50 protein-coding genes, 1 tRNA gene and 1 pseudogene are annotated in these 55,023 nt (G+C 60.7%); 16 read left to right on the top strand and 36 right to left on the bottom strand.

All coding sequences use genetic code 11. From position 1 onward, the window contains the following. Together P792_RS28535 and pdxH are read right to left on the bottom strand one after the other, a co-directional pair. A pseudogene (locus tag P792_RS28535) lies at positions 1 to 446 on the bottom strand (universal stress protein); the annotation flags it as partial. 76 nt (positions 447 to 522) lie between these two features. Continuing rightward, positions 523 to 1,134 carry a pyridoxamine 5'-phosphate oxidase gene (gene pdxH / locus P792_RS28530; protein WP_023978737.1) on the bottom strand — a complete coding sequence of 204 codons (612 nt, stop codon included), beginning with the start codon at positions 1,132 to 1,134 and terminating at the stop codon, positions 523 to 525. 142 nt (positions 1,135 to 1,276) lie between these two features. Here pdxH and fabI point away from each other — a divergent pair, with 142 nt between their 5' ends. Both fabI and aroC read left to right on the top strand, forming a co-directional pair. Further along, positions 1,277 to 2,119, top strand: a complete 843-nt coding sequence (gene fabI / locus P792_RS28525; RefSeq protein ID WP_023978736.1) for an enoyl-ACP reductase FabI — start codon at positions 1,277 to 1,279, stop codon at positions 2,117 to 2,119. 1 nt (position 2,120) lies between these two features. Next, the gene (gene aroC, locus P792_RS28520; RefSeq protein WP_023978735.1) at positions 2,121 to 3,221 is read left to right on the top strand and encodes a chorismate synthase; all 1,101 of its coding nucleotides are present in this window, start codon (positions 2,121 to 2,123) and stop codon (positions 3,219 to 3,221) included. A gap of 230 nt (positions 3,222 to 3,451) precedes the next feature. Here the strand turns inward: aroC and P792_RS28515 are convergent, their stop codons facing one another. Further along, a complete protein-coding gene (locus tag P792_RS28515) occupies positions 3,452 to 3,880 on the bottom strand; it encodes an OsmC family protein (protein ID WP_023978734.1) in 429 nt (142 codons plus the stop codon). Between the two features lie 406 nt (positions 3,881 to 4,286). Between P792_RS28515 and P792_RS28510 the strand changes: the two genes are divergently transcribed. The 3 genes from P792_RS28510 to P792_RS28500 are packed head-to-tail and all read left to right on the top strand — an operon-like array spanning position 4,287 to position 7,986. Continuing rightward, on the top strand, positions 4,287 to 6,140 hold the full coding sequence (locus P792_RS28510; protein ID WP_081866689.1) for a ribonucleoside-diphosphate reductase subunit alpha: 1,854 nt from the start codon (positions 4,287 to 4,289) through the stop codon (positions 6,138 to 6,140). Further along, on the top strand, positions 6,131 to 6,964 hold the full coding sequence (locus P792_RS28505) for an META domain-containing protein (RefSeq protein ID WP_023978732.1): 834 nt from the start codon (positions 6,131 to 6,133) through the stop codon (positions 6,962 to 6,964). The genes P792_RS28510 and P792_RS28505 overlap by 10 nt, the downstream gene beginning before the upstream one ends. Further along, positions 6,961 to 7,986, top strand: a complete 1,026-nt coding sequence (locus P792_RS28500) for a ribonucleotide-diphosphate reductase subunit beta (protein WP_023978731.1) — start codon at positions 6,961 to 6,963, stop codon at positions 7,984 to 7,986. The genes P792_RS28505 and P792_RS28500 overlap by 4 nt, the downstream gene beginning before the upstream one ends. A 14-nt stretch (positions 7,987 to 8,000) precedes the next feature. Here the strand turns inward: P792_RS28500 and P792_RS28495 are convergent, their stop codons facing one another. Continuing rightward, positions 8,001 to 8,987, bottom strand: coding sequence for a tRNA1(Val) (adenine(37)-N6)-methyltransferase (locus tag P792_RS28495; RefSeq protein ID WP_152530194.1), 987 nt, complete (start codon positions 8,985 to 8,987; stop codon positions 8,001 to 8,003). Positions 8,988 to 9,172: 185 nt separating this feature from the next. Between P792_RS28495 and P792_RS28490 the strand changes: the two genes are divergently transcribed. Next, positions 9,173 to 10,210 (top strand): polyprenyl synthetase family protein, encoded by a 1,038-nt coding sequence (locus tag P792_RS28490; protein ID WP_051395880.1) that lies wholly within the window; start codon positions 9,173 to 9,175, stop codon positions 10,208 to 10,210. 101 nt (positions 10,211 to 10,311) lie between these two features. On the opposite strand, the gene murI is transcribed toward P792_RS28490, so the two are convergent. Continuing rightward, positions 10,312 to 11,139: a glutamate racemase gene (gene murI, locus P792_RS28485; RefSeq protein WP_023978729.1), complete on the bottom strand. Its 828-nt coding sequence runs from the start codon at positions 11,137 to 11,139 to the stop codon at positions 10,312 to 10,314. Position 11,140: 1 nt separating this feature from the next. Further along, positions 11,141 to 11,893, bottom strand: a complete 753-nt coding sequence (locus P792_RS28480) for an orotate phosphoribosyltransferase (RefSeq protein ID WP_023978728.1) — start codon at positions 11,891 to 11,893, stop codon at positions 11,141 to 11,143. 175 nt (positions 11,894 to 12,068) lie between these two features. Between P792_RS28480 and P792_RS28475 the strand changes: the two genes are divergently transcribed. Beyond that, the gene (locus tag P792_RS28475; protein ID WP_023978727.1) at positions 12,069 to 12,305 is read left to right on the top strand and encodes a hypothetical protein; all 237 of its coding nucleotides are present in this window, start codon (positions 12,069 to 12,071) and stop codon (positions 12,303 to 12,305) included. A 168-nt stretch (positions 12,306 to 12,473) separates the two neighbouring features. On the opposite strand, the gene P792_RS28470 is transcribed toward P792_RS28475, so the two are convergent. From P792_RS28470 to P792_RS28420, 11 genes are all read right to left on the bottom strand, one after another. Further along, positions 12,474 to 13,790, bottom strand: a complete 1,317-nt coding sequence (locus P792_RS28470) for a citrate synthase (protein ID WP_023978726.1) — start codon at positions 13,788 to 13,790, stop codon at positions 12,474 to 12,476. 36 nt (positions 13,791 to 13,826) lie between these two features. Then, on the bottom strand, positions 13,827 to 14,363 hold the full coding sequence (locus tag P792_RS28465) for a histidine phosphatase family protein (RefSeq protein ID WP_023978725.1): 537 nt from the start codon (positions 14,361 to 14,363) through the stop codon (positions 13,827 to 13,829). A gap of 14 nt (positions 14,364 to 14,377) precedes the next feature. Continuing rightward, on the bottom strand, positions 14,378 to 14,680 hold the full coding sequence (locus P792_RS28460) for a chorismate mutase (RefSeq protein ID WP_023978724.1): 303 nt from the start codon (positions 14,678 to 14,680) through the stop codon (positions 14,378 to 14,380). Further along, positions 14,673 to 15,389, bottom strand: a complete 717-nt coding sequence (locus P792_RS28455; protein WP_369794232.1) for a metallophosphoesterase — start codon at positions 15,387 to 15,389, stop codon at positions 14,673 to 14,675. Before P792_RS28455 ends, P792_RS28460 begins: the two co-directional genes overlap by 8 nt. Before the next feature lie 96 nt (positions 15,390 to 15,485). Further along, entirely contained in the window at positions 15,486 to 20,000 is a 4,515-nt protein-coding gene (locus P792_RS28450; protein ID WP_031240809.1) for an AAA family ATPase, read from the bottom strand. A 23-nt stretch (positions 20,001 to 20,023) separates the two neighbouring features. Continuing rightward, entirely contained in the window at positions 20,024 to 20,626 is a 603-nt protein-coding gene (locus tag P792_RS28445; protein ID WP_023978721.1) for a thioredoxin domain-containing protein, read from the bottom strand. Between the two features lie 114 nt (positions 20,627 to 20,740). Further along, on the bottom strand, positions 20,741 to 21,661 hold the full coding sequence (locus tag P792_RS28440) for a hemolysin family protein (RefSeq protein ID WP_023978720.1): 921 nt from the start codon (positions 21,659 to 21,661) through the stop codon (positions 20,741 to 20,743). Further along, positions 21,658 to 22,185 (bottom strand): rRNA maturation RNase YbeY, encoded by a 528-nt coding sequence (ybeY, locus tag P792_RS28435; protein ID WP_023978719.1) that lies wholly within the window; start codon positions 22,183 to 22,185, stop codon positions 21,658 to 21,660. Before ybeY ends, P792_RS28440 begins: the two co-directional genes overlap by 4 nt. Further along, entirely contained in the window at positions 22,169 to 23,233 is a 1,065-nt protein-coding gene (locus P792_RS28430) for a PhoH family protein (RefSeq protein WP_023978718.1), read from the bottom strand. Before P792_RS28430 ends, ybeY begins: the two co-directional genes overlap by 17 nt. 113 nt (positions 23,234 to 23,346) lie before the next feature. Further along, on the bottom strand, positions 23,347 to 24,729 hold the full coding sequence (gene miaB, locus P792_RS28425; protein WP_235075460.1) for a tRNA (N6-isopentenyl adenosine(37)-C2)-methylthiotransferase MiaB: 1,383 nt from the start codon (positions 24,727 to 24,729) through the stop codon (positions 23,347 to 23,349). 286 nt (positions 24,730 to 25,015) lie between these two features. Continuing rightward, positions 25,016 to 25,837 (bottom strand): 1-acyl-sn-glycerol-3-phosphate acyltransferase, encoded by an 822-nt coding sequence (locus P792_RS28420; RefSeq protein ID WP_051757584.1) that lies wholly within the window; start codon positions 25,835 to 25,837, stop codon positions 25,016 to 25,018. A gap of 359 nt (positions 25,838 to 26,196) precedes the next feature. Between P792_RS28420 and P792_RS28415 the strand changes: the two genes are divergently transcribed. Both P792_RS28415 and P792_RS28410 read left to right on the top strand, forming a co-directional pair. Further along, positions 26,197 to 28,416 (top strand): autotransporter assembly complex family protein, encoded by a 2,220-nt coding sequence (locus tag P792_RS28415; protein ID WP_369794231.1) that lies wholly within the window; start codon positions 26,197 to 26,199, stop codon positions 28,414 to 28,416. Between the two features lie 86 nt (positions 28,417 to 28,502). After that, the gene (locus P792_RS28410; RefSeq protein ID WP_031240805.1) at positions 28,503 to 32,651 is read left to right on the top strand and encodes a translocation/assembly module TamB domain-containing protein; all 4,149 of its coding nucleotides are present in this window, start codon (positions 28,503 to 28,505) and stop codon (positions 32,649 to 32,651) included. A gap of 60 nt (positions 32,652 to 32,711) precedes the next feature. Here the strand turns inward: P792_RS28410 and P792_RS28405 are convergent, their stop codons facing one another. The 6 genes from P792_RS28405 to P792_RS28380 form a co-directional block, all read right to left on the bottom strand. Continuing rightward, the gene (locus P792_RS28405) at positions 32,712 to 33,338 is read right to left on the bottom strand and encodes a nucleoside/nucleotide kinase family protein (RefSeq protein ID WP_023978713.1); all 627 of its coding nucleotides are present in this window, start codon (positions 33,336 to 33,338) and stop codon (positions 32,712 to 32,714) included. Then, positions 33,328 to 34,638, bottom strand: coding sequence for a tetratricopeptide repeat protein (locus tag P792_RS28400; RefSeq protein ID WP_235075459.1), 1,311 nt, complete (start codon positions 34,636 to 34,638; stop codon positions 33,328 to 33,330). Before P792_RS28400 ends, P792_RS28405 begins: the two co-directional genes overlap by 11 nt. A 197-nt stretch (positions 34,639 to 34,835) precedes the next feature. After that, positions 34,836 to 35,198 (bottom strand): response regulator, encoded by a 363-nt coding sequence (locus P792_RS28395; protein WP_023978711.1) that lies wholly within the window; start codon positions 35,196 to 35,198, stop codon positions 34,836 to 34,838. Between the two features lie 20 nt (positions 35,199 to 35,218). Continuing rightward, positions 35,219 to 36,019: a glucose 1-dehydrogenase gene (locus P792_RS28390; protein WP_031240803.1), complete on the bottom strand. Its 801-nt coding sequence runs from the start codon at positions 36,017 to 36,019 to the stop codon at positions 35,219 to 35,221. A 99-nt stretch (positions 36,020 to 36,118) separates the two neighbouring features. After that, on the bottom strand, positions 36,119 to 36,709 hold the full coding sequence (locus P792_RS28385) for a CarD family transcriptional regulator (RefSeq protein ID WP_023978709.1): 591 nt from the start codon (positions 36,707 to 36,709) through the stop codon (positions 36,119 to 36,121). 98 nt (positions 36,710 to 36,807) lie between these two features. Then, positions 36,808 to 37,683, bottom strand: a complete 876-nt coding sequence (locus tag P792_RS28380; RefSeq protein ID WP_023978708.1) for a bestrophin family protein — start codon at positions 37,681 to 37,683, stop codon at positions 36,808 to 36,810. A gap of 132 nt (positions 37,684 to 37,815) precedes the next feature. Here P792_RS28380 and P792_RS28375 point away from each other — a divergent pair, with 132 nt between their 5' ends. From P792_RS28375 to P792_RS28365, 3 genes are read left to right on the top strand one after another with little or no spacing between them, the layout of a single operon-like run. Then, entirely contained in the window at positions 37,816 to 38,937 is a 1,122-nt protein-coding gene (locus P792_RS28375; protein WP_023978707.1) for an S-(hydroxymethyl)glutathione dehydrogenase/class III alcohol dehydrogenase, read from the top strand. After that, positions 38,934 to 39,791: an S-formylglutathione hydrolase gene (fghA, locus tag P792_RS28370; RefSeq protein WP_031240802.1), complete on the top strand. Its 858-nt coding sequence runs from the start codon at positions 38,934 to 38,936 to the stop codon at positions 39,789 to 39,791. Before P792_RS28375 ends, fghA begins: the two co-directional genes overlap by 4 nt. Then, positions 39,788 to 40,582: a ribonuclease T2 family protein gene (locus tag P792_RS28365; RefSeq protein ID WP_023978705.1), complete on the top strand. Its 795-nt coding sequence runs from the start codon at positions 39,788 to 39,790 to the stop codon at positions 40,580 to 40,582. Before fghA ends, P792_RS28365 begins: the two co-directional genes overlap by 4 nt. Before the next feature lie 43 nt (positions 40,583 to 40,625). Here P792_RS28365 and P792_RS28360 read toward each other — a convergent pair whose 3' ends face one another. Continuing rightward, complete coding sequence (locus P792_RS28360; RefSeq protein ID WP_023978704.1) at positions 40,626 to 41,042, bottom strand: secondary thiamine-phosphate synthase enzyme YjbQ; 417 nt, start codon at positions 41,040 to 41,042, stop codon at positions 40,626 to 40,628. A 61-nt stretch (positions 41,043 to 41,103) separates the two neighbouring features. Then, positions 41,104 to 42,099 (bottom strand): tryptophan--tRNA ligase, encoded by a 996-nt coding sequence (gene trpS / locus P792_RS28355; protein ID WP_023978703.1) that lies wholly within the window; start codon positions 42,097 to 42,099, stop codon positions 41,104 to 41,106. A 124-nt stretch (positions 42,100 to 42,223) separates the two neighbouring features. On the opposite strand from trpS, the gene P792_RS28350 reads away from it, so the two are divergent. Continuing rightward, positions 42,224 to 42,754: a thymidine kinase gene (locus tag P792_RS28350; protein WP_023978702.1), complete on the top strand. Its 531-nt coding sequence runs from the start codon at positions 42,224 to 42,226 to the stop codon at positions 42,752 to 42,754. Positions 42,755 to 42,838: 84 nt separating this feature from the next. Here the strand turns inward: P792_RS28350 and P792_RS28345 are convergent, their stop codons facing one another. The 9 genes from P792_RS28345 to P792_RS28305 all read right to left on the bottom strand — a co-directional run bounded on the left by P792_RS28345 (position 42,839) and on the right by P792_RS28305 (position 50,753). Continuing rightward, positions 42,839 to 43,294, bottom strand: coding sequence for a cytochrome c (locus tag P792_RS28345; RefSeq protein WP_023978701.1), 456 nt, complete (start codon positions 43,292 to 43,294; stop codon positions 42,839 to 42,841). 10 nt (positions 43,295 to 43,304) lie between these two features. After that, positions 43,305 to 43,793: an FKBP-type peptidyl-prolyl cis-trans isomerase gene (locus tag P792_RS28340; protein WP_023978700.1), complete on the bottom strand. Its 489-nt coding sequence runs from the start codon at positions 43,791 to 43,793 to the stop codon at positions 43,305 to 43,307. 23 nt (positions 43,794 to 43,816) lie between these two features. Then, the gene (locus P792_RS28335; protein WP_023978699.1) at positions 43,817 to 45,046 is read right to left on the bottom strand and encodes an argininosuccinate synthase; all 1,230 of its coding nucleotides are present in this window, start codon (positions 45,044 to 45,046) and stop codon (positions 43,817 to 43,819) included. A 96-nt stretch (positions 45,047 to 45,142) separates the two neighbouring features. Next, entirely contained in the window at positions 45,143 to 46,336 is a 1,194-nt protein-coding gene (gene rlmN / locus P792_RS28330; RefSeq protein ID WP_023978698.1) for a 23S rRNA (adenine(2503)-C(2))-methyltransferase RlmN, read from the bottom strand. Positions 46,337 to 46,448: 112 nt separating this feature from the next. After that, positions 46,449 to 47,186: a TlyA family RNA methyltransferase gene (locus P792_RS28325; protein WP_023978697.1), complete on the bottom strand. Its 738-nt coding sequence runs from the start codon at positions 47,184 to 47,186 to the stop codon at positions 46,449 to 46,451. Then, on the bottom strand, positions 47,186 to 49,180 hold the full coding sequence (dxs, locus tag P792_RS28320) for a 1-deoxy-D-xylulose-5-phosphate synthase (RefSeq protein WP_023978696.1): 1,995 nt from the start codon (positions 49,178 to 49,180) through the stop codon (positions 47,186 to 47,188). Before dxs ends, P792_RS28325 begins: the two co-directional genes overlap by 1 nt. Positions 49,181 to 49,184: 4 nt before the next feature. Further along, positions 49,185 to 50,105, bottom strand: coding sequence for a polyprenyl synthetase family protein (locus P792_RS28315; RefSeq protein WP_023978695.1), 921 nt, complete (start codon positions 50,103 to 50,105; stop codon positions 49,185 to 49,187). Further along, the gene (locus tag P792_RS28310) at positions 50,102 to 50,362 is read right to left on the bottom strand and encodes an exodeoxyribonuclease VII small subunit (RefSeq protein WP_023978694.1); all 261 of its coding nucleotides are present in this window, start codon (positions 50,360 to 50,362) and stop codon (positions 50,102 to 50,104) included. Before P792_RS28310 ends, P792_RS28315 begins: the two co-directional genes overlap by 4 nt. Positions 50,363 to 50,483: 121 nt before the next feature. Further along, complete coding sequence (locus P792_RS28305; RefSeq protein ID WP_023978693.1) at positions 50,484 to 50,753, bottom strand: sulfurtransferase TusA family protein; 270 nt, start codon at positions 50,751 to 50,753, stop codon at positions 50,484 to 50,486. 145 nt (positions 50,754 to 50,898) lie between these two features. Between P792_RS28305 and P792_RS28300 the strand changes: the two genes are divergently transcribed. Next, positions 50,899 to 51,834: an ROK family protein gene (locus P792_RS28300; protein ID WP_023978692.1), complete on the top strand. Its 936-nt coding sequence runs from the start codon at positions 50,899 to 50,901 to the stop codon at positions 51,832 to 51,834. Between the two features lie 10 nt (positions 51,835 to 51,844). On the opposite strand, the gene P792_RS28295 is transcribed toward P792_RS28300, so the two are convergent. Both P792_RS28295 and P792_RS28290 read right to left on the bottom strand, forming a co-directional pair. Beyond that, on the bottom strand, positions 51,845 to 52,642 hold the full coding sequence (locus P792_RS28295) for an RlmE family RNA methyltransferase (protein ID WP_031240796.1): 798 nt from the start codon (positions 52,640 to 52,642) through the stop codon (positions 51,845 to 51,847). Further along, complete coding sequence (locus tag P792_RS28290; protein WP_023978690.1) at positions 52,639 to 53,778, bottom strand: Ppx/GppA phosphatase family protein; 1,140 nt, start codon at positions 53,776 to 53,778, stop codon at positions 52,639 to 52,641. Before P792_RS28290 ends, P792_RS28295 begins: the two co-directional genes overlap by 4 nt. A gap of 202 nt (positions 53,779 to 53,980) precedes the next feature. Here P792_RS28290 and P792_RS28285 point away from each other — a divergent pair. Both P792_RS28285 and P792_RS38820 read left to right on the top strand, forming a co-directional pair. Next, a tRNA-Gln gene (locus P792_RS28285) sits at positions 53,981 to 54,054 on the top strand. A 661-nt stretch (positions 54,055 to 54,715) separates the two neighbouring features. Continuing rightward, positions 54,716 to 55,023: hypothetical protein (locus tag P792_RS38820; RefSeq protein WP_235075458.1), on the top strand; the 308-nt coding region annotated here is incomplete at its 3' end.

The raw sequence follows: 55,023 nt of genomic DNA, 5'->3' as shown, positions 1-55,023 counted from the left end.
TCCGAGGCACGGGCATTATCGTTAGGCCCGAGATGCGGCATGAGGGTGAGGTCCGACAGGCGGGCTCGCCATGTCACGGCCTCGTGTTCCGATCCCGTTAGAAATTCGAGGGAGGCGCTCAGTCGTGAATGGGCGAGGGGGTCGTTTTCAAGAAAACCCTGCTTGGGCTCGATGTCATTGTCGCGAATGAACGCATCGAATTTGAGCCGAACCTGAAGCATACGACGATGCGCCTCATGCTCGGCCGCCTCCATCATCTCATTGATCATCGCACTCGAGAGGCCCTCGCCTGTGAGCGCTGCCATTTCGTTGGGATCGTCGCCCACGAGAACGGTCGAGAGGTGAGCGTTGAAGGCGCGTGCATGGAGAAGGCCGACACGCAGAACGGCATCGATATTGCCTGCGCCATTCAGCGGGACGAGGATGTTTCTGACGTCGTTGGCCATGAGGGGGTCTCACTAGATAAAAGATGTGTCTGGCCGGGTGGGCGAGGTCCCGCGAGTGCGCCCGTGTCAGGTAGTGTCAGGGGTAGAGCCGTGTGACGGCCCAGTCATTCTCTTCACGTGTCCACGTGGCGCGGTCATGCATGCGGTAAGGACGGTCCTGCCAGAACTCGATCTGCCGGGGCACAAGGCGGGAACCTGACCAGTTGGCCGGACGCTCGGGCTCCTTCCCCTCGAAACGCGCTGTCACCGCCTCTATGCGTTTTTCGAAATCAGCGCGCTCGGCAAGCGGCCGTGACTGGTCGGAGGCGATGGCACCGATCCGGGAATTGCGGCTGCGGCTGGCGAAATAGCGATCCGCTTCCTCTGCGCTGACCGGTTCAACCGGACCTTCGATACGGATCTGGCGGCGCAGGGATTTCCAGTGAAAGAGCAATGCTGCATGGGGGTTGCTCAATAGTTCACCACCCTTGCGGCTCTCGAGATTGGTATAGAACACAAAACCCCGCTCATCCGCGCCCTTGAGCAGGATCATGCGGACGGAGGGAATACCCTCGGGTGAGGCGGTAGCGAGTGCCATGGCATTGGGGTCGTTTGGCTCGCTGGCCTCGGCGTCCTTCATCCACTCGGCGAAGAGAACAAAGGGGTCTGCGTCGAGCGGGATAAGGGGGCGGGTGGTATCTTCAGCCATGACAGGGGGTCTCCTGCGTTATTAGGGTCCGTCTTCGTTGTCACTGCTAACGTGTCATCTCGACACTTGTTTGCGCGGCAGGCATGTGCGACGTAGCGGAGCATTATTGTTTCTTTCTCTGACATTAACCGGGATCTGCCTTATGTCCACCGCTTCGTTCGATCTCCCCACCGGGACGCTGATGGCGGGCAAGCGCGGCCTTGTGATGGGCGTCGCCAATGACCGCTCCATCGCCTGGGCCATCGCCTCTGCCTGCGCCGCACAGGGGGCTGAGCTCGCTTTCACCTATCAGGGCGAAGCACTCGGCAAGCGCGTAAAGCCTCTCGCAGAGAGCGTGGGTGCTCCTCTGGTTATCCCTTGCGATGTCAGTGACGATGCCGATATCGACCGTGCTTTCGACGAGATCGAAAAAGCCTGGGGCAAAATCGATTTCGTGGTCCATGCCATTGGCTGGGCAGACAAGCAGTTCCTGCGCGGGCGTTATGTCGATACGCCGCGCGATGCCTTTCTGAAGGCGATGGATATTTCCTGTTTTTCCTTCACGGCGGTCGCGCGCCGGGCTGCGGCCCTGATGACCGACGGCGGTTCACTCCTGACCCTGTCCTATCTGGGCGCGGAACGCGTCATGCCTCATTATAATGTGATGGGCGTGGCCAAGGCGGCCCTCGAAGCTTCGGTGCGTTACATGGCCGCGGATCTTGGCAAGGACAATATCCGTGTCAATGCAATCTCTGCCGGGCCGATCATGACGCTGGCGGCCAATGGCATCGGCGATTTCCGCTATATTCTGCGCTGGAACCAGCTCAACGCACCGATGGAGCGCAACGTGTCGCTCAAGGATGTAGGGGGTTCCGGCCTCTATTTCCTGTCTGACCTCTCATCGGGAACAACAGGTGAGGTCCATCACGTCGATTGCGGCTATCATCTGGTGGGTATGAAAAACCCGACCGCGCCCGATATCGCTGTCGCATCCTCAGAAGGCTGACATGTCGGATAACAGCTTCGGGACGCTGTTTCGTGTCACGACCTGGGGCGAGAGCCACGGGCCGGCCATTGGCTGCGTCGTCGATGGCTGCCCGCCCGGTATCACCCTGAACGAGGGTGACATCCAGCCCTGGCTCGATCGACGCAGGCCCGGGCAGTCCAAATTCACCACCCAGCGTCAGGAAGCAGATCAGGTCCGTATACTCTCCGGCGTGTTTGAGGGCAGGACGACCGGCACGCCGATTGCGCTCATGATCGAGAATACGGATCAGCGCTCGAAAGACTACTCGGATATCGCATCGCGCTATCGTCCCGGCCATGCCGACGTCACCTATGACCTGAAATACGGTCACAGGGATTATCGCGGGGGCGGACGCTCATCGGCCCGAGAGACCGCCTGTCGTGTCGCAGCGGGCGGTGTTGCGCGGCGTGTGATCGAGACCCTGCTGGGCGAAATGGCGACCATACGCGCTGCGTTGGTGCAGATTGGCGGCCTGGCGATCGACAGGGCGCGGTGGGACTGGGATGAAGTCAATCGCAATCCCCTGTTCTGTCCGGACCCGGTTACGGCGGTCGAATGGGAGGGTCTGCTTTCGAGCGTGCGCAAGGAAGGGTCGTCCATCGGTGCGCTGGTTGAAGTCGTCGCCGAGAATTTCCCGGCCGGTCTCGGTGCGCCGCTTTATGGCAAGCTGGACGCCGACATCGCGTCTGCCCTCATGGGCATCAACGGCGTGAAAGCAGTCGAGATTGGCGAGGGCATGGGCGTTGCGGCGTTGCGGGGTGAGGAGAACGCCGATCCGATGCGCATGCGTGATGGCGCGCTTCATTTCGAAGGAAACCGGGCGGGCGGTATTCTGGGCGGCATCTCGACTGGCCAGCCTATCACCGCGCGTTTCGCGATTAAGCCTACCAGTTCAATTCTGGTGCCGGTACCCTCGGTAAACCGTCAGGGTGAGAATATCGATGTCATGACAAAGGGCCGCCATGACCCGTGCATCGGTATTCGCGCGGTGCCCGTAGCTGAGGCAATGCTGGCCTGCCTGCTGGCAGACCACATCCTGCGTGACCATGCTCAGAACAGCTGGCATCGCGCCCGCGATTAGGGGGCACTTTCCGGCGGATGCTGTACGCCGCGGCGCAACCCCACACGTGGGGTAGATCGAGTCCGATGTCAGGTCGATCGAACACTCAGCTGAGTGAGGTGAAGCGTTCCACGATCCGCCATCACTACCCCGGCGCACCTCCAGGCTCACCTACGCGTTGTCGCGAACCACGCGCACGTATCGGAGCTCGAGGGAGGGAGTGTCAGGCTGGCAATCGCCAGCCCGATGGTTCAGACCAGCGCGGCAGACAGGGTGATATCTGCCTTGAAAAGCTGCGAGACGGGACAGCCATTCTTGGCCTTCGTGGCGAGCTCTTCGAACTTTGCCTGATCGGCGCCGGGGACAGTGCCCTTGAGGTCGAGGTGAATGGCAGAAATTTCGAAACCGCCCTCGGTCTTGTCGAGCGAGACAGTTGCCTTGGTTTCGAGCGACGTTGCCGTGAGACCGGCTTCGCCGAGGATCATGGAGAGTGCCATGGTGAAGCAGCCGGCATGCGCCGCACCGATCAGTTCCTCCGGGTTCGTGCCGGGCTTGTCCTCGAATCGCGTGTTGAAGCCATAGGGCTGGCTGGAGAGCGCACCGCTCTGCGTCGAGATCGTACCCTTGCCGTCCTTCAGGCCACCGCTCCACTGGGCGCTGGCAGTTTTCTTGATCGTCATGTGCAAGTCCTCCTGCTGGATTCCGGACGCAGAAGCCTCCGGTTGCTCAGCCAACGCAGGGGCCGGGGAATTGTTCACCTGTAACGCTGTGACATCATCGCAACGCCGGGAGCGTACCGTAAAAAAAGCGGCTTGGGGGAACTCCATGTTCTCCAAGGGCTTCTGCCCCTGTCAACACCATATGTAGTGCCGAGAGCGAAATTTAACCCGATATATTGCTTGTCTGGTGGGCGCGACTTGCGCCAAGAGGACACTCGGAAATTGCGATACCAAACTCGATTTGATCCTGGGGAGATGGCCCGTGAGCCTGCTAGACGACACGATCCGTGAGCCTGTTTCAGCGACCGCTGATGTTCTGCCCGAGCCCTGTGACCGCGCGCCCCAGGAGATCGAGGCCGAACCGGATATGTTCGATGATGTCGTTCAGCTTGAGGGCCACCACCCTGTCCGGGTCAACCGGTCGCGTGATTCGCTGCTGACGGATTTCGGCCGGGCGACGCTTGATAACCGCTATCTGTTGCCGGGCGAGCACTATCAGGACCTCTTCGGTCGTGTCGCCTCGTATTACGGTGCCGATGCCGCCCATGCACAGCGTCTCTACGACTATATTTCACAACACTGGTTCATGCCCGCAACCCCGGTGCTGTCCAACGGGGGAACGTCACGTGGTCTGCCAATCTCGTGCTTCCTGAACGAGGCCGATGATAGCCTGCGCGGCATTGTGGACCTCTGGAACGAGAATGTCTGGCTGGCCTCCAAGGGTGGCGGCATTGGCTCTTACTGGGGTAATCTGCGCTCGATCGGCGAGAATGTCGGCAAGAATGGCAAGACCTCGGGTGTCATTCCGTTCATCCGCGTCATGGACAGCCTCACACTTGCCATTTCGCAGGGCTCCTTGCGTCGCGGTTCTGCGGCAGTCTATCTGCCCGTCTGGCATCCCGAGATCGAGGAATTCGTCGAGATGCGCCGCCCGACCGGTGGTGACCCGAACCGAAAGGCCCTCAACCTGCATCACGGCGTGCTGCTCACCGACGACTTCATGCGCGCCGTGGAGAAAGATGAGGAATGGGGCCTGCGCTCGCCCAAGGACATGTCCGTCATCCGCAGCATTCCGGCACGTCAGCTCTGGATCCGTATCCTTACGGCCCGCATGGAGCAGGGTGAGCCCTACATCATCTATTCTGATCATGTGAACAAGGCGCGCCCCGAGCATCACAAGCTTGCCGGGCTTGAGGTCAAGACCTCCAATCTCTGTGCGGAAATCACCCTGCCCACCGGGCTCGATCATCACGGCAAGAACCGTACCGCCGTATGCTGCCTCTCCTCGCTCAATCTCGAGACATGGGACGAGTGGAAGGACAACCCGCAATTCATCGAAGACGTCATGCTCTTCCTCGATCGCGTATTGCAGGACTTCATTGACCGCGCGCCCGATGACATGGAGCGCGCCCGTTACGCCGCCATGCGCGAGCGCTCGGTCGGGCTCGGTGTCATGGGCTTCCATTCCTTCCTGCAGGCGCGCAGCATCCCGTTCGAGAGCGTGATGGCGCGTGTGTGGAACAAGCGCATCTTCCAGCACATCAAGGTGCAGGCCGACGCGGCCTCCAAGCATCTTGCCGAGCTGCTCGGGCCGTGCCCCGATGCCGAGGAATACGGCATCATGGAGCGTTTCTCGAACAAGATGGCGATTGCCCCCACGGCCTCGATCTCGATCATCGCCGGCAATGCCAGCCCCGGTATCGAGCCGATCTCGGCCAATGTGTTCCTGCAGAAAACCCTTTCGGGTTCGTTCACCGTGCGCAACCGCCATTTGCTCAAGCTGCTGGAGCAGAAGGGGTATAACAACGACGCGGTCTGGTCATCGATCACCTTGAACAAGGGCTCTGTGCAGCATCTCGACTTCCTGACCCAGGACGAGAAGGATGTCTACAAGACGGCATTCGAACTGGATCAGCGCTGGGTGATCGAACATGCGGCTGATCGCGCCGGGTTCATCTGTCAGGCGCAATCCATCAACGTGTTCCTGCCTGCCGATATCCACAAGCGCGACCTGCATCAGATCCACTTCCTTGCATGGAAGCGTGGCGTGAAGTCGCTTTATTACTGCCGTTCACTCTCGATCCAGCGCGCTGACGCAGTGAGCGATATGGCCCTCAAGAACAATATTCTCGAAGACGAGGATTACAGCAGTGACGCGGCTGAGACCGCCAAGAAGCCCGCAGCAACGACGAGCTATGAGGAATGTCTGTCATGTCAGTGAAGCATTCGCTCTGTGCGGTGGCGCTGCTGACAGGCGCACTCACAGCAGCTTTCGCTGGTAACTGGTGTGCCGTTGCGGCGGAAGCGCCGGCTCCCGGGTCCGAGGTGAAACAGACCGTCGTGAAGGGGGTGGTCGTCACACCTGTCGGTATGATCATACCGACAGGCGCGATAATCACGGTGCGGCTGGATGATGTGAGCCTGGCCGACGCTCCCTCGGTGACGCTTGGCAGGACCGAGTTCACGCCGGTTGGCAAGTCGCCCTATGGCTACGCGCTGCATTACGATGCGCAGCACCTGACGGCCGGGCACCGCTATGCGCTTCATGCTGCGATCCGCCAGAGTGGCAAGCTGATTGCCATAAGCAAGACCGCCACTATGGAAGCTGGCGCTGTGCCGTCAGACACGACGGTGACCGTTGAATCCGTCAGCCAGCCTGTGCCTCAGCCCGTTGCCGGTGCGTGGGCGATCACGGATATTGGCGCCCAGAAGGTTGATCCCGCAGCGCCTGCCTTCATGGTCATACGTGCTGATGGTGCGCTGTCTGGCACTGGCGGATGCAACCGGATGATGGGGCATGTAGTTGCCGACGCGACCCATTTCACCTTTGGCCCGACGGCGGGAACACGCATGGCCTGCCCGGGCGTGCGCATGACGCAGGAAGATGCCGTGTTCAAGGCCATGCAGGCCGTGCGTGAATGGCGCAGGGAGGGTGATCGCCTGATCCTGAGTGACGATCACGGCGTGGCTGCGCTGACATTGCAGGAAAATCAGGGCCGGACCGATGCCGGCTCGCAGACAGAACGGAGCAGGAAGAGCCCATGAGCGAGACACAGAACGCCGGCGCGCCGCTCGCCGAAGAACAGCATTTCGACCTGATGACCGCCAACCCGGTCTATAAGCCCTTCCGTTACCCCTGGGCCTATGACGCATGGCTGATTCAGCAGCGTGTCCACTGGCTGCCTGAAGAGGTGCCTCTGGCCGATGACGTTAAGGATTGGCATCGCACGCTGAGCGAGGGCGAACGCCATCTGGTCACGCAGATCTTCCGTTTCTTCACGCAGGCCGACGTCGAGGTGAACTCGGCCTATATGAAGTATTACAGCCAGGTCTTCAAACCGACCGAAGTGCTGATGATGCTGTCATCGTTCTCGAATATCGAGACGATTCATATCGCTGCTTATTCGCATCTTCTTGATACAATCGGTATGCCGGAAACAGAGTATTCGGCATTCCTGAAGTACAAGGAGATGAAGGACAAGTATGATTTCATGCAGTCCTTCAACATCAACAACAAACGTGAAATCGCGAAGACCATGGCAGCGTTCGGCGCTTTCATGGAAGGGCTGCAGCTTTTTGCTTCCTTCGCGATCCTTCTCAACTTCCCTCGCTTCAACAAGCTCAAGGGGATGGGGCAGATCGTTTCCTGGTCAGTGCGTGATGAAACGCTGCACTGCCTGTCCATGATCCGTCTTTTCCGCACCTTCGTGCGCGAAAACCGCGAGATCTGGACCGTGGATTTCCGCGCCGAACTCGCAGAGATCTGTGCGACAACGGTTGAGCATGAGGATGCCTTCATCGATCTCGCTTTCGAGATGGGCGATGTCGAAGGCCTGAGCGCCGATCAGGTCAAGCGCTATATTCGCTTTATTGCCGATCGTCGCATGACCCAGCTTGGTCTTGATCCGTTTTATGGCATCGAGGAAAACCCGCTGCCCTGGCTCGACGACATGCTGAATGCGGTGGAACACGCCAATTTCTTCGAAAATCGCTCAACGGAATATTCCCGCGCTTCAACCTCGGGATCCTGGGAAGAGGCTTTCGAGGTGGACGTTTTCGCTTCCTGAAATGCGGGGCGGGGTCATACTCCGCCCTGAAATCTCAGCACCGCGTGACTTTCGCAAGTCGAATCTACCCTCGAGCGGACGGCTCCCGGACGAGGGTGAAAATACCCTGGATCATTTTCAGGGCACCTATGCTCCGGTGTCGAAGCGTCGCTGTCAAACTGGCGAAGCCGCGCAAAGTCTCCGCGTTTACTCCAGCGCACTCGCCTGACGTAAAACCGCCTCACACTCATCCGTGTAGCCGCCCTCCTGACGATGGAGCACGAGGCCGGGGAAAAGGCGGAACGCGCCCTTGCCCCCCATATCCCGCGTAGCAGAACGATCTTCGCTGCCCGACCCTGTTTGGGCCAGAGCGGGCAGAGGGTGAGGCTCCCGAACCCGGCCTGGCGCAAGGCCTCGCAGGCTGTGTCAATGACAAAGGCAGGCAGGGCGAGCGTCAAGCTGCCGCCGGGAAGCACCCATTTTGACAGCGCGTCGATCCACGCGGTCCAGCCTCCTTCTGGCATGGTCATCGCCAGGCGACGTCGGGCATCAGCGGCTCCGGTATGATCGGCAGGATGCCACGGAGGGTTGGCCATGGCGTGATGGAAACGGCCATTGGCCCCCGGTGTTATTTGCCGCAGGGCAGGGGGGATGTCGGGCAGACTGCCCTGAATGATCGAGACGCGGGCGCCCAGGCCATTGGCTTCCATGTTCAGTCTCGCTAGTTCCGCCGTCGCACCATCGGCTTCGATACCTGCGCCGCTGGTCTCGGGGCATCGCGTCATGAGGCAAAGCAGGCCAGCACCTGCGCCGCATCCGGCTTCGAGAATGCTCTGGCCACGTCGAGCGGGCACGAAGGCGGCCATCAACACTGGTTCTATGCCGGTGCGATAACCCTTCGTGAACTGGTGATACTGCACACGTTGGTCGAGCAGATAACCGGGCATCGTATCGGTTGTATTGATTGCGGCAGCATCAGCTTTGAGGGTTGCCGGGTTGACCGGGGCCGTCCTGCCGCTCATATGGATTTGACTGTCAGAGGGCCGGTTCTCCGGTCTGAATGGCTCATGCATGAAATCCGGTTTCTGTCTCGGTGTCCTGTTACGCCGTGCGGAATGTCGGCTCGTGCCTTATACTGCATCAGGGTCGTCAGTGGCCAAGTAGGAAGTGGAGAGTTGCCTTGGGTGGTGCCGACAGCCTGGCCGATATGAAGGCCGAGCAAAACAACAGTGCAGCCGTGCCCGTCAATGGCGAGCGCTCAGCCCTTAACGCCCTTTCCGACTTTCTCAAGGACGACATGGAGGCCTGCAACCGCGAGATCGTCGCGCGTATGCAAAGCCCGGTCCCGCTCATCCCCCAACTGGGCGCCCATCTGGTCGCTGCTGGTGGCAAGAGGCTGCGCCCGTTGCTTACCCTCGCATCGGCGCGTCTATGTGGCTATGAGCCCTCGCCCGAGAACCAGCGCCATGTCGGCCTGGCCGCTTGTGTCGAGTTCATCCATACGGCCACATTGCTGCATGACGACGTGGTGGATGAAAGCACGTTGCGCCGGGGCCTTGCCTCCGCCAATGCCGTGTTCGGCAACAAGGCCTCGGTGCTGGTAGGCGATTTTCTGTTTGCCCGTTCGTTCCAGCTGATGACGGCAGATGGCTCTCTCAAGGTCATGGCCATTCTTTCTGCCGCCTCGGCTACGATTGCTGAAGGCGAGGTGTTGCAGATGGCGACACAGAACGATCTCTCCACACCGATCGAGAAATATTTGGAGGTCATTCACGGCAAGACGGCCGCGCTGTTTGCCGCTGCATGCCGGGTAGGCGCGGTGGTGGCCGCACGTCCGGAAAGCGACGAGAATGCGCTCGAGGCCTATGGCACCAATCTGGGCATGGCGTTCCAGCTTGTCGACGACGCGCTCGATTACGCGGCCGACCAGCAGGTGCTGGGCAAGACCGTGGGTGATGATATGCGTGAGGGCAAGATTACCCTGCCTGTGCTGGCGGCTTTCCAGGCTGGCAATGAGGCTGATCGTGCGTTCTGGCTGCGTGTGATCGAAACCGGTGAGCAGACCGACGAGGACCTGCCGCACGCGCTCGCCCTTATCGAGAAAACCGGGGCAATCCAGACGACCCTGGATCGGGCGCAGCTTTACGCGGATGCGGCTATCGAAGCCCTGTCGTCTTTCCCAGACAGCTCAATCCGGCAGCTCATGATTGATGCGGCCTCCTATACGGTCAGCCGCGCCAACTGATCCAAGAGACGAGGGAGCAGAAAGCTCTCCCTCCGGTACCTGTTATCAGGCAGGTCGCGCTTCATTGGCTTGGCCGCGAGGCAGGCCCAGCGCGCCCCTGTTCATGAGACGGGGGTTGGGTCCAGAACCGTGATATCCTGATACCCCAGCCGAGCAATGGCGTGTCTCAGGGCCTGCTCATCCGCAGCTGGGCCGGTCAGGCAGAGCGATTCCGGCGAGGCGCTGGTCGAACGATCTGCCACCCGCATTTCAAGCACGTGATTGACCTGCCGGGCGACCGCAAGAGCCGGGTCGAGCCAGTTGATGTCCGGTGGGCACAGGCGCAGGAAAGCATTGCTGAGGAACGTGTAATGGGTGCAGCCCAGTCCGATTGTATCGATCCGATCGCCATTGGGCGCCTCGAACAGATGGCGCAGTTCCTGTGCCACCAGATCGTCATCAATCGGACGGCCCAGAAAGGCCTGCTCTGCCAGATCGGCAAGGGTACGGGCCCCGTGTACGATCATCTCGCAATCGGCAGCGAAATTGTCGCGTAGGCTGCGCAGATAGGGGCGACGTGCCGTGCCTCTTGTAGCCAACAGGCCGAAGACCCGTGTCTGACTGACGCGAGCCGCCCAGCGGACGGGGGGCACGCAGCCCACGAAGGGCACATCGAAACGAGCGCGCAGGGCCTCCAGGGCGATGGTGCTGGCCGTGTTGCATGCAATCAGCACGACATCGGGGCGAAGCTGGGCAATGCGTTCTTCCATGAGCGCGAGGATGCGCGTGACGAGGACGGCATCGTCCTGCTCGCCGTAGGGAAAGAGCGCGTTATCGGCCAGATAGTCGATCAGGGTACCGGGCGGCAGGGTGGTGCGCAGAGCCTGCACCACCGCCAGACCGCCTATGCCCGAGTCAAATGCCAGAACGCGACCCGGATCGGTAGGCAAGTCAGCCTTCCGCCTTGGCCTTGAGGGCGGCTGCCTCTTCAGCGCTGCCGACACCACCATGTGCCTTGGACCAGCCACAGGGATCCTCGAGGAAGCGACGCACCTCATGGATGTCGCTCTCGGAGAAATAATTGGCGCCGGAGCAGGCCTCGAGCACATCCCACCATGTGCAGAGCGAATGAAGCGAGACATTCATGTCGGCAAGGGTCTTCTGTGCGCCGGGAAACACGCCGTAGAAGAAGACGACAAAGGTGTGATCGACAATGGCACCCGCCGAACGGAGGGCATTGGCAAAGCGGACCTTGGACGCGCCGTCCGTGGTGAGGTCTTCCACCAGAAGGGTGCGCATCGATTCCGGGACGTCACCCTCGATCTGCGCGTTACGGCCAAAGCCCTTGGGCTTTTTGCGGACATAGGCCATCGGCGCCATCATCCGATCGGCAATCCAGGCAGCGAAGGGAATACCTGCGGTTTCACCGCCAACGACGCATTCGATGCTCTCATAGCCGATGTGGCGGCCGATCTTCTCGACGGCGAGTTCGACAATCTTGGCGCGTGCGCGCGGGAAGAAGATGATCTTGCGGCAATCGATATAGACCGGCGATTTCCAGCCCGAGGTCAGGGTGTAGGGCTCGTCAGGGCGGAAATTGATCGCCTTGATTTCCAGAAGGATGCGCGCTGTGGTCAGGGCTGCGTCCCTGTCCCACTGGGTCTGACGAACCGCACCACCGTTGATCTCGTTGCTGAGAGCCATCTCTTGTCACTCCATGATCTTTAGCCGTGCAGGATTATCCGGCCTTCGTGAGAAAAGTAAGACAAATAAGCAGAGAAAACGCTCCCGTGAGTGCGATAGGCTACGCTTGCATTTACCATCGGAAAAGATTTACAATGCAGCAATTGATAATAATTCTCAACTAGGATCTGTTTGCGTGACTGTTGATCTCAACCGCATTTCCCGAAAGTGCGAACGCGCCGTAATCACGGCGTATGAAGAATTGCGGGAAGTGGGTCAGCCTGACATCCAGGCTTTCACCGCATGCACGACCCTTTATCGCATCCATCATCCTGAAGCGTCGATCAATGAGGCGCGCCGTCTGGTGTCGGAATGGATCGATCATCATATCGTGCGTCAGGACAAGGGTGCGACGCCTGGCTGCGATTGCTGAACTCCAGCGACATCCGCTCGGGATACTTGCTGACAGATTTTTATGCTCAGCGACTTGGGTGAGCGGCCAGGCCTCGCGACACCATGATCTCTGACGGGGGCGGCGGCCTTTTTGACGTGCCAGGCTAAAACCGGAGCAATGCTCCGGTTTTTTGTTAGCCGGGTGTCTTCAGCTTCGCCGACAAAGCGGCACGTAGTCACGACGCGCCTGGCCCACATAGAGCTGGCGCGGGCGTCCAATGCGCTGGCCGGGCTCTTCGATCATTTCGCGCCACTGACTGACCCAACCTACCGTACGGGCCACCGCGAAAAGCACGGTGAACATCGAGGTCGGGATACCCATCGCCTTCAGAATCAGCCCTGAATAGAAATCGACATTGGGGTAGAGGCGGCGCTGCACGAAATAGGGATCGTTAACGGCAATACGTTCGAGCTCGGCAGCAAGATCGAACATCGGATCGTGCTTGAGCCCAAGCTCGGCCACCACCTCGTGATAGGTCTGCTCCATGATCTTCGCACGTGGATCGAAGTTCTTGTATACGCGATGGCCGAAGCCCATCAGCCTTACGCCGCTCTCACGGTTCTTCACCTGAGTGATGAAGGCCGGGATGTTTTCCTTCGATCCGATCTGGGAAAGCATGCCCAGAACGGCCTCATTGGCCCCGCCATGCGCAGGCCCCCAGAGCGCTGCGATACCGGCTGCGATACAGGCAAACGGGTTCGAGCCGGTCGAACCCACGAGGCGCACCGTCGAGGTCGAGGCGTTCTGCTCGTGATCGGCATGCAGGATCAGGATACGGTCGATGGCGCGGGCCAGAACCGGGTTGACCTTGTAGTCGGCGTTTGGCTTGGCAAACAGCATCTTCAGGAAGTTTTCCGAGAAGGTCAGGCTGTTGTCAGGGTAAACGAATGGCTCACCCACCGTGTATTTATAGGCCCAGGCGGCGATGGTTGGCACCTTGGCGATCAGACGGCGTGTGGAGAGGTCACGCGAGGCTTCGTGGGAGATATCCACGGCGTCAGGGTAAAAGGCCGACAGCGCGGCCACGGTGCCACACAGGATGGCCATTGGATGAGCATCGCGGCGGAAGCCATTGAAGAAGTTGCGGATCTGCTCATGCAGAAGCGCCTGCTCCTTGAGGTCGTGCTGGAACCGATCGTAATCCGCCCGGTTCGGAAGCTCCCCATAGACCAGAAGATAGGCTGTTTCAGTGAAGCTGGCCTCGGTGGCGAGCTGCTCGATGGGGTAACCCCGATGCAGCAACACGCCCTCATCACCATCGATGAAGGTGACAGCACTACGGCAGGAAGCCGTCTCACCATAGCCGGGATCGAAGGAGAACATCCCGGTCTCGGCTGTGAGTTTGCGTATATCCACCACATCGGGGCCCATCGTACCCTTCATGATGGGGAATTCGGCAGAGCGCTCGCCTATGCTGAGGGCCGCCGTTGCGGAGATAGGTCCGTTAGTGTCGTGTTCAGCCATAGAAAATGCCTTACGAATTGTGCCGGACGGGGGCAATCAACATATGGGTGATGAGCCTTGCGGATGAAGCACCGCACCAAGGCCAGCCGTGTTGGGAGAAAGACCAGCCCAGTCAGATGCCACGGTGAAACGGGTGGCAGTACCAGGCTCGTAGGATTTCATCAGGTCACGCGCGATCGGGCCATCAACAGCATTGCTGGCCAGGTGACGGCATGTCTCGGCAATACCCGGGTTGTGCCCCACGATGATCAGGGTCGTGATGGCGCGAGGTGTCTCCCGGAGCAATTCGAGAATTCCGTACAGGTCGAGATCATACAGCGCATCGAGACCAAGCATGACGCTTGAACCTGGCAGGGATTGCATGATGGCCGACGCTGTCTGGGTCGTTCGAGTGGCAGTACTGTGCCATAGATGCGTCTGCTCTAGCGGGATATCGAGCGCTGCGATCCTCTGCCCCAGGCAAAGGGCATCATGCTCGCCTGCCGGTGTCAGGATACGTTCCCGGTCGCTGCCGCCGCGCATTTCAGGTGCAGCCTCAGCGTGTCTGGCGAGGATGAGGTGATGCACGGTCATGCAGGCTCCGTCATTCAGCGCGGGCTGCGCCCGGCGATTGAGTCATGATGACGGATCACTTCCTTAATGATGAAGGCAAGAAACTTTTCTGCGAAGTCGGGGTCCAGACGTGCTGACGAGGCAAGCTGACGCAAACGTTCGATTTGCCTGGACTCGCGTGATGGGTCGGCAGCGGGCAGGCCGGCGCGAGCCTTGAGTTCACCCACGGCCTGGGTCTGCCGGAATCGCTCTGCCAGCATGTGGATCAGGGCGGCATCGATATTATCGATACTCTGCCGATGCTGTTCGAGGAGAGTACGGGTTTCGGTTTCAGACATCGAGATCAATCCAGGCAAGATGGCCGCCTTTGCCGGCGCCAAGGTCGGTGAATATCGCACGCCCTCCGTTACGCCCATCGCGTATCCAGGGGCGTCCGTCAGTCGAGCGTCGGTCATGGCCGCAATAGACGATATGGCCTGCGGGAATATGGTCGATCCAGCGCAGACGTCGCTCGGGGTAGCCGTCAGGCTGCATTCTTCCCGTGGTCTCGCCAAAGAGCGCGCGCGACAGCAGCGAGCTCATGCTCCCGAGTGCGGGCGGGGGCGCTTCCACAAGCATGTCGGTGTGGAAGCCGCCATGGACGAAAATCAGCTTGTCGTGAATGATCCAGGCGGGGGCGGTAGCGATCGCCTCATAGGCGCGCTCACGCAGCCCCGCCTGAACGGGCCCGGAAAGCTGGTGCAGTGTCTCCTCCAGTGGGGGATCACGGCGCAGCCTGCGCCCCTCGAGGGCTCGACCGAGCTTACGGTCATGATTGCCAAGGATGAACAGGCCGCGACCATCATCAATCAGGTCGAGCATGAGCCTTAACGTGCCTGCGCTGTCAGGACCATGATCGACCAGATCGCCCAGCTGGATGATGAATCGGTCGGTGGCGACCGCATGTTCAAACGCAGTCAGGTCTCCATGCACGTCTCCCACCACGCGTATGCCGCGACCGGCACTCAGCCTGGACAGGTCGGGAGGAGGGGGGGGAGAAAAGGTAATCGTCGGGGCCTTTCAGTGCTCTCACATGTCGAAACTGCCAGTATGACCTGCATCTGGCGAAAAACACAATGAAGACATGGTTATAACCGATCGCTGTCAGGACGCCACAGCCACGGTGCCGCTTTCTGCAAAAGCGGCAGCCAGCGACAGATCCACCGAAAGCACCTGACTGACGCCACGCTCCTGCATGGTCACACCGAACAGCCTATCCATATGGGCCATGGTCAACTGGTGATGGGTCACGATCAGAAAGCGTGTCTGGGCTTCTTCGGCCATGTCCTTGAGCAGACCGCAGAGGCGCTCTACATTGGCATCATCCAGCGGCGCATCCACCTCATCGAGGATACAGAGCGGTGAGGGCTGACACCGGAAGGTGGCGAATATCAGCGATAGCGCCGTCAGCGCCTGCTCACCGCCGGAAAGCAATGAGAGGGTCGACAGCTTCTTGCCCGGCGGCTGCGCAAAGATTTCTAGCCCCGCCTCGAGAGGATCATCACTCCCGACGAGACCCAGATGCGCCTTGCCGCCATTGAACATACGGCTGAAAAGCGACTGGAAATGGCGGTCCACCTCAACGAAGACCGCCTGCAGGCGCTCGCGCCCTTCCTTCTTGAGCGCGTTGATTGATCCACGCAGGCGCTGGATGGCGGAGGTCAGCTCCTCATGCTCGCGTGTCAGGTGGTCAGATTGTTCCTTGGCCTGAGTGTATTCCTGCTCGGCCAGAAGATTGACCGGCCCGAGGGCCTCACGGTCTTTCTGGGCGCGGGCGAGCCGTCGTTTGAGCGTGGTCTCGCTTGCCTCGGTGAGGGGGATATCCAGGGGTGATTCCGGCTCGACGAGCGGTGTTTCGGCCAGTTTCTCATGCTGCGACAGTGCCTGGGCGAGGCGTTCCTGCAACCGGATGGCGTTCTCGCGGGCCTGTGCTCCGCGTTGCTCCTCCTCACGCTGGCTGTGAGCCAGATCCTGCAAAGCCTTATCGAGCTCTGTCAGCGCGATGGTGGCCTGTTCGTGTTCCTGCTCGGCGTTTTGCAGGGCGGAATGATGGGTTTGCAGCGCCTCATCCTGCGCGGCTCTCTCAGCCGCACTACGGGAAATTTCCTCGTGGCTGAGTGTCAGACGCTCCTCAAGCCGGGAACAATCGTCGCGCAGGGTCTCGCCCTGTGCGCGCGTTTCACCTAGCCTGAGCGCGATGGCGTGCGTCTCCTGCGTCGCCTGATCCAGCCGTGACTGGGCCTCCTGCACCTGCGTTCTGGCGGCGAGGTCGCATTCGCGCTGATCGGCCTCGGCGGCCAGCGCCGCGCTGAGCTCTGCTTCAAAGGGCGCGAGATCCGGGATCGGTGCCAGAGCTTCCTGTGCTTGCGTTGCCCGCGCGAGTTGATCCCTGACAGTGTTCTGGCGTGGGGTCAGGGCCGCAAGGCGGCTGTTCAGGCTGAGTTTGAGGTCACGGCGCGTCTGAAGTTCGCGGCTGGAATGGCCGATATCACGGCCGAGGGCCTCAAGCCTTGTTTTCAGCGCAGCGCGTTCCCGATCACCTGTAACAAGAGCACTCTTGCACTGTTCAAGCACCGTGCGGGCAGCGGCCAGTGCGGCGTCGTGATCGTTTTGCGAGAGCGCCTGACGCTGACCGGCCACGTCATCATGATCAGCACGCGCCTGCTTAAGCACGGCGCCGATTGTGGCGAGCTTGGCGATACAGGAATCGTTCTGCAGGCGCTGCCTTGTCGCATCCTGCTGGGCGGTCGTGTAGTCGGTCTCGATCTGGCTCGCGGCGGTAATAGCGGCCTCGGTCACGCTGCGCTGTCTGGAAACGTCGCCATTCAGGACGCGCAGGGCCTCGTGCAGTTTCGCTTCATCGCCCAGAGCCTCAAGGCCTGCAACGGCGTTGTTCAGCCGGTCGCGGGTTTCGTCCCGCTGGATTGTGGTCTCGGTGCTGTTTTGATCGATCTGGGCAATCTGCCCGGCGAGCCGGTCCCGACGATCGAGCAGGTCGGTCTCGGCCTGTTTCAGAGCGCTCAGGTTTTTTTCCTCGCGTTGTACTGTCTCGCGAAGGGCTGTCAGCTTTGCCGCGTGGTCGGCATCCTGATCATTGAAGGAGCCAAGCGTTGCCCGCAGGGCAGGAATGGCAGCCTCCGCGGCGGCAATCCGGGTATCCAGATCCCGGAGCGCGGCTAGGTGCTCGACCCGGCTGAGGGCGGTCGAGGGCAGGTTGGGCGCTTCCTGATAGCCATCCCAGCGCCATAGGGCACCCTCGCTTGTGACGAGGCACTGACCGGGGAGGAGACGCGTCTGGAGTGCTTCAGGATCCTGCTTGCTATCAATCAGGCCGACATGATCGAGGCAGCGTTGCAGCGCTTCAGGCGCCTTGATCAGGGCCGAGAGCGATGTGCAGCCAGCCCCGAACTGCTCCGGGGTCAGCGGCGGAAGCAACTGCCATGCGCGACTCTGGAGTGTATCCAGCGAAGCCTCGAGCGTTTGCCCGAGGGCCGCAGCAACGGCGCGCTCGAGCCCTGCGGGAATTTCCATTTGCGCCAGCGCAGGGTCTGGCAGGGCATCGTCGGGCGTGTTGGCCTGCAAGGCATCACGTCTTGCCACGAGGGCGAGATGATCGGCGCTGGCAAGGCGGAGGGCATTCTCGGCCTCGTCCCGCGCCTGCTGCGTATCGCGCCGCGCCTGGCTTATCGTCTCGATATCGACAATCAGGGACGACAGCGTGCGTTGCGCGGCCTCCCGGGCTCCGGTGGCGTCACTGATGGCGGCATCGTCGGGCATATCGCGGCCGAGCGCTTCCCGCCGGGCGATAAGGGTCTCGAGAGACTGATTAAGGCGCTCAAGACTCTGGCGGGCCTGATCGCGGTCTTTCTCGAGAAGCTCCCGCTGTCGGGCGATGCTGCGTGCCTCTGACTGCTGGGCGCTGAGCTGTTGCTCGATCTGCGCAAGGGCGGAGCGGCTCTCTTCCGCTCTCGCTTTGGCGACATCCCGTGCCGTCATCAGGGTGTCGGCCTTGGCATCGAGCGCGTTCAACGCAGCGTCATCAAGCCGGGCGGCTTCGAGGGCTTCCAGTTCATTCTGGTGCGTTGCGATCTGCTGGGCGAGGTTGTTTGCCCTTGAGGTCAATCGCGCGAGCATCTCGCGATTTTCGCGGGTTTCCCTCTCGATTCGGGCCAGATCCTGTTCGGCTTTGGAGGTGTTGACGAGCTGCTCCTGCCTGAGCTGCGCCTGCTGCTGGATCTGCTGGTCCAGAGCAGTTCTCTCCTGACGCTGCTGGTCCAGCCGCCGGGCGAGCTGCTCTAGCGCCGTCTCATCGGGAAGCTCATCCCGGAGTTCGGCTATCGTTTTCGCGAGTGTTGCCGACTCACCCGTCAGGGCTTCAACGGCCTTTGCGGCAGCTTCATGCTCCAGTGTGAGGGCCTGAGCGGTCATGCGCCGTGTGGTCAACTTGTCAGCAAGTGCCAGTCTTGTCTGCTCAAGGCGGGACAGGAGTTCGGCGCTTTCCTGAGCGGCCTCTCGAAGGGTGGCGAGCGTATCAGGCAGCTCGCCCAAGGTGACGGCAAGCCGTTGCTCCTCCTCGTTCAGCAGCGCCTCACGCTGCGTGAGTTCCTCCAGTCGTTTCAGGGCCAGCTGGTGATCGGCTTCCATCTGCTCGTGACGCTGGGTCGTCTGCTCGTGGCGCGCCTGTGCCTGCGCCACGGCCTCGCGGGTTGATTCGCTGATAACGCGCAGCCTGTCGCGGGTGGTACGCAGGGCGTCGGTATGGTCGCGTAGGGCGAGCAGGCGTTCGCGTCCTGCTGCGCCCTGTTGCCCTGCCTCATCGGCAGCGCGCGCCGAATCGTCACGGGATTTTTCCGCAGCCTCAAGCTGCTCCCGTGTGCGCTCAACAAGCAAGGCGGCTCGACGGTGTATGAGCCAGGAGAGGGTCAGTTCATCTGTACGTATCGCTTCGGAAAGGCTGCGATAGGCTCGTGCCTGAACCGATTGCGCATCGAGTGTGGCCAGCCGCGTCTCGATCTGCTGACGCAGGTCTTCCGAGCGCTCCATATTGCCCTCAGCCTGCCGGAGCTTGATTTCAGCATCATGGCGCCTCGCATGAAGACCCGTGATGCCCGCAGCCTCTTCAAGGAGCGACCGTCTTTCTTCGGGCTTGGCGCTGATGAGCGCGCTGACACGGTTCTGGCTGACAATGGAGGAGCTGCGAGCCCCCGAAGAGAGATCGGCAAACATCGTGGTGATGTCACGTGCGCGCAGGGCGCGCCCGTTGAGGCGAAACTCACTGCCCGATCCGCGTTCGGCTCGCCGGGTGATTTCGAGACCGTCCGTATCGCTGAACGGGGGTGGGGCGAGACCCTGTGCCTCATCCAGCCACAGCGTCACCTCGGCGAGGCTGCGGGCCGAACGTGCGCTCGTCCCTGCAAAAATCAGGTCATCCAGTTCGCCGCCGCGCAGGGCGCGGGCGGAACTCTCGCCCATCGCCCAACGCAGGGCCTCAACGACGTTGGATTTGCCACAACCATTTGGCCCCACGATACCGGTGAGGCCAGGCAGGATGTCGATTGTGGCTGGATCGGCAAAACTCTTGAAACCCGCTATCCGCAGGCGCGTGATCTTGGCTGACATACGCGAAAAGCGGGGTCCTCTGTTTAGCCGCCGGCTTTCTTGACCTCGGCCTCGAAGGCCTCATAGGTCAGAAGCTCCTGATTATAGGGCTGTTTGTTGAACATGAAGAAGGGCGTGCCGCCGATATTGTATTTCGCCTGATCGGCATCCTGCTGGGCGACCAGTGCCTGGCGGAATGTATCATCGGCGTCAATCTTCGCAAATTGCTCAGCCGAAATGCCTGCGAGCGCAGCCATCTGCTGGATCTGCTGCTTGGGGTTCACGTCCCGTGCAAAAGCCCAGCGATCCTGGCTTGAGAGCATCGAATTGACGAACGGCACATAGCGATCGACAGGCAGCGAACGCGCCACCATCGCCCCGAGCAGGGCGATCTGATCGAGCGGGAAATCGTGATAGACGTAAAACACCTTGCCGGTATCGATCAGGTTTTTCTTAACATCCTGAAAGACCGTCATCTCGAAATGGGCACAATGGGTGCAGGTGAGGGAGAACCACTCATTGACCGTGACGGGCGCCTTGGGGTTGCCAAGGGTGCGCGGGGTCAGTCGGGCATCCTCTGCGCGGGCCTTCGGCATGAGAGCGAGGGCGGGCATGGCTGCCAGGAAACTGCGCCGGTACAAAGACATGAAGAACTCTCCCCGTGAATGATACCGGAGTTTTGAAGACCGGAAGCCCTCTCCGCGTCAAGTGTCCCGCGCGACGGCGCGCCGGACATCATGAGACGAAAGAGGGTGCGGGGTTCAGCGTTTCTCGTCGCCGTGGTGGGGCGTTGGATTGTCGCTACGGACCCAATCGGGCGGCACGCGCATCCGGAGCGCCCGGATATGGCGTGCATCGGCATCAGTCACACGAAAGACAAGGCCGCTTTCATGGGTAAACACCTCACCGCGTATCGGCACATGCCCGGCAAGGCGGAAGACGAGACCACCGACGGTTTCGATTTCCGCCTCACGTTCCGCCTCGGTCAGAACCGGCCCCATGAAGCCTTCGAGTTCATCCACCGGCAATCTGGCATCAAGGTCGAAGGACCCATCGGCACGCTCTGAAATCATGGCCGAGACTGGCTCGTCATGTTCGTCCGAGATGTCGCCCACGATGGTCTCTACAAGGTCCTCGATGGTGACCAGCCCATCCACGCCGCCATATTCGTCGATGACGAGCGCCAGATGGGTGCGGCGCTGACGCATCTGCAACAGCAGATCGAGCACAGGGATCTGCGGCGCTACCAGCAGGGGCTGGCGCAGAAGGGGCTCGATATCAAACGCCTCCGAAGTGCCGATATAGGCAATAAGGTCCTTGACGTGAATCATCCCGATGACGCTGTCGAGATGCTCGCGATAGACCGGCACGCGTGAATGGTTTTCACGGCGCATGAAGTCCAGCGCTTCATCCAGCGTGATATCCGCTGACATCGAGACGATATCGGCGCGGGGTACCATGACGTCATCGGCGGTTTTTTCGCGCAGATGCAGCACATTGGTAATGAGTGCACGTTCCTGCCGATCCAGCTCCGGACGGGTGCCCGCTTCTGGGTGGGGGGCAGCTGCCTCTTCCACAAGAGCCGCAATCGAAAGTCGCAGCCCTTGTTCGCGCCCCTTGCGATTGAAGATGCCGAACAATCCCTTGGCCGGTCTCTGGCGATGGTCGTCGCTCTCACTCATGCGCCGCGCCCCCCGCCCATGCGCCAGGGATTGGGAACACCGAGACGGGCCAGAATGCGGGATTCCGTCATTTCCATCAGCCGCGCCTCATCGGGGCGGTGATGGTCGTGACCCGCGAGGTGCAACAAGCCATGAACGACGAGATGTGCAAAGTGATGCGAGAATTTCTTGCCGCTTGCCTTGGCCTCGCGACGGACGGTCTCGTAGGCAAGGGCTATGTCGCCATCGCCAAACGCGCCGTTCTCCTCGAAGGTCAGGACATTGGTCGGCTTGTTCTTGTCACGGAACGCCGCGTTGAGCGCCTTGATGGCGTGGTCGCCTGCAAGAAGGAAGGCCGGAACACGGTCGCGATCGAGCCACGGCCAGCTTGCCTCAAGGCAACGGGCGACGAGCGCTTCCAGATTGGGCACACTGGCACGCCAGCGGCGATCGGCCACGATCAGATCGAGACGTGAACGAAGGGCCGCCCTCGTGATAGAGGACGGCTCTTCGGCGGATGGGGTCAGACTACTTCGAGGTTCCATTGTATTCCCGGCGCGACCTGCCTCGGGAATAGTCCCGTGCCGCAGCCACTCGTTGATCATAAGCGTCCACAATACGTGCCACCAGCGGGTGACGCACGACATCGGCGGACTCGAAACGGGTAATACCAATTCCCGGCAAGCCTTCAAGGGTCTCGACCGCTTCACGCAGGCCCGAAGCGACGCCCGAAGGCAGATCGATCTGGCTGAGATCGCCGGTAATGACCATGCGAGCGCCCTGACCCATACGGGTCAGGAACATCTTCATCTGGGCCGGGGTGGTGTTCTGGGCCTCGTCGAGAATGACAAAGGCATGGGCGAGGGTCCGGCCACGCATGAAGGCAAGCGGTGCCACCTCGATTTCGCCATTGGCCATCCGGCGAGCGACCTGATCACCCGGCAGCATGTCATTGAGCGCATCGTAGAGTGGGCGCAGATAGGGGTCGATCTTCTCCCGCAGGTCGCCAGGCAGGAAGCCGAGGCGCTCGCCAGCCTCGACGGCAGGGCGGGAGAGGATGATCCGGTCCACCTGACCGGCCTGAAGCATGGCAACACCCTGCGCCACGGCCAGATAGGTCTTGCCGGTACCGGCCGGCCCGATCCCGAATGTCAGTTCGGTCTTGGCCAGCATCTGCATATAGGCAGCCTGCCCGCGCGAACGCGGCGCAATGGCCCCGCGCTTGGTCTTGATGGCCGGCAGGTCGAGAAAGGGCGCTGGTCCCTCGGTCTCGGTGCGTGGCAGTTCGGCTGCTGATGCCTCGTTCTGGCGGGGCGCGTGTCGGGGCTCCGCCGCGCGGGTGGGTCGCGGCAGGGCAGACAGGCGAATGACGCTGTCGACCACGGGGCCGTCGATCTTGCCGCCATGCTCAAGCTGATTATAGAGCGCGGTAATGGCGGCCTGAGCGCGAGCGACAGAAGCCGCTTCACCCGTGATGGCAATCTTGTTGCCGCGGCACGTCAGGCGGACATCGAAACCCTGTTCGAGCCTGATGAGATGGCGGTCGTGATCGCCCAGCAGCTGCTGGAGGAGAATGTTATCTCCGAAACGCAGCGCCGAGGTGCGGTGTCCCTGTTCGTGAGGAGGGGTTTCAGGCGGGAGGTGCCGCCTGGAGTTACGGTCATTGGTCCCGTATCCGGGATGCGACTGGGGTGCCGTGGGGTGGCTCAAGCGCAGACTCTCTCCCGTAAGAGTATACCAGCCAGCGAATTGGTGAGACGCTGGGTTATCACAACCGGTACGGTCTGACCGATCAGGTCATCGGTCCCTTCGACATGAACCGGTTGCAGATAGGGTGAACGCCCGGTGATCTGTCCGGGTTTGCGGCCGCGCCCGGTAAAGAGCACAGGCAGTGTCCGGCCAACCATATCGGCGTTGAAGGCGTCCTGTTGCTCACGCAGCAGGGCCTGCAGACGTTGCAGGCGCTCGTCCTTGACCGCTTCTTCAATCTGGAAGGGCTGGCCGGCTGCAGGTGTGCCGGGGCGGGGCGAGTACTTAAACGAAAAAGCCTGGGCGAAACCGATATCGCGCACAAGCTGCATCGTCGCCTCAAAATCCTCTTCCGTCTCTCCCGGATGGCCGACGATAAAATCGGAGGAAAGGGCGAGATCGGGACAGGCTTCACGTAGCCGCGCAATCAGCGCGCGGTAATCGTCGCCCGTATGACCGCGGTTCATGGCCTTGAGGATACGATCCGACCCGGACTGCACAGGCAGGTGAAGGAAAGGCATGAGCGCAGGGTTGTCACGATGCGCGTCAATCAGGGACTGATCCATGTCGCGCGGATGCGACGTCATGTACCGGATGCGTTCAAGGCCGGGCAGTTCCGCCAGGGCTTTCGCAAGGCGTGGCAGATCGGCCGTACCGCCTTCGCCATCATCGCCGTGATAGGCATTGACGTTCTGCCCGAGCAGCGTGATCTCCCGGACGCCGCTCTCTGCCATACGGCGCGCCTCGGCCAGCACGGAAGGGAGGGAACGGCTTGTTTCGGCGCCGCGTGTATAGGGCACGACACAGAAAGAGCAGAACTTGTCGCAGCCTTCCTGAATGGTCAGGAAGGCCGTCAGGTTTCCTTCCACCTGAGGGGCAGAATCCTGCGGCAGGAAGTCGAACTTCATTTCGACCGGAAAATCCGTATCGATCACGGCACCGCCAGCGCGGGCGGCACGCGCCACCATCTCGGGCAGGCGGTGATAGGTCTGCGGGCCGAGAACGATATCCACGTAGGGTGCGCGGGCGAGGATCTCCTCGCCTTCTGCCTGGGCCACGCAGCCGGCAACGGCGATGATCGAGCGGCTGAGCCCGGCGGTCTCGCGCTCTTCACTGATCTTGCGCAGGCGGCCCAGCTCGGAGAACACCTTCTCGGCAGCGCGCTCGCGGATATGGCACGTGTTGAGAATGACCATCTCTGCCTGTTCTGGCGTGGTCACCGGCTTAAAGCCGAGCGGCGCAAGCACGTCGGTCATGCGCGCGCTGTCATAGACATTCATCTGACAGCCCCAGGTGATGACATGCAGCCCACGCGCGTTGGTCTGGCTGTCGTTCTGCACGGGGAGAGTGCTGTCGGTTAAAGTCTCGACGTTCACGTATCCTAACCTTTGGCCCTGTGGTCCGCTTGTGTCGGCAACGATAGGAGAGCACGCACCATTTCAATGCGGGGGCTGTCCATCAGGCGAAGCCGATCATTTCGATATGTCCTTCGCGCTTTGTAGCGCAAGGTAGCGGTAAATGCATGGCTAATATTCATGCGCCGTGCTGGGCAGCGATGCAGAGCGCGTATGCCAGCCGTGCCATGCGTGCTGTTACGGCTGGGTGCGAGGGCGCGGCCCGCCTGCTTCAGTGCTGCACTGGCTCCGGGTGCTCGGGATTATGGTGCAATTGTGCCACGCCTTGCGCCACGATCTCCTGAACCGCAGTCGAGAGCTCCTTGCGGCTCGGGTAATCCGCCGGATCGACAGGGGGGTGCAGGATCACGGTGGCTCCCAGAGAGCGCCACTGCGTGACGGACCAGATATGGGGTGCAAGGTCCATATCGCCGTACCAGGCCAGCGCTGTGCGCCGTGCGCGACCTATCGGCAACCCATTGAGCTGGTCATAGACAATCGAGACAGGCTGGATCAGGACGGAAGGCGGCGTTGGCAGGGTCGTATCGACCCGGCTCGGCTTCGCGATGGCGAAAAAGGACGACATGAAGGGCAGCACATGCGTTCCATCAGTCGAGGTGCCCTCCGGGAACAGGATTAGATTGTCACCATTGTTGAGGCGGTCGGTCATCGCCTGCAATTCGCGACCCGTGTTGTTGCGCTGACGGCTGACGAAGATCGTGCGGCCGAGACGCGCAAGGGTGCCGATCACGGGCCAGTCGGCAATCTGTTGTTTGGCGACAAAAACGGTGGGCAGGATGCCGCCGGCGACAGCAATATCAAGCCACGAGGAATGGTTCGCGACGAAAATGACCGGACGCTCGCCGTTTTTTACGGCAATACTGTCGCGTATCGTTCCGGCAGGTTCACCAACAACCCGAACATGCATGCCAAGGATACGGCAGATGGTTGCCCAGTAGAACCGTGCAAAAACAATCTTTGCCGCACCTTGGCGCTTGAGCAGGATGCGCTGCGGGACACTGGCAACGAGTGTCCACAGGCAAGACAAACCCATGCGACGTATCGCGCGAAGCCGGCAGATCATACCATTCCCCGATGCACTCTCCACAGGGAGGGCAGGTTCAAGCGGGGCGGTCCAGGAGTCGGGGCCGGAAGCGTCACTAGCAGGACGGCGGCGCGTGATCGCGTCTGTCATTGCCTGATACCTAGCGTGAAACGGTCAAGCCGGACAACAGCCATACGGGATCGATTTTATTAAGATTGAACGAAACGCGGGGGCGAACGCTCAAGGAGAATGGTCTCGCATTGGTTTTGCGCTGCACCGTGCCTTTTCTTGCCGGCTCTCCCGTGACATGATCCTGACACGGTTTTCTGCCACCGAATTCAGGATTTCAGCCTGCAGCAGGAGTTCGATTGCTGTCGTTTTACCGCGCTTCCCGCCTTTCTCGTCACTCTGAAACCGGGGTCAGACGGTCACGGCCTGAGCGAACGCCTGCCCTGTGTTTTATCGTTTCTGCGGCCACTCTAGCGGCCTTCGGGCAGCCAGACAGCGCTCTTGCAGCCCACAAGGATAAAAGCGCAGGCAAGAATGGCGAGCCTGACACGGCCTATCAGGTGGAGATTACACCATCGAGCGACCCGGAACTGGACCCAATGGTTCAGGCGGCATCGACGCTGATTTCCCTGCAAAAAACGAAGGCTGTCGATCCCTACGCGCTCGCAGGGCGCATCCGTGGCGATTATGATCGTGTGCAGACAGCACTGGAGAGCCGCGGTTTCTACGCGGGCAAAGTTGTGATCAGCGTCAAACTGCCTGACGGACAGACCATTGATGGTCGCAATCCGTCGTTGCCGGACCGCCTTGCGGCGCTGCACAGCCAGGGCAGATTGCATATCACAATCAAGCCCGAGACGGGGCCGCAATTTCATATTGGCAAGATCACGCTTGTCAGCGGTCCTCTCAATGACGGATTACCGCATGATGCGGGAGCGGCCGACGTGCACGGGCAACATGCATCACCGTCCGGCATCGGTAATCTCGGGGATAAAGGGGCGGTACAACAGGATGCTGCGTCGTCACATGGCGCGCAGCAAGGGACTGCATCGGTCGGAAAACCGGTAGCACCTCGCCCGGCGACGGCAGCGCGTGCCATGACACCTGCGCCGGTTACGCTGAGTGCCGAGGAGCAGAAGGCTTTCGGCCTGGAGGCCGGACAGAAGGCCATTGCCGGTGATATCCTCGCGGCCCAGTCCTCGCTGCAACATGTTCTGCTTGAGGAAGGTCATGCTCAGGCGAGCGTCGCGACACCACTGGCCTATCTAAGACCTGCTACGCATACGCTGGACCTCGAATTTGCAGTTGGAACGGGCCCGGTCGTGGATATCGGCCCGATCAGCTTTGAAGGGCAGAAACGTACGAGAGAGGCATTTCTGCGTCGCCGTCTGCTCATTCGCGAGGGTCAGCTCTATCAGCCCAGCAAGATTGAGGAGGCCCGACAGGATCTGGCCAGTGTCGGGATCTTTTCTTCCGTAGGTGTTCACGATGCACCACCACTGGTGGCACTGGCGCGCGGAAAGGCAACACCGGGCGTATCGCAGGCCATGCCGCTTCGCTTCACATTGGAAGAGTCACGGCGGCATACGGTTTCGGCGCAGGTAGGCTACTCAACCGATCTCGGTGGGCGGGTCGGTGCAAGCTGGACGCATCACAATCTGTTGGGTGCGGCAGAGCGTTTGCGTCTGACGGCACTCGTCACGGGACTGGGTGGAAGTGCCCAGCAGGGGCTCGGCTACGATGTCTATGCTGACTTCCTCAAGCCGGATTTCATGCGGCGCGACCAGAATCTCAGCCTGCGCGTCGAAGGCATCCGTCAGCTCCTTTATTCCTATCACCAGACCGCGTTGCTGGTGCGTGGAGGGCTGATCAGAAAGCTCAGCCGCCACTGGAACGTGTCTGGGAGCGTTCTGGCCGAGCAGGAAAACATCAAGCAGTTCGGCGTCTCGACCGATTATCTGATCGTGCAGCTGCCGCTCGGCGCCAATTACGATTCGACCGAGCTTGCTAACCCGATTGATCCTGCCACGCATGGGATCAGGGCGAACGTTAATATCACGCCCTCCGAATCACTCGAGAGCGGCAGCACGTTTTTCACAATCATGAGTGCCGGCGCATCGACCTATTTCGACCTGAACCGGATCGGGCTGACGGCCCCTGGGCGTTCGGTTATCGCTGTGCGTGGTATTGTCGGTTCAGTGCAGGGCGCATCGACGTATCAGATTCCGCCTGATCAACGCCTCTATGCTGGTGGACCCGCAACTGTGCGTGGCTTCCGTTATCAGGGTGTCGGGCCGCAGAACGGTAAATACGGGATAGGCGGAACCTCGCTCGATGCCGGGACGGTGGAATATCGGCAGCGTATCCTCAAGAGCTTCGGGGCTGCTGCGTTTGTCGATGCCGGTCAGGTTGGCGTCGGAAGTCGTCCGTTCCAGGGAAAGCTCAGGGTCGGTTATGGCGCGGGTGTCCGCTATTACACCCCGATTGGCCCTGTGCGTCTCGATGTCGCCCTGCCAGCCAATCGACCGCCCCACGGTGACAAGTGGGAACTTTATATTGGTCTCGGGGAGACGTTCTGATGATCCGCTTTCCCCGACGTAGGGCTTCGCACGCGACCGCTACGGCCTCGCTTGATGCGGATAGGGCACAAAACACCAGACCCCGCATGTCCCGCACGCGTCGTATCCTGCTGTGGGTGACCGGGCTGGTGGTTGGTGTGCCCGTAGCGCTGGTCACGATTACTCTCGTGGCCATACTGGTTTTCGTCAATATTCCTTACGGTCAGCGCGTCATCGAGCGTCAGACCGCGAGCCTGACTAGTGGTATGGTCGAGTTGCAGGGGGTGGGTGGCTTCATTCCATCGCGCCTGCATATCAGGCGGATCACACTCCATGATCATCTCGGCCCCTATCTGACTGTCGATGAAGCGCGGCTCAACTGGTCGCCACTTGCGCTTATCCATATGACGGTGCGCGCATCGCTCCTGCAGGCTGTTTCCCTGCGCTTCGAGCGTCTGCCCGTATCGGACCCGTCCGCACCGGCTCCAGCGCCCGCATCGAACGAGCCGTCCAGTCTTCACCTTGGTATCGCGCTTGCCCGGCTCGACATCGGCCGTATTGATCTGGGCAAGCCTCTGGCAGGTTTCCCGCTTAGCGCCTCGGCACAGGGGCATCTGACGCTGGCGGATCTCGCACCCGTGCTCGACGGGCTACAGATCGGCAAATTGCCGAGGGCCGATCTGAGGCTCGATATCAGGCGTCTGGATCGTCCGGCGAGCATAGCGGTATCGCTGGCGACACCACGCGATGCAATCAACCTGCATCTTCGGGTCCAGGACGGCGCGCATGGTCTTGTTGCGCAGGCTGCGAAGCTTGATGAACTTGACCCCCTGACACTCACGCTCGACCTCGACGGACCTGTCCGGGCGAATGATCTCAGACTGGCGCTGCAAGCCGGTGCCGTGCGGGCCGATGCGCAGGGCAATCTCGACCTCGCTCATCATGTTGGTACTTTAGGGCTTTCTGCCTCCACGCCCGCCATGAAGCCTGTGGCAGGTGTTGCGTGGTCCAGCATAGCCCTCAAGGCTCATCTGCGCGGAGATCTGCTCGCGCCATCCGGGGATGGTACACTCGACATTGACGCGTTGTCCGCTGCCGGGGCTGGCATCAATCATCTGGCCCTGCGTTTTGCTGGCGATGAAGGACAGGGGCCGAAGGCGGCAAGGATAAGGCTCAATGCACACGCGGACGGCGTCCGGGCGCCGGGTGTCCCTGCCGGATTGCTGGCGCAAGCCCCGATTGACGCGGTTCTCGACGCGGCACCGGAGAAAGCGACGCAACCTTTCTCGCTTACGGTCACGCATCCGCTGTTCCAGATCAGCACAACCGGCACGCTGAAACCCGATATTGCCGGGGCGCTCGACCTCGTGCTGCCCGATCTCAAACCGCTGGCGGGCATCGGCAAGCTCGACCTGGCCGGGCACAATGTTGCTCATCTCGACTATACCTATAGACCTGATGGCAATTCCCATATCGCGCTGCGTGACAAGCTCGCGATCACAGGAGGGATGAAGCAGCTTGTGGCGCTGCTGGGTGCCGACACTTCGCTCGGGCTCGATGCCACGATGGTCTCCGGGCCAAAAGCCGCACGCCAGGTCAGGATAGAGGCGCTCACTGTCGATGGTCGCGCCCTTCATCTTCATGACGAAGGCTCGATGACGCTGGGTGCGCAGCCTTCCATCGTCAATGAGCTTTTGCTGGCCTTGCCTGACCTCAAGGCGGCGGCACCGCAGATGCATGGCCATGTGGCCTTGACGGCGCATAGTGAAGGCCCGCTGGATGATCTTGCGGCCAAGCTGCAGCTCAAGGGAGAGATCGGTGCCAGCGCTGTCCCTTCCGGCCCGCTGACCCTTGACCTTGCCTTGCTCCATCTCCCCTCCGCGCCGGAAGGGACGCTGCATGCCGATGGTAAGCTCGATGGCCGAAAGCTTGCGATCGATGCAGGTTTTGCCCGCCACAAGGATGGAGAGGTGGAACTTGATCTGACGGCGCTCGACTGGGCCAGTCTCTCCGGCAAGGGGCATCTGACATTGCCCGCCGGGGCCAAACTGCCGCTCGGCAATCTGGCTGTCACGGCGGGTAATCTCAACGATTTCTCCGCGCTGGCCGGAAGAAAACTCGGGGGACGGCTCGTGCTTGACCTCAAGACGAGCGATCCGACGCCCGAAACGCCTCCTGTTCTGACCGTGTCGCTCAAGGGGGGCGTGCAGGCGGATCCGGCCCGCATTGGGACGCTCGATCTGGCTGGCACGGTGCGTAATCCCGTCGATAAGCCGGATATGGATCTTAGGCTTGCTGTGGGCAGTGTTGCCTTTCAGGAAATGAGGGGTGGGGCGACCTTGTCGGCACGGGGTACGCTCGATGCGTTGGCGCTAGCCGCGAAAGGCAGCTTCGACCATGTACTGGGGGCACCTGCGACGCTGGATACAGCCCTCCTGCTCGATCTTCCTGGCAAGACCGTCCGGCTCGATCGTCTATCTGCGCTCCTCAAGGGGGAGACCCTTCGAAGCGCCGGTGTGAGTACCATCAGCTTCGGTGAAAAGACCGGCGTGGATCGTCTGCAAGTCGCTGTAGCACCCCCCGGCGTCGCGCCCGCGACACTTGATCTGTCCGGTACGATCAAACCACGTCTGGACGTGCATCTGCGTGTGGCCCGTGTCACGCCGGCGCTTGCCAAGCCCTTTATGCCGACACTGGATGCTTCCGGTAATCTTGCCGCGCAGGCGGATCTCAGTGGTGATCTGTCGCGTCCTACCGGAACGGTTGGCGTGACCTTGTCGGGCCTGCATATGCGCAGCGGGCCGGCTGAATCGTTGCCCGCTCTGAACATGCAGGCCAATGCGACCCTCTCTGGACAGCGGGCGCAAATCAATGCGCAGGCCGACGCCGGGCGTCGCATCAGTCTGCGTGTGGCGGGGAGCGTGCCGACAGGTGAGGCAGGAAATCTTGATCTGAAGGTTAATGGCGCGGTGGATCTGGCGGTCGCCAATGCCGTTCTGGGTGCACAGGGCATGGCCCTGAATGGCAAGTCAGTAATTGATCTGGCCCTTGGGGGGGCGGTGTCATCTCCCTCCGCGACCGGCCGAGTCACCCTTGAGGCGATCAACTTTGCCCATTACGGGCAGGGCGTACGCCTGACCGACATCAACGGTGCAATTATTGCCGCCAATGATACGCTTACGTTGCAGGATGTTCTGGCGCATGCAGGAAAGGGCACCATCGCCCTGTCTGGGAGTGTCGGGGTGCTCCGTCCTGGATTGCCGCTTGATATTAAGGTCATTGCCCACAAGGCCCAGCCGATCACAAGTGATTTGCTGACCGCCGTGATCGATACGGATGTCAGGGCCCATGGTCAGCTCTCTACGCGCCTCGATGTCGATGGCACCATCCGTTTGCCCTCCGTGATTGTGAATATTCCCAATTCGATGCCCGCCTCGGTGCCGCAGCTCACAGTGATACGACCCGGCGAAAAGCGCGAGGCCACGACACGGGCCATGATCATTGGGCTGGATCTGAACGTGATCTCACCCGGCAGCTTCTTCGTGCGGGGGCATGGTCTCGATGCGGAGATGTCGGGCAAGCTCCATGTCGGGGGCGTAAGTACTGCGCCGGATATATCTGGCGGTTTTGATCTAAAGCGTGGCTTCTTCAACCTTGCCGGCGTCAATCTAAACTTCACCAAGGGGCGGGTGGCTTTCGATGGCTCGGGCGTGGATCACAAGCTGGATCCATCGCTCGATTTCCGGGCCGATCGCAATGTGCAGGGGACCGTGGCAAGCCTTGTGGTGGGTGGCTATGCAAGCGCGCCCAAGATCGATTTTACATCGCAGCCATCGCTTCCGCGGGATCAGGTATTGGCCATGCTGCTCTTCGGCAGCTCGACGGCCTCGCTCTCACCCACCCAGCTGGCCAGCCTGGCGGCTGCGGTCGCCCAGATCAGCGGTGGATCGAGCTTCGATCCGCTCGATAAGGTTCGCGGGTTTCTGGGGCTTGACCGTCTGGCTGTGGGCGGTGGCAGCGGGGTGAATAATGGTGGTGCGAGCCTTGAGGCCGGGAAATACGTCATGAAAGGCGTTTATGTCGGGGCCAAGCAGGCGACGAGCGGTTCGGGAACGCAGGCGCAGGTTCAGGTGGATCTGACCAAGAGGCTCAAGCTGAACACGACGGTTGGCACGGGAGGACAGATCACCGGCTTTACCACGCCGGAGAATGATCCCGGTTCGAGTGTCGGGCTCAGCTATGGTTTTGACTACTGAGCCGATGTTACGTCCCGGTTGGCGCTAGAGGAGGCGACAACCGGGCAGCCACTAATGGCGCTAACTTGTGAGTGCTGGCACGTAGATCCAATCCGCCTTGTCGCGCGTCGCGAGGATGACCTGCGCATTGGGGGCATCGGTGCTCTCAATCCACGCCCTGGCTTCTTCCGGTGTGCGCCCGAACTGAACGTGCCGCGCTTCAAGCCACAGATTGCGTTGCGCCTCGTCGGTCGCCACAAACCAGCTTTCGTCCAGACAGACGCGGACCGGGCTCCAGGGACCATCGCAGAGAAGATAGTTTCCCTCCACGATGACCAGTTTCACATTGGGCAGAACCGGAATGGCGCCCGCGATCGGCTCCTCGATCGCACGATCGAAAAAAGGCGCATAGACGATCTGATCTTCCTGATGACGTATGCGCGACAACAGGCTCACAAAGCCGGTCGCATCGAAGGTGTCGGGAGCACCTTTTCGGCCAGCTCGACCGAGGCGCGCCAGTTCGCGATTGGCCAGATGAAAGCCATCCATGGGCACGACCATGGCCTGATCAGCGAAATCTTCAGCAAGCTGGGCTGCGAGGGTAGATTTTCCGCCCCCCGGTGCGCCAGCCAGCCCTAGAATCACCCGCCCCGGCCGTGTCAGGAGCCGGGATACGCGCGCTTTGGCGGCCTGATAATCATGCGTCATGGATTTTCCGTTCGGCGTTGTGTGAGATCATGTTCCTCACCCGGGAGACGACGTCCTGCCATTCCCACGCTGTGGTTTGACGAACGATGCGCAGGGAAGGGTACCACGGGCTGTCCTCACGGTCGGTCATCCAGCGCCAGCACGGATTGATCCGGTCCATCAGCAGGACGGGTTTGTTCATGGCACCTGCGAGATGGACCATCGAGGTGTCGACTGAAACCACGATGTCGAGGTTGTCGATCAGGGCTGCCGTGTCATCCATGCTCTCGATTGCAGGCATTAGGTCAATAACGGGGTTGGGCATTGAGGCGAGCTGTGCCGCTGCGTCACCTTTCTGAAGACTGTAGAAGCTGACCCCATCGAGCGAGAAAAGCGGAGCCAGTGCCGAGAGCGGCATCGAACGGCGCTGGTCGAGCATATAGGCTTCGGTCTGATCCCGGCGGGGCGCACCGGCCCAGACAATGCCCACCCGCAATTTCCTATCCTGCGCGAGACGCGTGGCAAAGCGGGCGGATTTCGCTGGATCGGCCGTGATGTAGGGCGGTGTGATACCGAATGGCGTTTTGCTGGCTGCGAAAGCACGGGGCAGGCTGATGAACGGGCAATGGTAGTCATATGGCGGAATATCTCCGCCCACCTGTACGCTATCGACCCCGGCAACACGACGGCAAAGATCCGCCATGATGCCGGCCCCCCAGACGCGTATGATCGCCCCGCGCTCGGCAAGAAGCGGGATGTAGCGCAGATACATGAACGTATCGCCGTATCCCTCTTCATGGGTCACCAGCACCTTTTTGCCTCGAAGGTCCAGCGCGGGGGTGATGTTGGGCAAAAGGCGCGCCATGGGCAGGGAGGTATGGCCGGGAAGCTGGAACCGCCATTCATGCTCGGTCCATCCCTGCTGGAAATATCCGGCCTTGAGCAGGGCGATGGAGTAATTCAGCCGCATCTGCGGGTGATTGGGCTGGATCTGGATGGCTTTCCGGTACAGGTTGAGCGCCGCGTCCATGTCTCCAGCTGCAGACATGAGATAGGCGATGTTGGAGAGCGAGCTCGGATCGGCAGGGTCCAGGGTGTAGATCCTGTCGAGCACGGCCCGGGCCTCATTGAACCGCCCGGCCTGATTGAGCGCCGTGGCCAGCAGGCTCAAAGCTGGTAGATGACAGGGGCGACGCGATACGGCCAGTTCGAGGCGGGCAACAGCCTCAGCCAGCTCGCCTCTCTGCATGAGCAATGTGCCACTGAGTTCGAGCAGGCGGCAATCGTCAGGCGCGCTCTTGCTCGCAGTTTCAACGAGCATCAGGAGATCACCGCGTCGGTCCAGCGCCTCAGCCAGCCGTAGAAGGCCCTCGAGAGGGTGGGCTCCTTGTCCCGGCACCATTCTTTTCAGGAGTGCGAGACATTGCGCCATATCCTGCCGCCGAAAGGATTCCGCCAAGAGAGTCTGCTGCGTCTCCACGTCTTGGGCTGTTGTTTGGGCTGTTTGGGAGAACACGGTCAAGACTCCGGAACGAGCTCCTGAACCACGCTCAGTATGGCATCCAGTTGGTAGGGTTTGGTCATGACACGGTCGAGGCGAGAGTTCTGGTCGACCTGCACACCGTGGCCTGTTGTGTATATGATGGGCAGGTCTGGCCGCTTGACGCGGCTTTCCTGCCCGAGATCAGCCCCGCTGCCATCCGGCAGGGAGATATCCATGATCATCACGTCGAGCGGTTGATCACTATCGATCAACCGTCGCGCCGATTCGCAGGTATCGGCCTCCAGTACATGTACATCGCTGTCCTCAAGGAATTCGATCAGGCAGGATCTGATCAGGAAATCATCTTCGACGACAAGGATGGTAGGAGGAAGTGACATAGGCGTGGATCTCGAACGATTCAGGACGACCAGTTCTGTTCGAAATCGGCATAGAGCGTCAGCCCACCGTCAACGAACAGGGTCTGCCCCGTAATATAGCTTGATTCCTTGGAGGCAAGAAAGGCCATCGCATCGGAGATCTCGCGACACTCACCCGGGCGCTTCATCGGAATATGTTTGGCCGTCGCCTCATATTTCTCCGGATCCTTCACCCAGGCATCATTGATGGGGGTGACGATGGCGCCGGGGGCAACAGCGTTGACGCGAATATTGTAGCGGCCATATTCGAGTGCCAGCGTGCGCACGATGTTACCAACCGCGCCTTTGCTAGCCGAGTACCCGAGATAATGCGGCTTGGGGATCTGCTGATGCACCGAGCTGTTGACGATGATATTGCCGGGGACATCGTTCTCACGCCAGTATTTCAGCGCAGCACGGGCACAAAGGACAACGCCTGTGACGTTCACGGCCATCACCATGTTGAAGTCCTTGAGGGCGATCTCCTCCGACGGACATTCGATCTGCATACCAGCGTTACAGATCAGCACGTCGAGACCGCCGAAGCCTTCGAGTGTTTCCTTCATCACGCGATCGACATCTTCCTCGACCGACATGTCGCCGGCGACGATGAGATGATTGCCATCAACCGGTTTCGGGAGTTTTTCCAGCAGAGGCTGTAGCTTTTCCGCCTTGCGGCCATTGATGGCGACCTGCGCGCCTTCGCGAGCGAAATGCATGGCTGCATCTTCGCCGATACCCTGTGAGGCTCCTGTGATCAGGATCTTCTTGTGGGCAAAACGTTTGCTCGTTTCTTCAGCCACGCGGTGCGCTCCTCTTCCATGAGAAAAGCCAGCCCTTGAGGGCTGGCAGGTCAGATTGAAGAGTGAAACGCACCCGGGCGCGAAAGGATGCCTGAAACCTCAGGCCGCTTTCATGGTCTCTGTCAGAGCCTGAAGGACGGCCGTAGGGTCCTTGTTTTCGAGAACGGCCACTTCGCTAACGAAGCGTTCCTGTGCCGCTTCGAACAGCTTGCGCTCACTGAAGCTGCCATCGAGGCTGTCGACGTTGCGGCGCAGGTCACGAAGCACTTCGGCAATCTGGATCAGATCGCCCGAGTTGATCTTTTCCTGATAGGCAACGGCACGACGCGCCCACATGCCCTTGCTGACATGCGGCTTGCCCTTGATGATCGACATCGCCTTCTCGACAATATCGCGCGTGACGATCTTGCGCAGCCCCGATTTGCGGGCCTTCGAGAGAGGGATGCGCAGTGTCATCTGGTTGCCGGGGAACGAGATCTGGATGATTTCCAGCTTCGTTCCGGCAATTTCATCGACACCGATGCGGTCGACGCGACCGACACCATGTGCGGCGTAGACGATGGAATCCCCTTCCTGGAAGGGATCGTCGTCTCCGGCATGAGAGTCGGCCTGTGTTGCGGTCAGCGCGGCGGCGCTACGCGCCATCGCGTCTGTCATGCCTCCCTTGGGAGGGGTTTTGAACGTGCTCATGGCACAGGCCTATATCAGAAATTCCACAGTTTGTCTTGTGCCTCTGACAGGCTGTTGCCCGGCGTGCATCCGCCAGGCGGGCAAGGTATCGAGAGCGATCAGGGCTGCACGCCACGGCTGGGTGGAATGGGCTTGCCGACATCGTCGCCGATGGGTTGCAACAGGTCGATCTCGATATTGCGCGACATGGTCAGCATGGGCAGGGCGTGCTTGCTGGGAACGAACGGTTCCTGAAGGTCGCGACCGCTCTTGTCCAGCGCCTGGAACAGGAAGCCCACAAGGCTCGAACCCAGCGGTGTGATCCAGCCGAGCGACTGTACGGCCGAAAGCGGCAATACGATGCAGAAAACATGCACCACCAGCAGCGGCAGGACGGAATATTGTATGGGCAGCGGCGTGTTCTTGATGCGCTCCAACCCACCCTGGGCATTGGCAAGATCGGACAGGATACGATCGACCGTGCCATGCACGGCGCCGTCGATGTTCTTGAGTGCCACTTCCTCAGCCACACCGAGGCCGATTTCATAAAGCAGCGCGTTGGGCTTGTTGTTGCGGGCCATGATGCGCTCATACATCTCTGGCGTGAGCAGGCGTCGGGCTTCCGGACCCTGCTCCAAATTGGAAAGCGCTGTACGCAGCAGGTAGGGATAAGCGGCCATGGCGCGTGCAAGGTCAGGACGGCCACCCAGCAGCGTTGCGGCCTCTCGGGCGAAGGAGCGGCAGTTATTCGTGATCAGGCCCCAGAGTGACCGGCCTTCCCACCAGCGGGCGTAGGCGGCATTGTTCCGAACACCCAGAAAGAGGGCCAGTGCCGAGCCCATCAGTGAGATGGGAAGTGCAGGTTGCTCCATCCATTCCTGATGATAGACCTGATAGAGAATGACGACGACGAAATCCCACAAGGCGAGAATACCAAGTGGGACCGCTGTCTCACGTAACAGGATCCAAAGGCCGTAATTCTTGTCGACGATCAAGGTGTTTTGGTCCTAAAAAGCTGCTGTTGGGCTGGGGCGATATCTTAGACAGGACGCCCCCGATAAAACTCGTTAAAACGTAATCTGTTCTGTGACGTATCGTGAACAGCCTGTGATCGGAGATTTGATAAGATGGATGTGATTGCCGCTCTTGCACTCGAGGCCGGTCGAAAGCTGGAAATCGACACGGTACAGCTCGAGGGACCGCGCGCGGGCGAGGTTCTGGTCGAGATCAAGGCCACAGGCCTGTGCCATACGGACAAGTTCACCCTGTCCGGTGATGACCCGGAAGGCCTGTTTCCTGCCATCCTCGGCCATGAAGGGGCGGGCATTGTGCGCGAGGTCGGCTCTGGCGTGACCTCGCTCAAGCCGGGCGATCATGTCATCCCGCTCTACACGCCCGAGTGCCGGAACTGCCCGTCCTGCCTGTCGCGCAAGACCAATCTTTGCACCTCGATACGCGGCACACAGGGCAAGGGGCTTATGCCTGACGGCACAACGCGCTTTTCCTACAAGGGGCAGCCGGTCCATCATTATATGGGCTGCTCGACTTTTGCCAATTTCACTGTGCTGCCCGAGATCGCTCTGGCCAAGGTGCGTAGCGACGCGCCGCTGGACAAGATCTGCTACATCGGATGCGGCGTGACGACAGGGATTGGCGCCGTGCTGTTCACGGCCAAGGTTGAGGCAGAGTCGACTGTTGTGGTGTTTGGTCTGGGGGGGATCGGGCTCAATGTCGTGCAGGGGGCCCGCATGGTCGGTGCCCGGCAGATCGTCGGTGTCGATCTCAACCCCGAGCGTGCCACCATTGCGCGTGAGTTCGGCATGACGCATTTCGTCAACCCTGCCGATCTGGGCCCCAATGGCGATCTAGTGGGCCATCTGGTCGAGCTGACCGGTGGAGGCGCGGATTACACCTTCGAGTGTGTGGGTAATGTGAAGCTGATGCGTCAGGCGCTCGAATGCGCCCATCGCGGGTGGGGTGTTTCCTGCGTGATCGGCGTGGCCGGGTCCGGTCAGGAAATCAGCACGCGTCCATTTCAGCTGGTGACGGGACGGCGCTGGATCGGCTCGGCTTTCGGCGGGGCAAGGGGGCGCACCGATGTGCCCAGAATCGTCGACATGTATATGGAAGGGCGCATCAATATTGATTCGTTGATTACCCAGAATCTCAAGCTGTCCGAGATCAATTATGGCTTCGAGCTGATGAGCCAGGGCAAGTCGATCCGCTCCGTCGTGGAATTCGACGCTTGACGCCGGAAAAAATCACCGATCAGCTTTGTCACGGCGGCAGCGTGACTTGCTGGCGGCACCGATCCGAAGTTCTGGGTCTGGATGCGCAATTCAGTGTTTTCCAGCCCGCGCAGGCGCTGCGTGGTGAGGTCGTTCCGGTGCTTTTCCTGCTTGCTGGGCTCACTTGCATGCATGAGACGTTCCTGCAGAAATCGACAATCATTGCCCATGCCGCAGAGCACGGGCTGATGCTGGTGGCCCCCGATACCTCGCCGCGCGGTGCAGGCATTGCGGGCGAGGAGGAAAGCTATGATCTCGGCACCGGGGCAGGCTTCTATCTGGACGCGCTCATCACACCCTGGGACCGACATTACCGTATGGGCAGCTATATCGACGCAGAGCTTCCCGCGCTGCTGAAGCGACTATTCACGCTCGATGGCGCATCTTTCGGGATCATGGGTCATTCGATGGGTGGGCATGGTGCCCTGGTGCATGGGCTGCGCAATCCTGATCAGTGGCGCTCGATCAGCGCGCTCGCTCCGATTGTGCATCCCTCGGTCGTTCCCTGGGGTGAGAAAGCATTCACGGCTTATCTAGGCAGTGATCGTGATATCTGGGCGCAATGGGATGCAGTCTCGCTGCTTGAGGCGGATCGCATCCATCCTGCCAGCATCCTGATCGATCAGGGGGTCGCGGACCCTTTCCTCGCACAGGAATTGAGGCCTGATCTGATCGAAAATGCGGCGGCGGCGGCAGGGCAGCCGCTCACGTTGCGCTATCATGAGGGATACGATCACTCATACTGGTTCATCCAGACCGTTATTCGTGACCATGTGGCCCATCACGCAAGCCTGCTCGGAGCTTCCTCCCGATGATCAAGTCCCTTTCCGCGAGCCTGGGCGCGTTATGGCGATCTCTCTCATGCCTCGCACTGGTTGTCATGGCGCTGGGTGTGACGGCGCTCGGTGGATGCAGCACCGGACCCGCACCCTGGCCGACCGCCTTGACACCGACACGTCACGCTGACTTCGATCACAACACGCTGGCTTTGACGTGGCAGCCCGGCTTTTGCACTGTCGGCAAAGGATGTAGCGCCGATCAGCCACGCCAGCCCCTGATCGGGCTTCACGGTCTATGGGCGTCAGAACCCCATTCGCTGGAGGCGCAGAGTATTCCGGTTGAGCATTGGTGGCGTGACGGGTGCAGCCTGCTCGAGCCCGATGCTCAGGCACCTGTGCTCGATAACGCCATGAGCGCGACGCTGAACCAGATCATGCCGCACACCCAGCCTTCGCTGATCACACATGAGTGGGTCAAACACGGGGCTTGCTTCGGCTATTCTGCGGGTCCGTTCTTCGCCAAGGCGAGCGCCTTGCGCGAGCGGTTCGCGCAGTCACCGATGGGTACCTATCTTGCCGAACGCGCCGGGTTGCGGGTGCGTCATGATGACCTTGTGGCGTTTTTCAGAACAGCGAGCCAGACCACCCTGCCACGTGCCATGCAGCTGCGATGCGAGACCGATCATGAGGGACGCATTGTTCTGACGCAGCTCTGGTTCACGCTGGCACCCGGCAAGATGCATCTCTTCCCTGCGGCAGGGAGCTATCTGGCATCGCCGCAAAATCAGGATAACTGCCCGGCGGAATTCTGGGTCAAGCGCTGGTAGAAGCCTTGTCTGACCGGCATGTCTGGCGCATGCCGGTCAGGTTTCAGTCACCGAGGAGATGCAGCACAATCTCGCGTCCGTGTGAGGCGCGGCGGTGCTCGAAAAGGTAGATACCCTGCCATGTGCCCAGCACCGGCCGACCGCCCATGACCGGGATCGTGAGTTGAACATTGGTCAGTACGGAGCGGATATGGGCTGGCATATCGTCAGCGCCTTCGTAATCGTGACGATAGGCCCGGCTTTCGGGCACCAGATCCTCAAAATAGCTGTTGATGTCCTGTTGCACCGTCGGATCAGCGTTTTCCTGCACGATGAGTGATGCTGAGGTATGCCGGCACCACAGGGTGAGGAGCCCGTCCGTTATTCCGCTCTCCGATACCCAATCGAGTATCGGGGCGGTGATCATGGTGAGGCCCTTGCCGCGGGTGCGTACCGACAGACGGTGAAATGCCTGCTTCATGAGATGGACCTCCTCCGGAGCGCGGTGGTCTGCACCGGCTCCCTGCATGTTGCTGGCAGTTCTAGCGCAGATAACCCACGAGGCGTTCCGCCTCAGTGACGATCGGCTCGGCAATCGTGTTGGCTCGGGCAGCGCCTTCACGCAGGATCTGTTCGAGATGCGCGCGATCTTCCAGCAAACGGCGTGTCTCGTTGGCGACGGGTGCGAGCTTTTCAACCAGCAATTCGGCCAGCGCTGATTTGAAAGGACCAAAGCCCTGGCCGCCAAAGCGCGCCAGAACGTCGTCATTACTCAGATCGGACATGGCGGCAAAAATGGTGACGAGATTGCGCGCCTCGGGGCGCTCGGCGAGACCGGCATTTTCCGAGGGCAGGGGTTCCGTGTCCGATTTCGCCTTACGAATCTTCAGCGCGATCTCATCAGCCGTATCCGTCAGTTCGATCCGTGATTGCGCGGAGGGATCCGATTTGGACATTTTCTTTGTGCCGTCGCGCAGGCTCATGACGCGTGCGGCGGAAGGGGGTATGAGCGGCTCGATCGTGGGGAAGAAATCGACCCCGTAATCATGATTAAACTTGGCAGCGATGTCGTTTGCGATTTCGAGATGCTGCTTCTGGTCTTCGCCAACAGGTACGCGTGTGGCGTGAAAGGCATGGATGTCCGCCGCCATGAGGGCAGGGTAAACGAACAGGCCGGCAGAATGCTGCTCACGGTCCTTGCCCGCTTTTTCCTTGAACTGCGTCATGCGGTTCAGCCAGCCAAGGCGAACCACGCAGTTGAAAATCCAGCCGAGACGCGCATGCGCGCTGACGGCAGACTGGTTGTAGAGCACGTGTTTCTGCGGATCGATGCCCGAGGCAAGCAGGCAGGCGGCCTGCGCCAGACTGTCCTGACGAAGTTGCGCGGGCTCGCGGAACACGGTCAGGGCGTGCATATCAACCAGACAGAAAACGCAGTCATGATCGTCCTGCAACCGGACCCAGTTGCGGATTGCGCCAAGGTAATTGCCAAGCTGGGGGACGCCGGTCGGCTGAATGCCGGAAAATACACGTTGCATGGGCAGTGTTGTCGAATGTGCTGCCATAGCGGTCAAGTGGAAAGATTGCCGAGCCCATGCAAATGCCTGTAATGCCTCGCCAATGCGCGTTTTACCCTGCGCATCGAGCTGCGGGAGAAGATTTTTGGTACGGGGAATTCTGACAGTCTATGCAGGCCCAATGTTTGCGGGGAAATCTGCCCATCTGTTGCAGGAGCACCCGGATGTCCGATCCACACTGTGCCTCGCCCCTGCCTTCGATACGCGTTCAGGTGCCGCTATCCATAGTCGTGTCGGGTTGAGACGCCCTGCACGATCGGTAAGGGCATGGCCTGACGATGCCGCAGAATACGACCATATCCTGCTTGATGAGGGGCATTTCATGATCGCGCCGCATTATGCGGGTGACGTTGTGGCCGATATCAACCGGACGCTGGACCAGGGAATTCATGTCAGTGTGTCAGGCCTCGACACTGATTTCATGCGTCAGGCGTTCGATGTCATGGCCCGGCTGCGTGCCATGGCCGATCGATATGTCCTGCTGCAGGCGCGTTGCCATGTTTGCGGGGCGCCGGCGTACTGGACGGCCAAGAAGCGCCAGACCGCGTATGTACTCGAGGCGGGCGATGACGATCTTTACGAAGCCCGTTGCGAAAGCCACTGGGCGCCACCCTGAACGTTTGTCGCCCACACGACGCGACAGTGAGGGCAGGGCAGGAGGCTCGTTAAGACAGAGAGCTCCGGTTCGCCCGCTCCTGGATCAGGGAATCTGCCCCTTGGCCGAGAGGGCCTGCCGCATGGCATGCACGCGGTTGGAGCCGATTTCTTCTTTTCTGGCCGCCGCGATGACATCGGGCGTGATCTGAGGTGCGGGATGTGTCGCACCACGCGAAATCAACCAGTTGAGGATGAGCGAAAGCTGCTCGTCGCTCAACCTGCGGAAGCTCGGCATGGAAAAGCTATAGCGACCGCCATTGGCTTCGATGGGGCCATCGAGACCGTTCAGCATGACACGCGCCAGATAGTCGCGCCCCTCCGGCGTCTTGGCAATCAGGTCAAGGCGCCCGACCAATGGGGGCACTTCACCGGGCAGGCCGTTGCCGCCGTGGTGACAGATGCCGCAATTGGGACCGTAGATCTTCTGCCCCGCACTTTTCTTGCCGCAGGCCGTGAGAGCGAGTGCGGCAAGAAGCGCGAGAGCGAGGGGGGCGCGCATGGTCAGACCCTTACTGTTCCTGACCACCAAGACCCAGAAGCTGGATCTTGAACACGAGCGGGCTATTCGGCGGGATGATACCCATGGAGCGCTTGCCGTAGCCCAGCTCGGGCGGGACATAGAGCATCCAGGTATCGCCCACATGCATCATCGGGAGGGCTTCCATCCAGCCCTTCACGAGGCCGTCGAGAGGCATCTGCATATAGGCGCCGTTGCCATGCTGTTCCGAACTATCGAAGATCCCGCCATCGGGCAGGCGGCCTTCATAGATCAGCATCATCTGGCGCCCCTTGGACGGCTGTTCGCCGTCCTTGGGGCCGGATTTCAGCACCTTGTAGGCCAGACCGTCGGGTAGGGCCTTGACCCCCGGCTCCGCGCGGACCTTGGCCATGAACTGCTCGGGCGTCAGCTCCGGCTCTTCTTTCGGGCCGCCGCAGGCTGCGAGAGCGAGGAAAGACGCCCCGGCAACGAGGGTCTTGATGGAGCGGGATATACGCATGGTGTACCTCTGGACGCTGGCGATCAGGGCTGGCCGCCGGTGCGGCCAATCTGGCCACCCAGACGCAGGCGCAGCGCATTGAGCTTGATGAAGCCCTGAGCGTCGATCTGGTTATAGGCCCCTTCATCGTCCTCGAAGGTGACAACGCGGGTGTCGTACAGGCTGTTCGGGCTTTCGCGGCCGACGCAGATCACGTTGCCCTTGTAGAGCTTCAGCCGCACGCGGCCCGTGACCGATTTCTGGCTGGTGTCGATCAGCGCCTGCAGCATGTGGCGCTCGGGCGAGAACCAGAAGCCATTGTAGATGATCTCGGCATAGCGCGGCATCAGGCTGTCCTTGAGGTGCATGGCCTCGCGGTCGAGCGTGATGGATTCGATGCTGCGATGCGCCGTGAGCAGGATCGTGCCGCCCGGTGTTTCGTAGATGCCACGCGACTTCATGCCGACGAAGCGGTTCTCGACAAGGTCCAGACGGCCAATGCCGTTGTCATGGCCAAGCTTGTTGAGGCGCGTCAGCAGTTCGGCGGGGGAAAGCGTGACGCCATTGAGCGCAACCGGATCACCTTCGAAGAAATCGATGGCGATTTCAGTTGCGACATCGGGCGCGTTTTCGGGCGAAATGGTGCGCTGGAAAACGATTTCATCGGGAGCGACTGCGGGATCTTCGAGGATCTTGCCCTCGGAAGACGAGTGGAGAAGGTTGGCATCGACCGAGAAAGGTGCCTCGCCGCGCTTGTCCTTGGTGACCGGAATCTGGTTTTCCTCGGCAAAGGCCAGCAGCTTGGTGCGCGAGGTCAGGTTCCACTCACGCCACGGCGCGATGACCTTGATGTCGGGCTGCAGCGCATAATAGCCAAGCTCGAAACGAACCTGATCATTGCCCTTGCCGGTTGCGCCATGGGCCACGGCATCGGCACCGACCATCTTGGCGATCTCGATCTGGCGCTGTGCGATAAGCGGACGCGCGATTGACGTACCCAGCAGGTACTGCCCCTCATACAGCGCGTTGGCGCGGAACATCGGGAACACGAAATCCTTCACGAAGGTTTCGCGCAGGTCCTCGACGAAGATGTCCTTGACGCCGAACATTTCGGCCTTGCGGCGTGCAGGCTCCAGCTCTTCGCCCTGACCGAGATCGGCGGTGAAGGTGACCACCTCGCAGCCATATTCCTTCTGCAGCCAGCGCAGAATGACGGAAGTATCCAGCCCGCCCGAGTAGGCGAGAACAACTTTTTTGACGTCCCGGGCAGTCATGAGGCCAGGCTTCCCTCTGATAGAATGACAAATACAGAGTCATTCTTATCACTCGCCTCGCGCACTGGCCAGCCTGACAGGCTGACCAGCACCGGGTTATTCTGCGTCGGCAGTTGTGCTGCGGCGCAGTCTCTCGCTCTCGGTCTTGAGCTGACCACAGGCTGCCAGGATATCGCGCCCGCGCGGCATACGAATTGGCGCGGCAAATCCGGCATCCATCACGATGGCGGCAAATTTCTGCAGCTGCTCACGCGTCGATGGTTTGAATTCTGAGCCCGGCCACGGATTGAAGGGGATCAGGTTCACCTTCGCGGGCAGGCCCTTGATCAGGCGCACCAGCTCACGGGCATCGGCCTCACTGTCATTGATGCCACGCAGCATGATATATTCGAAAGTGATGCGTCGGGAGTTCGAGGCTGCAGGGTAGCGTCGGCACGCCGCCATCAGTTCCTCGATCGGATATTTGCGATTGAGCGGTACGATCTTGTCACGCAGATCGTTCGTTACGGCATGCAGCGAGATCGCGAGGTTGACGGCGAGTTCCTCGCCGCAGCGATCCATCATGGGAACCACGCCCGACGTCGAGAGCGTGATGCGGCGGCGTGACAGGGCGATCCCCTCGCCATCCATCACGATACGCATCGCCTTGGCCACGTTGTCGTAATTGTAGAGCGGTTCGCCCATACCCATCAAAACGATGGTCGAGAGCAGGCGCGGTGTCTCGCCCTTGGGGCTCGGCCATTCACCGTAGGAATCCCGGGCCGCCATGAACTGCGACACGATCTCCGCCGCACCCAGATTGCGCACCAGCTTCTGCGTGCCGGTATGGCAGAATGTGCAGGAAAGAGTGCAGCCTACCTGAGACGAGATGCAGACTGCGCCGCGGTCCTCGCGACGGTCCGGTATATAGACGGTCTCGGCTTCCTGCCCATCGCGGAAACGGAACAGGAATTTGCGTGTGTCGTCGCTGGAGGTCTGCTCCAGGCTCGTCGCCGGGCGGCCAACGACATAGCGCTCTGCAAGTTTCGCCTGGAGCGGCTTTGCGATGCTGCTCATACGGGCGAAATCGGTGGCACCCTGATGATAGATCCAATGCCAGAGCTGCTTGGCCCGGAACGGTTTTTCACCGAATTCCGCCATCTCGGCAATCAGCTCTTCACGGGACAGGCCCACGAGGTCACGCCGCCCGTCGGGCAGGACAGCCGGGGGCGGAGCAAAAAGCGCGGATTTGGCAAGGATGCGCGCGCGCTCCTGCTCATTCAGGTCGAGTGTGGTCGAGATGTCGGACATGGGGGTGCTCTATCACGAATAGGCACCGGGAACGCAAGCAAAACTGCTGCAAGGCACGGGGCGCTTCTGGGCTGACCCTCTCGCTACGTTCAGATGCAGTGCGCCCGACTCTTCAAACGCGTCGGGCGGCGATCAGGAATTCGCGGTTCCCTTCGGGGCCAGTGATGGGGCTTGGTTCAATGCCAAGAACCTCCCAACCTTCGAGTTCTTCCCACCAGGCACGGATTTCAGCGCAAACACGCTCATGCACCGCGGCGTCACGCACGACGCCCTTCGCGCCAATCTCGGAGCGTCCGGCTTCGAATTGCGGTTTGATCAGGGCCACCGCCCATCCACCCGGCTGGCAGAGAGCGAGGGCAGGGGGCAGTACGATGCGTAGCCCGATGAAGCTCGCATCACAGACAACAATGGAAATTGGGTCAGGGATGATCGTCTCATCCAGCGTCCGGGCATTGGTCTTTTCCATGACGACAACGCGCGGGTCTGACCGCAGCTTCCATGCAATCTGACCGTGCCCGACATCGACGGCATAGACTTTTGTGGCGCCCTTGGTCAGCAGCACATCGGTGAAACCCCCTGTGGAGGCACCGACATCTACTGCTATCGCTCCCGTGGGATCGAGCCCGAAATGGCTGAGCGCATGGTCCAGCTTGAGACCGCCGCGCGAGACCCAGGGGTGATCCTGCCCCTTGAGGTCAAGCACAGTATCCTCGGCGAGCATATCGCCCGCCTTGGCAATGCGGCGGTCCTTGGTGAACACAAGGCCCGCCATGATCAACGCCTGCGCGCGGGCGCGGCTCTCGACAAGCCCGCGCTCGACCAGCAGGACGTCTGCCCGCTTCTTGGCCATCAGGCCGTCTGCTGGGCGTTCTGTGCACCAAGCGCGGCAAGCGCCGTATCGACGATTTGCGGCGCATTGAGCCCGGCCTCGTCATACTGCACGTCCGGCAGGTTATGATCGATATAGGTGTCAGGCAGCGCCATGGGGCGGAACCTGACCTGATCGAGAAGAGCCGTCTCGGCCAGATGACGGACCACGAGGCTGCTGAAGCCGCCTGCTGCGCCTTCCTCGATTGTGATCAGGACATCGTGCTCACGGGCCAGACGTTCGACGAGAGCCGTATCGATCGGCTTGGCGAAGCGTGCGTCGGCAACAGTCACGGCAATGCCCTGCGCAGCAAGGTGATCGGCTGCCTTGAGCGATTCGGTCAGGCGCGTACCCAGCGAGAGAATGGCGACGCCGGATTTATTGCCGGGCTGACGAACTGCCTCACGGACGATGCGGCCACGACCGATCTCGAGAACCTCGCCCTTCTCCGGCAAATCGAGACCCGTGCCACCACCACGGGGGTAACGGAACGCGATCGGACCCGCATCGTACACGCAGGCCGTGGCGGTCATATGGGTCAGTTCGACCTCGTCACTCGGGGCCATCACCACCATGTTCGGCAGGCAGCACAGATAGTTCAGGTCGAATGAGCCAGCATGGGTAGCACCATCGGCACCGACAAGACCGGCACGGTCAATGGCAAAGCGAACGGGTAAGTTCTGCAGGTCCACATCATGCACTACCTGGTCATAGGCGCGCTGCAGGAAGGTGGAATAGATGGCGCAGAAAGGACGCAGCCCTTCCGAAGCCATGCCGGCAGCGAAGGTTACGGCGTGCTGCTCGGCAATGCCGACATCGAAGAAGCGCTCGGGATGCTTCTGGGCAAACTTGTCCAGACCTGTGCCCGAGGGCATTGCCGCAGTAATGGCCGTGATGCGCTCATCCATCTCGGCATGACGCAGCAATTCGCGTGCCATGACGGAGGTGTAGCTCGGCGGACCGGCGGGAGCCTTCTTCTGCTCACCCGTGATCACGTTGAACTTGCTGACAGCGTGATACTTGTCGCCCGCGGACTCAGCTGGCTTGTAGCCGCGTCCCTTCTCGGTGATGACATGCAGCAGGACCGGGCCTTCATCGCTGTCGCGAAGATTGCGCAGGATCGGCACCAGCTGGTTGAGGTCATGACCGTCAACCGGACCGACATAATAGAAGCCGAGTTCCTCGAACAGCGTGCCGCCCGTGATCAGGCCGCGCGTCAGTTCGTCAGCACGCTTGGCGGTGCGTTCCAGCCCGGCAGGCAGGCGCTTCGCCAGCTTGCCTGCCAGATCGCGAAGGCTCAGGAACTGACGCGAGGTCATGAGACGGGAGAGATAGTTGGACATCGAGCCGACCGGAGGCGCGATGGACATCTCGTTGTCGTTGAGAATGACGATCAGCCGCTTGGCGCCAGGACCGGCCACGGCGGCATTGTTCATGGCCTCATAGGCCATGCCAGCCGAAATCGACCCGTCGCCAATGACCGCAATCACATTGCGCTCTTCATAGGACGGATCATCATTGGCACGCAGATGATGCGCCACGGCCATGCCGAGACCGGCAGAGATGGACGTGGAGGAATGGGCTGCACCGAACGGGTCGTACTCGCTTTCCGAACGACGCGTGAAGCCCGAGAGACCTTCTGGCTGGCGCAGCGTGCGGATACGGTCGCGGCGCCCGGTCAGGATCTTGTGCGGGTAGGCCTGATGGCCGACATCCCATATGACTCGGTCATCGGGCGTGTTGAACACGGCGTGCATGGCCACGGTCAGCTCGACCACGCCAAGGGAAGCGCCAAGGTGGCCGCCCGTGGTGGACACCGCGTCTACCGTCTCGGAACGCAGCTCTTCAGCCAGTTGCTTGAGCTGGTCGGTCGAGAAGTTTCTCAGATCGGCGGGAATGACGACCCGGTCGAGATGAGGAAAACGACCCATGGTCGGGATCGACGAGGCTTGGTTCGGTTTGGTGGTATCGCTCATTCTCTTAATTCCTGCGCTCGACGATGTAGTGTGCCAGGGCTCTGAGCGCGGCTGCTTCGGTCCCGAAAGAGGTCAGGGCCTGTGTGGCCTGCTCGACAAGGCGCGCGGCTTCCGCACGTGCGCCGTCAATGCCGAGAAGGGAGACATAGGTGGATTTGCCGGCAGCTTCATCCTTGCCGGCCGTCTTGCCGAGTTCCTCGGCGCTGGCCGTGGTGTCGAGCACGTCATCGGCCACCTGAAAGGCGGTGCCGATATCACGACCATAGGCAATGATGGCGTCGCGCTGAACGCGCGTTGCGCCACCAAGAATGGCACCGGCCTCGGCGGCGTAGCGGATCAGCGCGCCGGTTTTCATGGCGTGTAGGCGTCGCACCTGATCGAGCGGCAGCGATTTGCCTTCGCCACGGATATCGACCACCTGACCGCCGACCATGCCTGCCGCACCCGACGCCTGTGCCAGTGCGGTCACCAGGGCGATACGCACGGAAGGATCGGAATGGGTGGCCTCGTCCGCCAGGATCTCAAAGGCAGAGGTCTGGAGGGCGTCGCCAGCCAGGATGGCAATGGCCTCGTCAAACTTCTTGTGCGTTGAGGGCTGCCCGCGGCGTAGATCGTCATCATCCATGGCAGGCAGGTCATCATGAACCAGACTGTAGGCGTGAAGCATTTCGACCGAGGCCGCGACACGAAGGGCGCCCTCGGGCTCTGCCCCGAAAATGCCGGCAATCTCTGTCACGAGATAGCCGCGCAGTCGCTTGCCACCGCCAAGGGCTGCGTAGCGCATGGCCTCAATCAGAACCGATTCGTCGCCTTCAACCATGGGAAGAAGGCGATCAATAGTGCTTTCGATCGCGCGCGCTGCCGTGCCAAGTGAGGCCGCAAGGGTCTCGGGCGATGCAGTTGAGGGTGATGAGGTGGTCGTCATGGGGCTTTTCCGCCAGAATTCTCGTCGAACTCGGCAAGCGGCGTTGTGCCTGTCGTACCATCACGCTGTGTGATAGCCCGAACGCGCATTTCGGCTTCCGAGAGTTTTGTTTCACAATGGCGGCGCAGGGCAGCACCTCGCTCATAGGCGCTTATCGCGTCCTCGAGTTTCATCTGACCGCTTTCGAGGCCGCGTACAATCCTGTCGAGTTCTGACAGGGCATCCTCGAAAGAGAGCTGTGATAGCTGTGCGTCCATGCCGTAACTGCCGTCCCGCTCCGCTGTTTCGGAAAAATGCCGTCAGCATATGACGGCCATTGGGATGGAGGGATAACCTGTCGCACTCCATTCTCCAAGCCCAAGGGTGGAGAGAGTATGATTATTCCGTGACAGGCAAGGACACAGCTGTGTCCGATTTGCGACGAATCACAAAGGAGAGTGTCTCGCCATCTTCCGAAAACGCTATCAGCGCGTGGCCGGTCTCGCGGCAGAATGCCTGAAAATCAGCAACACTTGCCCTGTCCGTGGCCAAAACGCGCAGCTTTGCACCCGGCGAGAGGGTCTTGAGGCTGCGATGGGCCCGGAGCACCGGCAAGGGGCAGGCCATTCCACGAACGTCGAGCAGGGTTTCTGGGGGCGAGGCTGTCATTTTCAGGACTATGCGCGCAGCGCCATGTGTGTTTCAAGATCGGGCGCTGTTTGACCGCTCTGTTTGACCAATAGATCTTTACTCGGACCGTATTCGTCCGCAACATGCGCCGCAGTTTTCAGAAGCAACATCAGTAAGGCATGAGATGGCTGATTATCGCCTCGGCATCGATTTCGGTGGCACAAAAATCGAAATCGCAGTTCTCGATCGCGCTGGCGATCTGCAACTGCGCGAACGCGTACCGAACCCGGGAATTTATGAAGATGCCGTGATCGCTGTGCGCGATCTCGTCGCCAGCGTCGATCAGCGCCTTGGCAGCGTGGCCTCGCATCTTGCGGCGCCGGGCCAGCTCACCTCGACACTCGGCATCGGTATTCCGGGTTCGATCTCGCCCGAGACTGGCCTTATCAAGAACGCCAATGCGACCTGGCTGAACAACCAGCCTTTCGGTATCGACCTCGATCGTGCCCTCAATCGCTCGGTACGTGTTGAGAACGATGCGAACTGCTTCGCCTTGTCGGAAGCCGCAGACGGCGCTGGCGCAGGGAACCGTACGGTGTTCGGCATCATCATCGGTACCGGTATGGGCGCTGGTATTGTTGTCGATGGCAAGGTCATTGGCGGTCGGCACAGCATCGCGGGCGAGTGGGGCCACACGCCACTTCCCTGGGTGCGTCTGGAAGAATTCCCCCTGCCGAAATGCTTCTGCGGCAACGAGGGCTGTCTTGAACGCTATCTTTGCGGACCGGAGCTGGCGAAGGACTGGAAGGGCGTCGGGCACCATAACACGGCAGGGATCGAGGAAGCCGCCGCTAACGGTGATATTGCTGCGATCGGGGCGCTCGATCGCTACATGGACCGCTTCTCGCGCGCATGTGCTCTAGCGATCAACTTCCTTGATCCTGACATCATCGTGCTTGGGGGTGGCGTGTCCAACCTCGACAGCATCTATGAACGTGTGCCGCCCTTGCTGGCACGTCATGTGATCACCCCGACCTGCACCACCCCCATCGTGCGCAACAAGCACGGCGACAGCTCAGGCGTGCGCGGTGCCGCCTGGCTGTGGGACGTGACCGAGTAAGGGGCGCCTCTCAGTCCTGCTTGAGGCGATCGGGGCGGAAGCCGGTCGCCACAACATAGAGCTCACTCGACTCCTTGCGCGACGCAGGGGGTTTGAGATGACGCACACTTGAGAAGGCCAGTTTCATGGGCTCGAGCATCTGCCGCTCGGAACCGCCCTGAAACACCTTGGCGACGAATCCGCCGCCAACCGCCAGAACCTGCATTGCAAAATCGAGTGCACCTTCCGCCAGTCCCATGATGCGCAGGTGATCTGTTGGCGCATGGCCTGTTGTGTTGGGTGCCATGTCGGACAAGACCAGATCAGCGGGGCCGCCCAGCAATTCGATCAGTCGCGCAGGCATGTCGGGATCTGTGAAGTCGCCTTCTATAATTGTAGCGTCGCTGACAGGGTCGACCGGCAGCAGATCCACGCCCACGACAGCGCTGGCACCGCGCTTGACCGCAACCTGTGTCCAGCCTCCCGGCGCAGCGCCAAGATCGATAATTCTCACCCCGGGCTTGATCAGCTTGAGCCGGTCATCGATTTCAATCAGCTTGAAGGCAGCGCGCGAGCGCCAGCCCTGCTTGCGGGCTGCGGCCACATAAGGGTCGTTGAGCTGGCGGTTCAGCCAACGCTGCTGCGCCGTGGAGCGCCCGCGCGCCGTGCGCAGCATGGTTGTCTTGTTACGCGCCGTCTGGACAGAGCTGCCATCCAATGCGCTGTCTGACTCACCTGGTGCGGCCGAACTCTTGAGGGCCTTGCCCGGAATACGGCGCTCCTGCACCTTGCCGCCCTGACGGCCGCGCTTGTCATTATCTTTGCTCATGCGCGTCCCATAAAGGAAGACGGTGCATGATGGCCACGATAATTCGCGTGTCTGTCATGGGAGGGCGCGTGTTGACGCATACCTTGAGCATGAACGCGCGAGCGATGCGACTGCGACGCCATGCGGGCCACCATCCCATCCCTGAGCCCCCGATCCGCGACAATGATTTCGCGTGATGGCCAGACACGATGGATGGCGTCGAAAATCGCGCAGCCAGGTAGCATGAAATGCTGTCGGTCCGGGGTGAGGCCGGGAGGCGTTTCCTGCTGGCCTGAGGCGGCCTGACGTACAAGCCCGATGGCGTCGTAAGCGGCTTCTGCTGTGAGCGTGAAGCCATCAACGGCATGGCGGCTGTAGCGCGCCAGGTTTTGCGCGACACTGGCCAAAGTTGTTACCGTGCCGCTCGTACCGAGCATCTGCACGGCACCTCGGCGCATTTCCTGACCGATCTGATGAACACGTTCGAATGCCGTGAGCGGCTCCTGCACGAGGCGAACCATGTCTTCATACAGGCTGGCGGGGTCTTCGCCACGCTGCTCACCGCGCTTGTGTCCGAACTGCTCCGAGAGGGTCACAACCCCAAAGGGCAGGCTGACGAGGCCGACAACCTCGTGCTCGTGCGTCTCTGGATGCAATCTAAGCCACGCTACTTCCGTCGAGCCGCCGCCGATATCAAAAAGAATAGCCCGTCGACCCCCTTCGGGGTCGCGGTGCAGCAAGGTCCGGCATCCCTCAACAGCAAGTTCTACCTCCTCCCTTGGGGAGATGATTTCCAGAGAGAGGCCGGTTTCCGAGCGCACGCGCGAGAGGAAGCTGTCGCGATTGAGGGCGCGGCGGCACGCTTCCGTGGCGACGGCGCGCACCTGAAGCGAGGGGAGGCCATCCATGCGTGCGGCGTAGCTGTCGAGTGTTCGGATGGCGCGATCCATGGCACGCGAACTCAGTTCGCCGGTTTCAACCAGCCCTTCACCGAGGCAGACCATGCGGTTCTGGCGGTCGAGCACCTGCACACCGTGCCCGCTTCGCCTGGCGATCATGAGGCGGCAATTGTTGGTGCCGAGATCGAGGGCGGCAAAATGCCTGGGGGCGTGCCCCCCGATCGAGGGGGAAGCAGCATCGCTTTGGCGGTAGCCCATGATCGTCCCCTTTTTGTGATGGTGCGATGCACCGGAAATCTTGTGTAAAAAACAATGTGATAGCGCTGGCACAGCACAGCAAGGATTTTGTGACGGGACAAAGACTGATTTGTCGAAAAAAATGCAAAAAGGGGGGTTGCGGCGCTGTGGGGTGGATGCTATCTGACCGCCACCGCAAGGCACTGAGCTACGGCTCAACTGCTGGGGGATAGTTTAGCGGTAGAACTACCGGCTCTGACCCGGTCAGCCCTGGTTCGAATCCAGGTCCCCCAGCCATTTTCCTTCGGGTCCAACTTTCCAAATCGAGATTTGCACAGGTCACTGCCTGCTTAGTTCGCATGCCATAGGCACGTCCGGATGACGCCATCTCGTTCATGAGTTGCGCCCTTCCTTTGCGATCTGGCGCAGAGAGGAGCATGCCCCGTAGGGTATCTTTGCTCGCGAGTTAGGCCGCTCAGGAATGCTTAGGCGCTGGTCGTATCGCGAAAGCTGAGACCTGCTCTGGGTCGAGAAGGCGCAGATTATGCGAGTTGGCGTGACCCTCTCGTATGCGTTTGATCGGGGGAGCCAAACGCTCACGCCCGTAAAGCTCTGTGTTTGGTGTGGGAAACGTTTCGAAGCTTGTATCGTCTGGCGATACGATCCTGGAATGGCCCCCGCTGAAAGAGTAAGGGGGCAGACGATGCAGTTGCGTGGGCCTTTTCCCGTTTAGCCGAAATCCCGCACCGTGTTCGACGGGGTGCTGTCAAATGTCATCCAAGCTTGGATTTTGGTGCTGCGACACGGCGCTAGGCCGCCCCTTGCGCTCACTCTTCTCATTCGTATGGTTCCGCGCCGAGCGATCAGTCCGGTATCACCGATGGTGCTGCGCTTCTCAAAGATAAAATAGTGTCCCGACCGGGTGGGGTGACGATAGCTGAGGCTCTTTGCTGTAGCGGTGACCCATATCACGCAGCATATAGGAAAGGCGCTGATCAGCCATCGCGGCATTCATGGATTTGGCTTCACGGGGCGAAGCTATGAACAGCGTCAGACATCGCCGGTCGCCGCGTCTATCCTCTTGTCCGGGCAGAGCTCTATGTTTGTCTTGGTATTCGCGCTGAAACAGCGCTCGGCAAACGATTTACCTACGGCGCTTTCCGAAGCAATGAATTGTTTGAGCAGGCGTAGGGACGTTGGTCGCAGGACCAATCGCCATTGCTTCCCAAGGGGCGGCGCACAAAACGACCTGGGACGGTTCCGTGG

Origin of the sequence: Asaia sp. SF2.1, assembly GCF_000505765.1 — a bacterium.
Taxonomy (GTDB): domain Bacteria; phylum Pseudomonadota; class Alphaproteobacteria; order Acetobacterales; family Acetobacteraceae; genus Asaia; species Asaia bogorensis.
Note: the sequence above shows the minus strand (reverse complement) of the source record. Positions and strands in the feature narration are given on the sequence as shown.

Excerpts from the sequence above, each read along its gene's own strand:
- rlmN (WP_023978698.1), bottom strand. The coding sequence starts at position 46,336 with ATGTCCGACATCTCGACCACACTCGACCTGAATGAGCAGGAGCGCGCG.
- P792_RS28290 (WP_023978690.1), bottom strand. The coding sequence starts at position 53,778 with ATGGGCTACCGCCAAAGCGATGCTGCTTCCCCCTCGATCGGGGGGCAC.
- P792_RS28490 (WP_051395880.1), top strand. The coding sequence starts at position 9,173 with ATGAAGGCCGAGCAAAACAACAGTGCAGCCGTGCCCGTCAATGGCGAG.
- P792_RS28470 (WP_023978726.1), bottom strand. The coding sequence starts at position 13,790 with ATGGCTGAACACGACACTAACGGACCTATCTCCGCAACGGCGGCCCTC.
- P792_RS28460 (WP_023978724.1), bottom strand. The coding sequence starts at position 14,680 with ATGTCTGAAACCGAAACCCGTACTCTCCTCGAACAGCATCGGCAGAGT.
- P792_RS28340 (WP_023978700.1), bottom strand. The coding sequence starts at position 43,793 with ATGCGTATATCCCGCTCCATCAAGACCCTCGTTGCCGGGGCGTCTTTC.
- P792_RS28365 (WP_023978705.1), top strand. The coding sequence starts at position 39,788 with ATGATCAAGTCCCTTTCCGCGAGCCTGGGCGCGTTATGGCGATCTCTC.
- P792_RS28310 (WP_023978694.1), bottom strand. The coding sequence starts at position 50,362 with ATGGACGCACAGCTATCACAGCTCTCTTTCGAGGATGCCCTGTCAGAA.
- ybeY (WP_023978719.1), bottom strand. The coding sequence starts at position 22,185 with ATGGAACCTCGAAGTAGTCTGACCCCATCCGCCGAAGAGCCGTCCTCT.
- P792_RS28495 (WP_152530194.1), bottom strand. The coding sequence starts at position 8,987 with ATGAGCGGCAGGACGGCCCCGGTCAACCCGGCAACCCTCAAAGCTGAT.
- P792_RS28420 (WP_051757584.1), bottom strand. The coding sequence starts at position 25,837 with ATGGGTTTGTCTTGCCTGTGGACACTCGTTGCCAGTGTCCCGCAGCGC.
- P792_RS28500 (WP_023978731.1), top strand. The coding sequence starts at position 6,961 with ATGAGCGAGACACAGAACGCCGGCGCGCCGCTCGCCGAAGAACAGCAT.
- P792_RS28515 (WP_023978734.1), bottom strand. The coding sequence starts at position 3,880 with ATGACGATCAAGAAAACTGCCAGCGCCCAGTGGAGCGGTGGCCTGAAG.
- aroC (WP_023978735.1), top strand. The coding sequence starts at position 2,121 with ATGTCGGATAACAGCTTCGGGACGCTGTTTCGTGTCACGACCTGGGGC.
- P792_RS28445 (WP_023978721.1), bottom strand. The coding sequence starts at position 20,626 with ATGTCTTTGTACCGGCGCAGTTTCCTGGCAGCCATGCCCGCCCTCGCT.
- P792_RS28450 (WP_031240809.1), bottom strand. The coding sequence starts at position 20,000 with ATGTCAGCCAAGATCACGCGCCTGCGGATAGCGGGTTTCAAGAGTTTT.
- P792_RS28510 (WP_081866689.1), top strand. The coding sequence starts at position 4,287 with ATGTTCGATGATGTCGTTCAGCTTGAGGGCCACCACCCTGTCCGGGTC.
- trpS (WP_023978703.1), bottom strand. The coding sequence starts at position 42,099 with ATGCAACGTGTATTTTCCGGCATTCAGCCGACCGGCGTCCCCCAGCTT.
- P792_RS28400 (WP_235075459.1), bottom strand. The coding sequence starts at position 34,638 with ATGCTCGTTGAAACTGCGAGCAAGAGCGCGCCTGACGATTGCCGCCTG.
- dxs (WP_023978696.1), bottom strand. The coding sequence starts at position 49,180 with ATGAGCGATACCACCAAACCGAACCAAGCCTCGTCGATCCCGACCATG.
- P792_RS28505 (WP_023978732.1), top strand. The coding sequence starts at position 6,131 with ATGTCAGTGAAGCATTCGCTCTGTGCGGTGGCGCTGCTGACAGGCGCA.
- P792_RS28440 (WP_023978720.1), bottom strand. The coding sequence starts at position 21,661 with ATGAGTGAGAGCGACGACCATCGCCAGAGACCGGCCAAGGGATTGTTC.
- P792_RS28305 (WP_023978693.1), bottom strand. The coding sequence starts at position 50,753 with ATGACAGCCTCGCCCCCAGAAACCCTGCTCGACGTTCGTGGAATGGCC.
- pdxH (WP_023978737.1), bottom strand. The coding sequence starts at position 1,134 with ATGGCTGAAGATACCACCCGCCCCCTTATCCCGCTCGACGCAGACCCC.
- P792_RS28335 (WP_023978699.1), bottom strand. The coding sequence starts at position 45,046 with ATGACTGCCCGGGACGTCAAAAAAGTTGTTCTCGCCTACTCGGGCGGG.
- P792_RS28480 (WP_023978728.1), bottom strand. The coding sequence starts at position 11,893 with ATGGCTCTCAGCAACGAGATCAACGGTGGTGCGGTTCGTCAGACCCAG.
- P792_RS28325 (WP_023978697.1), bottom strand. The coding sequence starts at position 47,186 with ATGGCCAAGAAGCGGGCAGACGTCCTGCTGGTCGAGCGCGGGCTTGTC.
- P792_RS28385 (WP_023978709.1), bottom strand. The coding sequence starts at position 36,709 with ATGAGCACGTTCAAAACCCCTCCCAAGGGAGGCATGACAGACGCGATG.
- P792_RS28375 (WP_023978707.1), top strand. The coding sequence starts at position 37,816 with ATGGATGTGATTGCCGCTCTTGCACTCGAGGCCGGTCGAAAGCTGGAA.
- P792_RS28405 (WP_023978713.1), bottom strand. The coding sequence starts at position 33,338 with ATGACGCATGATTATCAGGCCGCCAAAGCGCGCGTATCCCGGCTCCTG.
- P792_RS28300 (WP_023978692.1), top strand. The coding sequence starts at position 50,899 with ATGGCTGATTATCGCCTCGGCATCGATTTCGGTGGCACAAAAATCGAA.
- P792_RS28295 (WP_031240796.1), bottom strand. The coding sequence starts at position 52,642 with ATGAGCAAAGATAATGACAAGCGCGGCCGTCAGGGCGGCAAGGTGCAG.
- P792_RS28315 (WP_023978695.1), bottom strand. The coding sequence starts at position 50,105 with ATGACGACCACCTCATCACCCTCAACTGCATCGCCCGAGACCCTTGCG.
- fabI (WP_023978736.1), top strand. The coding sequence starts at position 1,277 with ATGTCCACCGCTTCGTTCGATCTCCCCACCGGGACGCTGATGGCGGGC.
- P792_RS28465 (WP_023978725.1), bottom strand. The coding sequence starts at position 14,363 with ATGACCGTGCATCACCTCATCCTCGCCAGACACGCTGAGGCTGCACCT.
- P792_RS28395 (WP_023978711.1), bottom strand. The coding sequence starts at position 35,198 with ATGTCACTTCCTCCTACCATCCTTGTCGTCGAAGATGATTTCCTGATC.
- P792_RS28360 (WP_023978704.1), bottom strand. The coding sequence starts at position 41,042 with ATGAAGCAGGCATTTCACCGTCTGTCGGTACGCACCCGCGGCAAGGGC.
- P792_RS28345 (WP_023978701.1), bottom strand. The coding sequence starts at position 43,294 with ATGCGCGCCCCCCTCGCTCTCGCGCTTCTTGCCGCACTCGCTCTCACG.
- P792_RS28410 (WP_031240805.1), top strand. The coding sequence starts at position 28,503 with ATGTCCCGCACGCGTCGTATCCTGCTGTGGGTGACCGGGCTGGTGGTT.